This window comes from Flavobacteriales bacterium (assembly GCA_020635795.1).
In the GTDB taxonomy this organism is placed as follows: Bacteria; Bacteroidota; Bacteroidia; order Flavobacteriales_E; family Vicingaceae; genus Vicingus.
Genome location: JACJZD010000003.1, coordinates 230,686 through 279,693, shown reverse-complemented (window position 1 = coordinate 279,693; position 49,008 = coordinate 230,686). Strand labels below are relative to the sequence as shown.

Below are 49,008 nucleotides of genomic sequence, written 5' to 3'. Positions count from 1 at the left end.
TAAACCAGAAAAAATACCAGTCGGCAAACATGACAATGATAATATACCATTTATTGGCGGAGAATTTGAAACTAAAAAAGGAGACGTTATCTATACCCTAACTGATGGTTTCCAAGACCAATTTGGTGGTGAAAATGGCAAAAAATTTAAAGTAAAACCCTTTAAGACATTTTTAATTTCTATTTCTCATCTCCCCATGAATAAACAAAAAGAAAAAATAGAAGAAACATTTATAAATTGGAAAGGGAAAGAGGAACAAGTAGATGATGTTTGTATTGTAGGTATAAAAATTTAATTCTAAAAGCTAAACTATAATCGACCATGAAAATTAAACTTGAATATAGAGACCAACCATCTTTATTAGCTAAAAAACACAAAAGCATGGCAAATGCTATTGATGAAGTAAGTAATAAAGGTGAACTTTCCATCCGGAAAGTTCGAGAAGTTTTTAATAATGATCAATTATATGAATTAGAGTTACAGGCAGCGATTTCTATCTGTAAAAAGATTAATTCTACATTTATCGAATTACCATATATTCCTAAAGTAGGAATGATAGTAAGAATCGAAGATTATTCTAACATTTTAAAACTAACTAAAGAAGAACTCACAATCGCAAAAAGATTTATATGCAGAGTCTCTTTCATTTGTATTCATCCCGAATATATTATTCTGAGCCTTACAGACACAATTCAATCTAAAAGTAATAACCTAAGTCACTTTCGCCCAATAGAAAAAGACTAATATTTATAATAGAAGGAAAGATAAATAGAACTACCGCCAACACGCTGTATATTGCGTTTTGCTTGCGAGCAGCTTAGTTATTTGAAACTTTTGTAAGTAAATGCCATTCATTTTGTAGGTGGTTATTTATAGGCTTTGCAAATTGCATCTTTGCCTCAGACAGCGAACTTCTTCCCTATCTGAAAATGATTTGCTCTTTGTTACATCTACAAAATTTCATTACTTTGGTGCTATTAATAAACTAAAAAAAACGCAACATACAGTTGTCGTTATGAGTAATTAAATTTCTCACTTCGTTTCGGGTTGCTTAGCTTTAAAACAACCATTTCGTTCCTCAACGGTTTGTTTTAAGAACTAAAACTTAAACCTTACCTGAAATTTTACATCACTCTTGGAATTTCCAACAATTTCTTCGAGTCCAGAACTAATGATGTCAAGGTTTTCGTAATGCGTTAAACCATATCGCAACCAAACATCAATACCACGCTTTACTTTATAGCGAACTGTTAAGTATGTTCTTGTTCCACGATTATAATATGCTGGAATAGAAAAACTATACAACACATCGTTTTCGTAGGCATATATTCTAGTATTGTACGAATCCGTATCAAAAATTCCATATCGTAACGAGAACGAAAAAGGGCTTTTTAAGCCTTGATAAATAATATCCTGATAAATTAAATAACCTGTTTCGAAAGGCGAACCTTGATGATCGACATTCACCAATTCTACTCTATTTTTTAACTTAAACGATGGAGAAATGTTATACGATAAATTGTAACGATAATTGGTTTGCTTACGCGAAACAATGTAATCGATACCATCTTCTAAATCAATATCGGTATTTTCTGGTTTATTTCGCTCACGCACACGTACATACATTTCTAATTTTTTAGATGGTTTGTACGTTAATTGAGTTAAATACTGATAACCATTACTCGGTGCATTTACCTGATATTTTAACCATGGAAAAACAAATTGATCGTAATACGCCGAAATGGTAAACTGCTTGGAGGGCGAAGCTACAAAGCCCATGTACAACCCTTTTTCGTTTTCGTTGGTAGAGTTCTCGCCAATTCCTACACTCGATATTGGATGAAAATCGCGAGCATAATCGCGGTACAACACCGACATCGAAAAATTATTCGCCAAATTGATTAAAGCTCCCGAAACAAATGCTGTTCCAGCATCAAGGCTTTTAGAGAATTCACCAAAAAAGTTAAAATTTTTATAAATCCAATTGTAATCTAGCCCTAAATTGGTTTGGTAACTCGATGCGTTTCTAAATTGACTATAGGTACTTAAACTAGGGTTAAAATTTGCATTAATCTCATCGTAAACTCCTGTAAAACCTACATTTAATTTTCTAACTTTATAAGCGATATGCCCTCCTAAAGTTTGGTTAATTATTGCATCTTTATCTTCTATTTCATTTTTTGTACGATGAAACCCTGTTTGTTGAAACGATGTTATAGTGGTTACATCGTCATCAATCAAAGTACTATCAGCTAAATCAATATTAGCATCAATCTTATTTCGCGAATAAAAAGTGGTTACTTCTATTTCGTTAAAATCAAGAGCAATACCTGCCCCTCTTAAAAACAAGTTTTCATCTACCGAGGTATATGGTTTTAATCCTGCTGCACTCCGTTTAACCATCATTATGTCTGCCGATTTACCGAATGCTATCCCAGACCAATACGTTAATCCTTGACCGAATTGTGCTTGATAATCTCCAATAGCCAACTGTTTTATTTTACCCTGATTTCGTAAAAAAAAGTGTGCCGAATAAAAATCAAACCCTTGTTGTTGTGTCCCATTAAAAAATTCTTCACCTGGGTCTTTATCTGCACTAAATCCAAAACTAATGTGATTACCGTAATTGTATTTGTATCGTGTAAAATACCTGTTTCTATCTCCTTTATACCTCGAATTTGGACTCGCCAATAAGGCAGAATCTGTAGTTGGTGAATACCCTTCTTTTTCTTCTAAAACACGTTCAAAACGAACAAACCACTGGTTTTCTCCATTCTTCAACAACTCCTTAAACGATAATTGAGGTGTATTAACATCGGAATTAACCTTAACAAAAGGTAACATTAGTTTTATGGTATTCAAATCGAAACCTTGAACCGTTTGTAATTCCTCTAAAGTCATTAACTTTCCATTCTTCTCAATATGAGTAATTAAATTATTGATTTGAATATCAGATAGCAAAGAAAGTTCGCGCAATTCATTAACATCTGCTCTATTAATGTTTAAAGGATTATCGAAATAAAAAGTTAATTGTTCAAATACAGTAGTATAATCAATATCACTTGCTTCTGCATTATCTACTAAATATTCAACTCGTTGTTCAATAATTTGGTTTTTTTCTTCTTCGGTAGTTTGAGCGTAAATAGAAAAAGGCAAAATGAGAAATACATAAAAAAGATGCTTCGACAGGCTCAGCATGACAGACGGTTTATGTTTTAACGAAATATGCACTATTTACTTTTAACGTATATCAATGAAACAGATGGTGTCAACCCTAATGTTTGATGGAAAGAGGATGATAAATCGACTTTAAACTGAGTAAATTTTAACCCTATTCCGAAAGAACTTTGTGTTGGATTGGTAGATATACCTCCTCTTAAATACAGCATTTCAATGGCATGGTACTCTACTCCAACTTTTACAACAGGTGTATAATTAATATCTTTTTCGGCTTCTACTGCTAAAAACACTTTATCAGAAAATTTATAATCCAATCCCAACTTCATAATGGTAGGAACACGCTCGTTATTATAATCAGCCAATTTTGTTCTGTTTGGGTTGTACACATGAACACCAACGGTAAGTTCTTTTGTTAATGGAGAAATTACCCCAATAGCAGCCGTAAAGGTATTCGACTGACCATAATCTGCCGTTAATCTATTGTTTAAATAGTTAAGCTGAACGCCTACAGCAACCTTTTCGGCTAATTTTATTCCGTAAGATAAACCTGCCTTGTTTTCGCTGTAAGCAGAATACCCAAAAGAAGTGATGCTAAAACCAAAAGTACCTGCTTTTAATGGTAAAACAAAAGCACCTGCTTTATAGCTGGTTTCTTTTAACATAAATCGGTTTTCGTAATACATCCCTGCGGATAATTCGTTTACAAAACCCAAGCCCGCTTGGTTGTTGTTGGTCGACCACAAATCGCTCAATGTTGTTGAAAATCCACCCAATGATGTAGCTCTTGAACCTATTACATCATTACCATTGGTAGCATTAGTTGTGTGCGTGAAAATCAAGCAAAATAATGCTATAAATATTTTAAGTAAACCGTTTCTCATTTCTACAAATTAACTCATTAAAATTATAAGTCTTTCAATCGCTTAATATTTCGCTCAATATATCCTTGTGATGTTAATAATGCATCTTGAATACGTTTGGCATATTTAATACTATCAATAATTTCTTTTTGCTTTTCTTCAACTAACTCTTTTTGTTTCTCAATAATAATTTTTTGATTTTGAGTTACTTTAAATCTATTGTACATTAACCCTGCAAAAACAATAAATAATATTAAGCCTCCATAAAGTGCAAAACGCTGTGTTTTTTCTTGTTTTAACTGTGCTTCTTGTTTGGCTATTGCCAAATCTTTTACTTCTTGTTCTTTTGCAAATTGTAAACTATCAGTCAGCTTTTTTTTATCGTACTCGTAATTTATTTGCTTTGTTAATATTGATTTTTGAGTTTCAGCATTAAATAAACTATCTTTCATTTGTACATATAAAATATGCATTTGGAGTGCTTCTTTATCTTTTCCTAATTTCTGATAAATATTAAACAACACATTTGAGCTTGATTCAATATTCCCAGTGAAACTCAATTCTTGAGCAATTTTTAATGCTTTTTTTCCATAAGTTTCTGCTTCGTTAAGCTTGTGTTGTTTTAATAAAAAATCTGCCATTTTAACATAAGAATTGTTCAACCCTTCATAATCTTTTATTTTTTCTCTTATTTCAATTCCTTTGTTATAAAAATCTAATGTTTTTATTGGGTCTCCATTTTTTAAATAATACGACCCTAAATTACTATAAGATTGGGCTATACCCTCGTTGAATTTAATCTTTGTCCGAATCTCTAAACATTTCATATGAAATTCAAGCGCTTTTTCATCTTGATTTAAATCTTCATATATTTTTGCCAAATTATTATAGACTGTACTTACCCCTATTTCATCTTTAATTCCTTCTCTAACTTTTAATGACTTTAAATAAAACTCTTCTGCTCGCTTCAAATCTTTTTGCATATAAAATAATGAAGCTATTGTGTTTAAGGCATAACCTTTACCATACTCATTATTAATGCTTTCTTGAATTTTCAACCCTTTATATGAATGTTCTAATGCTTTATCGATTAGTCCTAGTCGAACATAAATTGCTGAGTAGTTTGTATGCGTCATGTGGAGCATTTCAACATTGTTTGACAACTGAGCTAATCTTAACGCTCTATTTAAATACCCAATTGTTATATCGATATGACCTAAATCTTTCTCAAGCAACGCTATATTATTGCTTGCCATTATAATCCCATTTGTATCTCCTATCTCTTCAAAAACCTGCAAACTAATACCATATTGCTCTATCGCCTTTATGTAATTAGAAATAGAATGATAATAAAATGCCTTATTGTTAATAGCGGTTGCTTTATTAACCAAAATTTTATTTTTTGAATATTTTTTTGATTGAATTAAATGATCAGCTAACAAAATTGCTTGATTAGCAAATTTTTCTATTTCATTTATCTCACAAGCATCTGTAATTTCTACCAGCAATCTTAATTTAAGGGTGTCAGATGTTGCTTTCTGCAATTCATTTTTAAGTTCATCTAACTCTTGAGAAAAACAACTTGTAGAAAAAATAAAACCAAGTATTATGAGAATAATTTTATTCACTTTTCAATACTTAAATTTTTATAGCCACAACCAATACATCATCAACTTGTTCTAGATCTCCTTTCCAATTTTCAAAAGTTGTATCTAACTTTTTTCGTTGTTCTTCTAATGGTAGTGAAGCGTTTTCAATTAAAAATTGTTGAAACGGTTTATACTTAAATTTTTTACCTTTTTCACCACCAAATTGGTCGGCAAATCCATCAGTAAATGAATAAACAATGTCTCCTTTTTGTAAGTCAACTTTTTGCAACGAAAAAGAGTTTAGTTCGCCATGATATTTACCTACTGGCATTTTATCTGGTTTAAACTCTAACATTTCTCCATTTCTATAAATCCACAATGGATTATTAGCAGCTGCAAATTCTAAAGTAGCATTTTTAAAATCGAATGCACACAATACACAATCCGTCCCATCTTTATTTTCTTCACTTTTATCTTCCGAGTCTAACGATTCGATAATTCCTCTACGAACATTGTTTAAAATTTCGTGAGGCTCAACAATATCTTTCTCAATAATAGATTCATTAAGATTGGATATTCCCAACATACTCATTAATGCACCTGGAACACCATGACCTGTACAATCTGCAGTACATAAATAAAACAATTCATCTTTGCCATTTTTTGGTTTATGTGCCAACGCATAATAAAAATCTCCGCTTACTATGTCTTTTGGTTTATAGTAAATAAAAAAGTTGTTGTTTTCTGTAATATTTTCCATATTATTTTCTATTTCTGATTTTTAATATTTTCCCAAGTGGTAAACATAGTTTCTTGTGAAGGTCGGTTCGGCTCTTCATTTCTCAATGGCTCACATTCTCTAAGAGTTTCGTAACACTCTTTTGGCAAGGTTTGATACAACTTTGTACCCTTAGTTTTCCAAGCTATCATATCATCACTAACTTGTTTAATTACTTGTGCAGGATTACCTACCAACAAACTCCTTTTTGGTATTTCCATTTTTGCAGGAACAAACGATAAAGCGCCAACAATACATTCATCACCCATTTCAACCTCATCCATCACTACACTATTCATCCCTATCAAACAGTTTTCGCCAATGGTGCCTCCATGCACTATAGCTCCATGACCAATATGAGCTCCCTTTTTCAGTAAAGTCGTAGTTCCAGGAAACATGTGTATGGTACAATTTTCTTGAACATTACATCCATCTTCAATAATAATTTTACCCCAATCGCCACGAATGGCAGCGCCAGGTCCAATATAAACATCCTTACCAATAAAAACATTACCAGTTACTGCTGCTTGTGGGTGGATAAACGCTGTTTCGTGTATAACAGGTTTAAATCCGTTGAATTCGTATATTGCCATCTTTTTTGCCGTTATCTTTGTAAAGATAAAGTATTTCTAATAATGATGTTAAGAAAATTTTCACAGCAGTTTTTTGTCGTTTTCTTATTGTTGATTTTCTCGACTAATAGCGTCTTTAGTCAAGAACCATCGTATTCCATTATTGGAGAAAATGAACTAGCTGGATTAGATATTTATACCTTAGCTCAAGATAAAAACAACTTTATTTGGTTAGGAACAGAAAATGGAATTTATCGCTACGATGGTTATATTTTTAAAAAATACGATAACGAAAACTTAAAAGCCAAATCCATTTTTGGGTTTAATAAAGATAATAATGGCGATTTGTATTGCTTTAATTTAAGTGGTCAGGTTTTAAAAATAAAGCACGATAGTATTGAACTGTTTTACCAAATTCCCGACTCGCTATTATCAAGTTTTTATGAAATTGCATTTGACTCGGATAATAATTTAATTGTAGTTGGTTTAATTCCTTTTTGGATAGATAAATCAAAACAAGCTCACCTTTATTTTAACTCAGGGAATAATTCATTTATGACCTCAGTAAAACGAGACAAGTCAAAAATCTATTTTAGCCGACAAATTGACGCTCAATTTGAGGTAGAAATTATAGATGGTAAAAAAAGTAGCTTATTGTATTTTGATAAAAAAGGGAAAAGCCCAAAAGTTATCATGCAAAACACCAAAGGTTATACCATAATTAAAGACCGCGATGATTTTAATTACTATGAAATTAAAGGCGACTCTGGTCTGTTCCAAGACTTCTTTTTAGATGAAAGTATTAGTCATCAATTTTCAAACGTAAGTTATTTATCGCCCGATTCAACCTTATGGCAAAGCACCCGAAAAGGTAGTTCCATTGCTCTTAATAAATACAAAACGGCTCCTTTCCATAAACGATTATTATTTAACAACTTCTACATTTCATCATACTTGCAAGATGCTGAAAACAATTTATGGTTAGCAACTTTAGGAAAAGGAATTTTGTTTGTACCCAACACTAAAGTATTAAGTTTTAGAAACAAAGCTGAGCTTGACAATGAAGTGTTTACTAAAATTATTAGCGATAACAATAAAATTTATGTGTCAACTCAAAGCGGAAAAATTTACGAATACCAACAAGATAATTTCTCATTAATTTACAATCAAAACGAATCAAAAATTAGTGTCTTAAAACTTGATTATAACAAGGAAAACTTAGTAATAAATGGTTCTCACTTACCGTATAGCTTCAACCTAAAAACTAAAACAAGAAGCCCTTTTATTGAGATAGGTTCTTTAAAAGATGTGGATTGCTACAACGATTCTGTATTTATTTTAGCCACCAACAAAAGCTTGGTTTTTTACAATAAATATTTAAGCCGTGAGGTTGTAACCAATTTTAAAATACCCAAAAACGTTGGGCGTACTTCTTCGGTATTTTATCAAAAATCGGAGCATAAAATTTGGTTGAGCACCTTAAAAGGATTAATGGTTTTTTCTGAAACAAATGCTCCTCAAATTTTCGATAGCATTTACGCTACAAGTATAATTGAACACAACAAATCCATTTGGGTAGCTACAAAAGACCAAGGTATTTACCGATTTGAAAACGGAAAAATAACACAACATCTTACCTCTAAAAAAGAATTGTTATCGGACATTGTGTACAAACTATTGGCTGTAAATAATAATAATAATAATAATATATTTATTTCACACGAACATGGGTTGCAAGTGTATGATTTACAAACAGGAAAATCATCAAATTTTGATCAAACGGATGGATTGTTCTCTAATCGTATAAGCGATTTTACGGTTCAAAACAATATGGTATGGGTTATTACCAACAAAGGATTACAGTTTTTTAATTACAAAGATGTTTCTAAAAATTTATCACCACCCAATATTATTATTAATCAGGTTTTTGTTAACGATTCTTTAGTGGATTTTAACACCAGCAAAACCAGCTTTTTCAATTATAACGAAAATCGTATTACCATTAACTTTATTACAACAAGCTATCACCATCAAGGAAAGTTAAAATACGCCTACAAAATAAATGAGCTAGGAAACAAATGGCAGTACAAAAATTTTAAAGATAACACCGTAGAATTTACTTCTCTTCAACCCGGAAGCTATACATTTACTGTTAAATCTATTAGTGAAAATGGGATTGAAAGCTCACCTATTTCATACCGATTTATTATTTCACCTCCTTTTTGGCAAACATGGTGGTTCTATGTTGTTCTAGCTTCAATTTTTGTGGGTATAACCATTTTAATTTACCGGTTTGAGTTAAAAAAACAACGCAGAAAAATTGAATTGCAAAACGAGTTGAATGCTTCAAAATTGATAGCCATTCAATCGCAAATGAACCCTCATTTTATTTTTAACGCCATCAATTCTATTCAAGATTTAATTTTAAAAGGCGATATTGATAATTCATACAATTACATCATTAAGTTTTCAAAATTAGTACGTCAAACATTAAATTTTTCCGACAAAGAATTTATTGATATTGAAGAAGAAATAGAGCTTTTAGAAACTTATTTGGAGCTAGAAAAACTTCGTTTTAAAGACGATTTTGAATTCAAAATTCACATTAACAATGCTGAGGATATTCAAGTGCCGCCAATGCTCATACAGCCATTTGTTGAAAATGCCATAAAACATGGCTTATTGCATAAAGATGGATTGAAAAAAGTAGACATTTCGTTTAACATGAACGACACCTTACATTGTACCGTAACCGATAATGGAGTTGGTAGAAAAAAAGCTCAAGAAATAAAAGACAGACAACAAAAAAAGCATCAATCATTCTCAGTAAATGCGACCAAAATACGTTTCGATATCATGAAAAATCATTACAAACAAAGCTTAGGTGTATTTTATACCGATTTAGAACAAAACGGTGAGCCTATTGGAACAAAAGTGTTGATTAATATGCCTTTTAAACAAAATTATTAGACTTTAAAAATTGTCGTTGCTAAATTATTATAGTCGTTACTAAAATATAATTACAATCTCCAAATATGGTTTTATATATTTGAAACATGAGTGCAAAACTAAAAGCCATATTGGTTGATGATGAAGAAAGTGCTAGAAATGTACTGACCAATTTATTAAATCGTTTTTGCCCTCAAATTGAGGTTATAGAAACCTGTACCAATGTTTTAAGTGCTGTTGAAGCCATAAAACGACACAACCCTGATGTAGTTTTTCTAGACATTGAAATGCCCAATTATGCTGGTTACGAATTAGTATCATTTTTTGAGCATGTAACATTCGACATAATTTTTGTAACTGCCTACGACAAGTATGCCATTAAAGCTTTCGAAATTTCGGCAGTTGATTATCTTTTAAAACCTGTAGAAATAGACAGATTGAAACAAGCCGTTGAAAAACTTGTTGTTAAAAACAACTTACTTAATCCCAATAAAAATTACAATGCTTTAAAAGATAACCTCAAGGCTGAAAGCATTTCAAAAATTGTGGTACGCAAAAACGATGGTCAAGAAATTGTGGCTATAGATGACATTATAGCTATTGAAGCGCAAGAATCTTACAGCTGTATTCATACCATTTCTGATAATTATTTAATGAGCAAAAACCTCAAACACTTTGAAACTATTTTTGAACAGAACAATAGCTTTTTTCGTTCACACAAATCGTGGATGATAAATTTGAATAAAGTAAAATCTTTTTCGAAAACCAAACTCGAAATTGAATTAGAAAACGGCATTGTTGCCAAACTTTCGAAATATAAAAAACCTGAGTTTGAAGAGGTCATGATGTGCTAGACACTAGACACTAGACACTAGACAAAAAAGTCCATTGCTAAACAAAAACGTCCATTGCTAAACTAATTTAACTGATATGTGTTTTACAACATAGTTTTGTAACAAAAAATTCAAACTATGAAAAAAACACTACTCTCTATTTTCACCATTCTTACCGCTTTTGCGGCAAATGCTCAAGTAACTAACGGGCTTGTTGCAAGTTATAATTTTAATGCTTGTAACGGTGTCGATGCAATTGCGCCTAAAGCAAATGGAAATCCTGTAAACATTTCTTATGCTGATGATAGATTTGGAAACAAAGGTCTTGCAGCAAGTTTTAATGGATCAAATTCAACAGTAAACATTGGAGCAAATATACCAAAAACTCAAATGACAACTGGTTTAACCATCTCTGCTTGGATAAAAGCTGATGGAGTAATTAACCAACAGGTTATTGCATCTAAATGGACAAACTCACTTAATGTTGATCAATTCATTTTTATGATTGCTAATGGTAAAACATTTTTAGCTATTGGAAAATCTGGATTTTCAGCAACTGGTTATAGTGGTAGCATAAGTTTATCACCAAACACTTGGTATCATGTGGTTGCCACTTGGGACAACTCTGGAAGACACCGAACTTATGTTAATGGAACATTAGATTTAGATGTTGTTGACCCAACTTTTACAGCTATAAACGGTACTTCGGCTGCTAGTTTATGTCTAGGATCTCAAAATAATGGTAGCTCTCGACTTTATGATGGTTTAATTGATGATGTAAAAATATACAACAGAGCTCTAGATTTAACAGAAGTAAACAGCTTGTATAACGAAGCTAACCCAATAACCAACAACTTAATTTCAAAATATACTTTCAATAATGTTGCAACAGATGAAATAAGTTATAACGATGCTGCTACAACAAACATTGTTTATGTTAATGACCGTTTTAGTAACCCAAACCAAGCAATTGACATTACAACTACATCACACCTAAATTTAAACGACAGCTACGATGGTTTTGCAACTGGAGCAGCAGGTACAATAAGCTACTCATGTTGGGTTAACTTTAAAACGGTTAATTCTACATATCAAATGATAATTATGAAACAAGCTGATTCGGGTTGTAGTGCAAACGACAGACAATACATGTTACGTTTAAATGATAATAACAAATTGGACATTAATGCCGCTGGTACATTATCACCTTCAAATAATGTTGCTTATGAAGGTAGCACTACAATAGTAGCTGGGCAATGGTACCACATTGTATTAACTTATGATGCCTCAATTACATCAGGAAGTAGATTCAAAATTTATTTAAATAACGTGCAAGAAACCTTAACTCAAACAATCTCATTAGGTTTGGGTATAAACAATGGTATATTAGATGGTAATGCTCACATTGGTATTGGAGCTTATTTAAACGCTGCTGGTTCAATTTGTGTAAATACTCAACGATTAAATGCTTATTTCGACGATTTGTATGTGTACAACAAAGTTTTAACTCCAGCAGAAATTAGTAATTTATATAACGGAACAGTAGGCATTGAACAAGCTAACACCAAAAACAACATGAGCATATACCCAAACCCAGTTAAGAATATGTTACATATTGCTACTGAAGAAAAAGTGAGTAAATTAAGTATTTACAACATTAGCGGTAGCTTAATTAGAAGCTACGACAACATTGATAATACCATTGATGTTAGCAACTTAACAAAAGGTATGTATATTTTGGTAGTACAATCGGAGAAAGGTATTTCTCAGAATAAATTTATTAAAGAGTAAGTAGTAAGTTAGTTTAAGTTTGAGAAGAGTCGTTAGTCGTAGATTAACGGCTCTTTTCTGTTTTAACATGTAGCTGTTCTCGATACTGCAATATTCCGCTAAGGCTACATATTGCAAACTCGAACTGACACTGTCGTTTCGAGTGCTCGACTGTAAGGAGAGTGTATCGAGAAATACTGTTTTGCAAAACAAATTATTATATTGGTTATATTTGGGTAAAATATAGTGCGAGTAATGTGCCTATGGAATTTATTCGGAATTTAGGCTCAAGCTAATAAATATGAAAGATTGGATTAAGAATGATAGAATAGTTTTTAAAATTGGTTCACTAGAGTGGCTAAACTATTATGGATTACCAGCTGGAATATTAGGACTTAGTCTAATTCAATTGTTTTTCTTGTTTAAGGACTTTGACAATCTGAAATATGATGTTATTCTTTTAAATTTCTGTTTAACATTGATTTTAGGAATTGGAACATATTATTTGCAAATCATACGATTAAGATTCAAATCATTTAAGATTAATAAAGACTTAGACGCTTTTAAAAATGAGATTAGATTATTATTCGATTCAAATAAATGGAAAATAGATTATGACAATCAACAATATATGCAAGCAACATATAGAGGAAGTATCTTTAATCTTGATATGATTACTTTAAGATTTAAAAAAAATGAAATTCAATGGAATGTAATCCATCATCCTTGGAGTCATAATGCAATTGCAGCTCTTTTGACTTTAAATCGACAAGGTTATAAAATGATTAAGCAAATAAAAGCAATTGCATAGCATAACCCCTATCTATCGCCAGCGTCCGCTGGTAATTTAAAAACAACTATTCCAAGCACAGTTTTTACTAGCTAGAATCAGATTTACCAAACAAAAATATCAAACTTGCTTTTTGGTCGTTGGTTAACACGCCAGTTAAACCCTTTTAAAGTTACATCTTTTGGCGAGGGCTCTTTTATAGGATACAAGGTTGCGGTGGGGTCTTTTATAAATGTTAACGATGATAGTTTACTATCGTCAATAAAAATAAGCATGTTGTTGCCTTTTGCTTTGTTTACGCCAATGTATTTGCCAGCTTCGTCTCTACCGTAATAAATGGTTTCAGCATTTTGCATTACCTCAATTTTGTGCAATTCATCACCTTTAAAATATCCAATCATGCTATCGCCTTTTACTTGGTTAAAATGCTCAAACAAGGAATCGGCTTTTGAAATAATAAAGGAATTGTTGTTCAGGTAAATGGAATTGATTTTCTTGTCCTTCATCAACAAATAAATAAAATCGGCAGTCAGTTGGTTTTCGTCCGACCAAATTACTGGGTCGTTATAAAAATTGACTGTAGAATCAGAAAAATTATACAATACCGAATCGGCTTTGCCTTGCATATCCGTTTTGTAAAATTTAACCCGATTGTATGCAAACAAATTTCGAATGGTGTCGGTTTGATTTGGTATAGAGTCGTTCTTTTTTAGTTGAGTAGAAAGTTTAAACGTATCGGCATGCATAAACAAAGTATCGTCTTTAAAAATCTGTTTTAGCAAAGCTTCTTTGGTAATCATTACACTATCTTTTTGCTGAAACAACCGAATTAAATCGCCTTGAAGGATAATATTTTCTACTGTATCGGTAATAGAACCATTACATTTTATTTCGCCGTAACCAGTCTTTTTTTCGTAATACAGCGTATCGCCTTGAATTATTTTTTTATCAGAATACAAGTACGCATTTTTGAAAAAATTCGACACATCGGTTTGGGTGTTGTACCAACCATTTTCACAATAAATGTAATTGTCTTTGTTGGTTATGGTTGTTGGTCCAAAAAAGCTAGCCACTTTCGAATTAGAATTAAACTGCATGGTATCGCAATTTATTTTGTACTCGGGGTTCGATAAAAATACTTTATCCTTAAAGAAAAACGATTTTGCATCGGGGTAATAATAGCCCTGTTTACTGGTTAAGGTGTTGTTCTCTTTTTTACTCACCAATGTTCCTCCACCAAAATAATAGGCTACATTGTTGGCTCTATCGTAATCTAAATAGTTGGTGGTTAAAATTACATCGGTATTAATTAGTTTTATGTTGCCTCGCAACAATGCTTTTTTGGTTACACCGCTATAGTTTAACGAGTCGCCAAAAAGTTGGAGCGAATCGCCTTGTGTTATACGAACGTGTCCGTAAGCATCCATACTATTGCTTTCGGAATAGAAATACGCACTATCGCAATACATTAAGGCATCGTCGTGTTTAAACTGAACATTGCCAATTAACCGTTTGGCTTTACTGCCTAATGTTTCGTCAAACTCTAAACTGTTGGCATTTAAAATTTCAATTTGAGAAGTTTTTTGGGCAAATGAAACCGCTGGCAATAACAATAACAACAAGTTTATTATACAAAAATACCCCGAATACTTTTTCGGGGTGGTTTTGTATGTATTGAATAATCGTTTCACCAATTTTTATTTTTCGTAGAGACAGATGATTATCTGTCTCAAATATGCTATAAAACAGATAATCATCTGTCTCTAAGCTTATGGTTTAAGCCAATACTTTTTCTCTAATCAATGTTTGTGTTCTGTCTGGACCAACAGAAACAATAGAAATAGGAACGTTTAATTCTTGCTCTAAGTATTCGATGTATTGATTTAATGCTGATGGTAATTGATTAATCGACGACAATTTAGTCAAATCCGATTTCCAACCTTTCATTTCAACATAAATAGGTTCTACTTTTTTAGAAACAATATCGTAAGGCATGTAATCAATTACTTCACCATCAATTTTATAATGTGTACAAATTTTAATGCTTTCAAACGAGTCCAACACATCAGCTTTCATCATAATTAATTTGGTAACACCATTAATCATAATAGCATATTTTAATGCAGGTAAATCAATCCATCCACAACGTCTTGGTCGCCCTGTAGTAGCACCAAATTCGTGTCCTGCTTTTCTTAATAATTCGCCTGTTGCATCTTCCAATTCTGTTGGAAATGGTCCACTACCAACTCTTGTGCAATATGCTTTAAAAATACCAAACACTTCACCAATTTTATTCGGTGCAACCCCTAAACCAGTACAAGTTCCAGCCGTTGTAGTGTTTGATGATGTAACAAATGGGTACGAACCAAAATCAACATCTAACAAAGTACCTTGAGCACCTTCTGCTAAAATAGATTTGTTTTCATTTATAGCTTGATTCAAGTAGTGTTCGCTATCAATAACTCTTAACGATTTAATTAAGGCAACACCTTCAAAAAATGGTCCTTCTAATTCCGATAAATCGTATTCGTAATCATGGAATTTTAAAATTTGCTTGTGTTTTTCGACTAAAGCATTGTATTTATCTTGGAAATTTGTTTCGAAAATATCACCTACTCTCAACCCATTTCTACCCGTTTTATCCATGTAAGTTGGTCCAATTCCTTTTAAGGTAGAACCAATTTTTTCTTTTCCTTTTGATGCTTCCGATGCAGCGTCAATTAAACGGTGGGTTGGTAAAATTAAATGGGCTTTTTTAGAAATCACCATTTTATCATTAACATCAACATTTAATTTAAAAAGTGCATCAATCTCTTTTTTAAGAATAACAGGGTCAATAACTACTCCGTTACCAACCACATTCATCACATTTTTATGAAAAATACCTGAAGGAATGGTGTGTAAAACGTGTTTAATTCCATCAAATTCTAAAGTATGACCAGCATTTGGTCCTCCTTGAAAACGTGCTATCACATCATATTTTGGAGTTAATACATCAACAATTTTACCTTTACCTTCGTCTCCCCACTGAAGACCTAATAGAACATCAACTTTCATTTATTCTTAATTTTTTATCAATTCTAATTTTGCATTCTCAACACTATCTTTAATATTAAAAACACTATTTAACTTTGTTATTACTAATAATTTATTGATTTTTTCTGGCACATTAACTACCACTACATCACCACCGTTGTTTCTAACTTTCGTTAAAATTTGAATAAAAATACTCAAGCCGGTACTATTCAAGTATTGCATGTCTTCCAAATCAATTATTATGTTTTCTACGCCCTCGTTCAATTCAAAATCAATCTCGTTAAACAACTCTCCAACTTGCTCTTTACCTATTAAGTTACCTTGCAAAGCAATAATTAAGAGATTGTTATCTTTTTTTATTTGATACGAAAAGCTCATTGGTTTTTATTTTGTTTAACACCATAAAAATTAAGGGAATGATGCAAGATTTTAATATCAAACATCTCCTCTAACGTTGCCTTAATATTTTGAATTCGAGGGTCGCAAAACTCAATAACCTCTCCACTACTTAAAATAATGTGGTCGTGTTGTTTTGACCCATGCGAACGTTCAAATTGAGCAATGTTACTTCCAAATTGGTGTTTACGCACCAAATTAGCATTTAACAACAACTCTATGGTATTGTATAATGTTGCACGACTCACACGATATTTTTTATTTTTCATCGTGATGTACAATTCTTCTACATCAAAATGATCTTCGCTTGAATAAATTTCTTGGAGTATAGCATATCGTTCGGGAGTTTTTCTATGCCCGTGTTCTTCTAAATATGCAGAGAAGATATTTTTTACTTTTAATTGTAATTCTTCTTTCGAACTCATTTTTGAGTGTTAAAGAGTAAAATTAACTATTTATAAAGAAGATAAACCAAATGTTAGCGCATTGTTGAAAAGTTTGTTACTTGTCAACTCTTTCAACACGAGTAACACCATTTAATTTTTCCAATTTTTTAATTAAACTGTTTAGGTGAGAAGTATCATAAACATAAACCATAATCATCCCTTCAAAAATTCCATCATGACTATCAAAACTTATCGAACGCATGTTAACATTTAACTCGTTTGAAATAACTTGGGTTATAGTGTTTACAATACCAACATCATCAATTCCGAGTATTTTAATGCCTGCTAAGAATGCAATTTTTTGATCATCAATCCAGCGCGCCTTTATTACTCGGTAAGCATAATTCGAAAGCAATTGAACAGCATTTGGACATTTGGTTTTGTGTATTTTAATACCCTCATTAATGGTAACAAACCCAAAAACTTCATCGCCAGGAATTGGATTACAGCAATTCGCTAACTTATAATCAAGTTGCTGCATGTTATCGCCAATTACCAACATTTCTTCCGACTGTGGTTTCTCTTTTTTGCTTGTTAAACGCTGACTAAAAATATTGGTAACTCTTGATTTTATTGATTTTTTTGGCTGTAAAACTCCCTTTTTTACCTCAAATGCTTTTAAGTGATTTAAGTCGATCTCGCCTTTTGCAACACGGTAGTACAAATCCGTTGGAGAAGTTACCTTGTAATACGACTGAAGTAATTTCAAACTAATGTTTTGGTAAGATATTTTTAATCGTTTAAATTCTTTCTCCAATATCTCCTTACCTTCTTCGGCAATCTCTTTTTTCTCATCATTTAAAAACGATTTTATTTTTGATTTTGCACGATGTGTTTTAACAAAACTCAACCAATCTTCTTTAGGCTTTTGTTTTGCAGAGGTCAAAATTTCTACTTGGTCACCACTTCTAAGTTCGTGGCTTAACGGTACTAATTTGTTGTTCACTTTTGCTCCTAAACAATTAACTCCTACCTGCGTGTGAACTGAAAAAGCAAAATCTAACGCACTTGCACCAGATGGTAGGTTTTTCATATCGCCATTGGGCGTAAACACAAAAATTTCTTCGTTGTATAAATTCAATTTAAAGTCGTCGATAAAATCTAAAGCATCAGCATTATGATTTTCCAACAATTCTCTAATTTGATTAATCCATTTATCGAATCGACTTTCTTCTCCACCTTCTTTGTATTTCCAATGTGCAGCAAAACCTTGTTCGGCAATTTCGTCCATTCGTTTTGAACGTATTTGCACCTCAACCCATTTACCTGTTGGGCTCATAACCGTAGTATGCAGCGATTCATAACCGTTCGCCTTAGGTACCGAAATCCAATCTCGTAACCGCTCAATATTAGGCTGATAAAAATCGGTAACAATGGAGTATGCCCTCCAACAATCTGTTTTTTCGTTTTGTGTATCGGCATCTAAAATAATTCTGATGGCAAACAAATCATATACCTCTTCAAAAGGCACATGTTTTTTTTGCATCTTGTTCCAAATGGAATAAATTGATTTTGGACGACCTTTTATTTCAAACTTTAAACCGTTTTCTTCTAACGCTTTTTTTATAGGAAGCGAAAATTTATTGATAAATCGCGTACGTACTTCTTGTGTTTTTTCTAATTTTTTTTGAATCTCATCAAAGGCTTCTGGTTCCTGAATTTTTAACGATAAATCTTCCAACTCTGTTTTCATACTATGCAACCCCAATCGGTGAGCCATTGGTGCATATAAAAACAAAGTTTCTGATGCTATTTTCAACTGTTTATCACGTTTCATAGAACCTAAAGTTCTCATGTTATGTAAACGGTCGGCAAGTTTGATTAAAATAACTCGAACATCTTCCGAAAGGGTAAGTAAAATCTTTCTAAAATTTTCTGCTTGTATGGAAGTGTTAAAATCCACCACATCAGAAATCTTCGTCAACCCGTCAATAATTTGAGCCTCTTTTTCACCAAACATATTGGTGATATCTTCTAACGAAATCTCGGTATCTTCAACAGTATCATGCAACAAAGCACATATCATAGAAGTAGCTCCTAAACCAATTTCTTCAGCACAAATTCGAGCAACAGCAATAGGGTGGTAAATATATGGCTCGCCAGATTTTCTTCGAACACTTTTATGTGCCTCGTTAGCAACATCAAAAGCCTTTCTAATCCGAGCTAAATTTTCAGGAGTTTTTTTACAATGTATTGCCGAATCAAGCATGGCTTGATAGGCTTGTTCTATCTCAATCTTTTCTTTTTCTAAATCAATTTCCATTGTAAATTAACAATTTTGGTATTTCCAATTTCGGTTTTTACCTTCTAACAACCATTCTATGGTTTGGGTAATTCTTTTCTGTTTAGTCGAATCTTGTTTTGCTTCAGTAATCCACTCTATGTATTCCTTCTGATGGGTATAAGCAAAATTATCAAAAACCTCTTTCGCTTTTGGATGCTGCTGTAAAACATCCTTTAGTTCTTTAGGAACAACTAAGTTCTTTTTTTCTTTAACAACTTTTGGCAGTTGTATTCCTTTTTCATTTAACATTACCGCCTCTTGCATCAACATCAATAAAATCTCATCAGAAGGTAAATCGTTTAACGATTTTATTTTTCCGAAACTACCCATTCCATCTTCAGCACCATCCAAACTCTTAATTAGTTTCTGTTTCCAAAAACCAAATGCACAATGTTGTTTAAAGGCTGCCATGTTAAACAACATTCCTTTGTATTCAAAATTTGGCATTCCCCACTTAATGGTTTCTTCTATATCAGGATTTACTTGATGAACCAATGCCCTTAGTTTACTTAAAATAGGCTGAGCAAACTCAGCAGATTTTGCTATATATTCATCAACTTTTGGATTCTTTGGCATATTATTACACTCTTTCAATAATAGTGGCATAACCTTGACCAACACCAATACATAAGGTTACTAAAGCATATCTTTTGTTTGTTTTTTGTAATTGGATTGCGGCAGTTTGTAAAATACGAGCACCTGTCATACCAAGTGGGTGACCTAAAGCTATTGCACCACCATTTGGATTTATTCTTGGGTCGTTATCAGCCAAGCCCATTTTGCGTGTACAAGCTAAACTTTGAGCAGCAAAAGCCTCGTTAATTTCTATAATATCCATATCGTTTAAGGTTAAACCTGCTCTTTTTAATGCTTTTTCTGAAGCATAAACAGGTCCAATACCCATAATACGTGGTTCAACCCCTGCAATAGCACTCGATACAATTCGAGCCATTGGTTTAAGATTGTATTTTTTCAACGCTTCATCAGAAGCCACTAATACAGCAGCAGCGCCATCGTTTAACCCAGAAGCATTACCAGCAGTAACCGTTCCTCCTTCTTTTCTAAAAGCTGCCCTTAATCCACCCAAAACTTCTAATGTAGTGGTAGGTTTAATAAATTCATCTTGCGAAAATATTTTTGGCTCGCCTTTACGTTGAGGAATTTCTACGGCAACAATTTCTTCAGCCAATCGACCATTTTTTTGAGCAGCAGTAGCTTTCATTTGGCTCCAATACGCAAATTGATCTTGGTCGGCTCTACTAATTTTATACATGTCAACCAAATTTTCGGCAGTTTCACCCATGCCATCCACACCGTATAAAGCTTTCATTTTTGGATTAATAAATCTCCAACCAAAACTAGAGTCGTGCATTTCTACATCTTGCCCGAATGGTTTAGAGGCTTTAGAAATTACCCAAGGTCCACGTGTCATGTTCTCTACTCCACCACCAATATACAAATCGCCATCGCCAATTTTAATTGCTCTTGACGCATTGATAACCGAAGCCATTCCTGACGAACATAAACGATTGATGGTTTCGCCACCAACTTGCCATGGCAAACCAGCCAACAGTCCACACATACGTGCTACATTTCTGTTGTCCTCACCAGCTTGATTGGCACAACCAAACAACACGTCTTCAATTTCCTCAGTAATTATATTGGGGTTTCTTTTTATCAATTCTTTAATTACTATAGCGCCTAAATCATCGGTTCTAACTGCCGACAAAGTGCCTCCAAAATTTCCTATTGGAGTTCGTATAGCATCAACAATAAATGCTTCTTTCATACTCAAAATTCGTTTGTGTTAAATTAGATAGTAAAGGTAATAAAATTTTGAGGCTGTGAAAACTAGTTTCAGTACTAGAATAAATAATTTAAATCAACACAAAATCAACACTTATCTTTACATCTCCATTAACTACAACAGACAGCTGATGTTTTCCCATATAATGCTTTCGTGTAGTTAAATCGGCAAACTTGTGTGTGCGAACGAATTGTTTTTTAGTGTTGCCAGGAAATGTAGCTTCACTTATTTTAAAAATTTTAGGAGATTGGCTTCCGTTCGATTTCATAAAATGAATGATATACTCCAAACGCAAAGTTCGCTCAGTTTTATTGGTATTATGAACATAAAAAGAAAAAGTAAACTCTTCACCTATCTTTAATCGATTTTTTGAAAGTATTAATTCTTCTACTTCAATATTTTTAGCATCGGCTGTTCCAAAAATTGATAAGGCTTCTTTATTACCACTTTTTAATAAAGAGCGTAACGCATGTTTTACAATCCAATCTGTATTCTTGGATTTTCCATGCCATTTTTTACAAATATCCAGCACCAATTTTGGGTGATTTTTACTGATGTCGTTTAAATGATTGGCAACACTTTTTCTGACATAAAGCGATTCATCGTTTTTTAAGTTTTCCAATATTGGTAAAACCGGACTGGGGTCTTTTATAAATCCTCGTATTGGCTGTGCCCAAGGCAACTTTGGTCGAGATCCTTCGCTTGCCAAACGCCTTACATGATGGTTTTTACTTTTACTCCAAACCAACAATTGCTTAACCGCTTCTTTAGGATATTTTTCAATAAATGGGCGTACAGCAAATTCGCTTGTAGAAAATTCGGTTAAAAATTCTAATGCTTGAATTGAAGTTTTAAAATTATCTAACCCATACACTTGAACAAAATCAGGAAAAATAAAACCTTGAATTCCAGAAAATTTTGGAGCTACATTTTTAATGATTTGAATTTGTTGGATATAATCTATTGGTAAAAACTCATGTATTTTATTGGTAATAAAACGCATTCGTTCTTTAAGTTCTTTATTTTGCCAATCGGCTGTTAAAGTTGCTTTTACAAACCTATCACTTTTAAATTCAGCATTAACTTTTAAAAGTTCATTCGCTAGTTTACAAACAAAAATTTCGTTAAATTCTTCCTTAAGATTCATTTAATTTAAAATGAAGTGCCACAGATTCACAGATTAAAAATAATGTCTTTTAATCTGTGAATCTGTGGCAAAATTATGTATTACCAAATTTTAACTCTTAAACTATCGTTGGCAACCATTTTGTTCCCTGATTTACACCCAAAAGCTTCATCAAACTCAACCAAGTTAGTTAATGGTCCTAATACCCTGTATTTTGTTGGTGAGTGTGGGTCAACATTTGCTAAACGAACAGCTTCCTCATCTTTAATGTTTGATGCCCAAACTTGAGTCCAACCCAAAAAGAAACGTTGCTTGTAAGTAAATCCATCAATTGGTTTTGGTTCTGCTTTGCCTTCGTAAGATTTTAGCATGGCATAATAAGAAAGTGTAATACCTGCTAAATCTGCAATATTTTCACCCAATGTTAATTCACCATTTACATAGGTTTCGTCAACCACATTGAAAGCATTAAATTGATTAACCAACTTACCTGTTAGGTGTTTAAAATTAGTTAAATCCTGCTCACTCCACCAATTTCTCAAATTACCATCGCCATCAAACTGACTACCTTGGTCGTCGAAACCATGAGAGAATTCGTGACCAATAACTCCACCAATACCACCATAATTAATAGCATCATCTGCATCAGGGTTAAAGAACGGAGGTTGTAAAATTGCTGCTGGAAAAACAATCTCGTTCATGGTTGGATTGTAATAGGCGTTAATGGTTTGTGGTGTCATTCCCCACTCTGTTTTATCAACTGGCTTACCAATTTTAGCTACCATTTCAGCATATTCAAAAGCCCTCACGTTCATCATATTTTGAACAAAATTATCCTTCACTATTTCAATAGAAGAATAATCTTTCCATTTATCTGGGTATCCAATTTTATAAACAAATTTGCTCAACTTATCCAATGCTTTTGTTTTGGTTGAATCACTCATCCAATCCAATTTTTGAACTCTTTCTTTAAATACTCCTGCAATATTATGGATGTACCCTAACACGCGTTTTTTCTGATCTTCTGGAAAATGTTTCTCAACAAATAATTTTCCAATTTGCTCACCCACAAAGTTGTTTGAGTTTTCTAATGCTCTTTTCCAACGAGGCTTCATTTCTTTAACTCCTCTAAGCGTTGTTGAATAAAATGCAAAATGTTGTTGTTCAAAATCGCTACTTAAATAAGGCGCAAAATCGTTTAATGCCTGCCATTTTAAGTACACTTTCCATTGGTCGATAGAATATTGTTTTAATGTTTTTGATAAAGTAGTAAAATATTTTGGTTGGTCAACAACCAATTCAGTAACTCCAGAAATATTTGCCGATTGTAAAAATTTATTCCAATCAAAAATTGTACACAGTTTTTGAAGCTCATCAACCGTCATTTTGTTGTACGTTGCCACAGGGTCTCTTCGTTCTAATTTTGTTAACGATGCTTTCGCTAATTGAGATTCTATGGCTAAAGTATTTTTTGCATTTTGTGCAGCAGACTCTTCAGTTTCACCCGATAGTTTAAATAAGGCTACCATGTGTTTTTCATATTCTGCTAGAATATTCTTGCCTCTGTCATCAGTAGGAAAATAATAATCTCTATCTGGCAAACCAATACCACCTTGACCTAAATAGAATATATTTTGATTACTATTTCTGGCATCTACATATACATAGTAAGAAAACATTGAACCAGAACCTTTTACTTTTAAATGAGCCATTGTTTCAACTAAACTTTGAATATCAGTAACTGCATTTATTTTTTCCAACAAAGGTTTTAATGGCGAAATACCTAGCTTGTCTGCATTGGTGGAATCAAAAGCTGCTGTATAAAAATCTCCAACTTGTTGTTTTGGAGTACCTTTTTTTCCTTTAGCTGCTGTCGCCTCTTCAATTATTGTTCTTAATTTAATGTTGTTTGCTTCGTTTAAAATATTAAAACTTCCCCAACGACCTTCTGTTTCAGGTACTGGGTTGTTTTTTTGCCAATTACCAATAGCATATTGATAAAAATCTTCGCAAGGTATAGCCGTTGAATCAATATTGGCTAAATCAAATGCTGGGATTTTATTAGAATCTTCTACTTTTTCTTCTTTTGGGGTTTCAGAGCCACATGAACTTAATACGGCTAATCCTATAACAACAAACAAATTTGTTTTAATTTTTTTCATCGATTAAATGGTTTAGTTAGTAGCCTTAAAAGTAGCAAAAATATCTCTTAAATAGGCTTTTATCTTTTTTTAAGATTTTTTTGTGGAATTTTAGCTTTCCTATCATCTAGCTATTAAAACAATAATTTTTTGATGTTATTTTTTAAAAGTAAAAATATTTCAAAGCACTCCGACAACGAACTTATTGCTGAATACAAAAGCAATGGAGACAATGCTGTTGTAGGAGAATTGTTTAAACGATATTCGCATTTAGTTTACGGTGTTTGTTTAAAATATTTAAAAAATGAAGACAAAAGTAAAGATGCGGTGTTGGAAATATTTGAACAATTGTTGGTGGATTTATTAAAACATGATGTAAGCAATTTCAAATCTTGGTTACACAGTGTAGCTCGAAATCATTGCTTGATGTTTTTAAGAAAAGAACAAACTCAACTAAAAAGAGCCAACGAATACGAATATGCTTTTGATGAAGAAGATAGTTTTGACACTCCTTTTCAAACACACGAAAAAGAACAACAAGAAGTACAATTAACTGATTTAGAAAAAGCATTAGGTGAATTAAAAGAAGAACAACGTATTTGCATTGAACTCTTTTTTTTAAAAGAAAAATGCTACGAAGAAGTTGCTGAATTAACAGGTTTTACCATGAACCAAGTAAAAAGCTACATACAAAACGGAAAACGAAATTTAAGTTTAAAATTAACCACATAAATAAAAACCAACACGCAAAACAATTATGATTACTTATTACTAAAAACAATGAAAAACTTACAGAATCACATATTTTCGACAACGACTTGCATCTCAAAGGAAACTATGTTAAAGTTTATCAATAAACAACTTTCACAAAAAGAACTGCATCAGGTACAAACACACCTTATTGATTGTGATTTTTGTAGCGAAGCTATAGAGGGAATGGCTCATGCCAAAAATCCATCTGTGCTCTTTACCATCGACCACTTTATTGATAAGCGTACCACTCAAAAATCGCCTTCTATTACACGAATGTTTTTGGTAGCTGCTTCTGTATTGTTATTTGTTGTTGGAGGATATTATATCATTAATAATTTTAATGATGCTGCTAAACTCAACGAAAATGAACTTTCGTTTCAAGAACCTCAAAAAAATACCATAGAAAATATTTTACCCGAACAAGAAGAATTGATGCAAGAACAAAAAGAAGCTGAAGGTGAAAAAAGCGCCCAAAACATTACTTTAAAACTCAAAAATAACGAAGAAGTTGCTGATGCAGAAGTTGCAGAAACTAAAGCAAACGATAGATGGAAAGATAATTACGGTGCATTAGAAGAAAGCCCAATTGAGCAGCAAGTAGCACAAAACGATTACCGACCTGTTTTAGCTAAAGATAAAACAACAACTTCAGCAGCAACAACAGGTACTGGTAGTGCTTATAAAGCTAAAATACAAGATAGTGAAGATGCAATGATGGACGTGGACAATACCATTGCTCCTGCACCTATATTAGCTAACGAAAAAGCTAAAGCTGATGCGAACAGTGATCAAAAAGCAACCAATCAATTAGCCAATAAAGCAATAGTTTCAGATAATTTGAAAAAATCGGGTGAGACAAAAAATCGTGCTAAAAAAGAAAAAGAAGCTCCCCGCCCAAGCAGTGCTGATGTTTTTAACAGAGAAGGTGATGAAATTACCTTAAAGGAAGAGGAAAATGTATCTCGTAATGAAAACACCTCTTTTGCTGAAACCATTACTACAACAGAAACTTCTGGAGGAATATCTACTGGAGCTTCGACAACCATGAGCGATGCACTTACTGATGGAATAATATATTACAATCAGAAAAAATACACTACGGCTGTAAAAAAGTTTGATGTGGTATTAAATGGAAACGATAACCCAACAAAAAAATCGGAAGCAAGATGGTACAAAGCACTTTGTTTGATTCAGTTAAAAGATATGACAGAAGCAAAAAAATTGTTAACCATGTTAACTCAATACAACAACGCTTACAGTAAACAAGCCGAAGAAAAATTGAAGGCATTGAAGTAAGATTTTATGTAAAAACAAAAAAGGACATTCTGAGAATGCCCTTTTTGATTAATTCTGAAATTGAATCAGAATTATTTTTTTGCAGGTGCAGCAGCAGCAGCAGAATCAGCAGCAGCTTGTGCAGCAGCAGCTTCAGCAGCAGCTAATGCTTCAGCTTCAGCAGCAGCAGCAGCTTCAGCTTCAGCAGCAACTTGTGCATCATAAGCAGCAACTGAATCAGCAGCAGCTTGTTCTTGTGCAGCAATTTCTTCTTGACTTGGACCACAAGCCACTACCATTAATGCTATCATAGCAACTGGTAAAATCATAAATTTTTTCATAATAATGTTGTTAATTAATTTTAGGTAGGCAAATGTATGTCAACTTTTTTATAATTAAAAAGCATTTATAATAATTTTAATTAACTGACTATTAATTAGTTAAAAAATAATTTAATTCAAATCAGATTAAAAAGGCTCTAAATGTTTCTTAAAATTGATTTATAGAGGATTATTTGTTAAAAAACTGTTAATTTTCTTTTGGTCAAACGGGTTGACTTTTATCATATATAACGCAAGATAAATTCATAACTTTGGCATCGATATTATAATTGAATATGGATAAAATTGTTGGAGTAGAATTAAGTCACCGTTTTGCACCTATTGCTGTAAGAGAACGATTAGCCCTTAACAAAGAGCAAACCCGAGCAGCTATACAAACCTTAAAAAAGCACTACAAAGAAGTTTTTATTATTTCCACTTGTAACCGCTTATCTATTTACGCTTACGGAGATAGTCACAATGAAATTGTTGATTTTTTTGACACCTTTGGCAATTACCGCCAATACTTATCCATATTACCTGATAGCGAAATTGCTATCATCAATTTATTTTCTACGGCTGCAGGATTAGAATCTCAGGCAGTGGGCGAGCATCAAATTAGCGGACAAATTAAAGATGCATTAGATATTGGGAGAGAAGAACAATCAATAGGTCCAGTTTTGGACGAACTTATTCGACAAGCTGTTCATACAGGAAAAAGAGTGCGGTTGGAAACCAACATTGGTAAATTTTCTGCTTCGTTAGCAACGGTAGGTTTCGAACTAATTGAACACCATGGGTATAACATTGCCGATTCTACATTTTTAGTTATAGGTACTGGAAATATGGCAAATTTAGTTGCTACTATTTTAGACAGAACATCAATAAAGAAGTTATACATTGCTAGTCACGACATGGATAGAGCCAAAGAAATGGCTAATGAATGGAATGGGACGCCTGTGGAAATGCAAAACATTCACAAAGCGCTAGGTGAAGCAAATATTGTAGTTGGCGGAACTCAGGGAGAAATAAACTTACTACATGAAGAAACCATGGCAGAAAGTAAATGTCCAAGAGCAAATTTTGCATTAGAAACAGGTGGAAATAAATTATTTATTGATTTTGGAGTTCCAAGAAACTTTAATCCAAACTTAAAAGATCACAACAATATATCGTTATACGATTTAGATGACATCAAAAAAATTACTTACGATGGCCTTCTAAAACGATATGATGAGATTCCTTTGGCAAGAAAAATAGTAAATCAAGAATTGGATTGGTTTATGGTTTGGCTAAAAAACCGAAGAGTTGCACCCGTTATAGAAGCATATTGGAGTAATTTAGAAGACTTGCGTGATGAAGAACTTAAATGGCTTATCCCAAAAATGGGTGATTTATCTGACCATCAAAAAGAATTACTAATGCGTTTTTCGCACCGTTTGTTAAGAAGAATTTCGAGTCCAACAATAGACGGAATAAAAAACATAGCTCAAAACATACATTTACAAGACAATCCTATTAATACTGCAAAACAAATTTTAGACGTTAATAATGTAGATATTTTTGTTCCTAAACGTAAAATAATTGTTGGCACAAGAGGCAGCAAATTGGCTCTAACTCAAACCAATTGGGTGGTTGACCAATTAAAAGCCATACAACCCGATTACGAATTCGAAACCAAAATAATAAGAACAAGCGGCGACGATGGTAACATTGATGTTGTAGGAGCATTTACATCAGCTTTGCAACGCTCCATGTTAGCAGGCGAAATTGATATTGCCATACACAGTTATAAAGATATTCCTACTGAAGAAGTTAATGGTTTGAGAGTTATCCCAATTACAGAAAGAGAAGATTGTAGAGATGTATTTATCTCTAAAACTGGAAAAAAATTAAAAGAATTACCTGCTGGTGCAACTATTGGAACAGGCAGTTTACGTCGTTCAGCTCAGCTAAAACAAATTCGACCTGATTTAAATTATAAATTTATTCAAGGAAATGTAGATGGTAGAATCCAAAAAATGGAAAGTGGTGAATACGATGCGATTATTTTAGCAGCAGCAGGTTTGCGTAGATTAAACATGATTGATTATGCTACAGAATTGCTTGATGTAGACATTATGCTCCCAGCTGTTGGTCAGGGTATTTTAGGTATAGAAACCATTGACAAGGAAGGTTATGTGTTAGATTTGGTAAAAAAATTACGACACGAACCGACAAAATATGCTGCCGATGCCGAAAGAGCTTTTTTAATTGCACTAGGTGGAGGATGTAACTTACCTATTGCAGCTTATGCTCAGGCAACCACTACCGACATTAAAATACAAGGTGTTTTTGCAACAGAAGATGGTGAATATTTTGCCAGAAAAACTATAAATGGGAAGGTAGAAGACCGTAGAGAGCTTGCTCGTAGTTTAGCATTAGACTTGAAAAAAGAAATTGATTTAAAAAAAAAGGAGCAACTAAGTGAAACAACCTCTAAGTCGTGTTAAGGTTTTAATACCTAGACCCATTGAACAAAGCAACGAATTTGCAGAAAAACTTGAAAAACTAGGTGCAACACCTGTTATTTTCCCATTAATTGAACTTAAACCAATTAACACTCAACTTTTAGTTGAAACTTATTCTAAAAATAATTTTGACTGGTTAGTATTTACTAGCGGTGTAGCGGTAAAATGTTTTTTTGATGAAATCAATCCAAAGGAAGTAAAATCAAAAATTGCCGCAGTTGGTTCGCAAACTAAAAAGACCATCGAAAAATTAGGTTTAAAAGTAAACTTTATACCATCGGCAGCTACTGCTCAGAAATTGGCAAAAGAAATTCCCGTTAAGGAATCTGAAAGTGTTTTTATTCCACAATCTAAAATAGCTAATAACACAATTGTTGATATATTGGGTAAAAAGAATAAAAAAATAAAAACGCTTGCCATCTACGACAATTCACCTGTTGAATATTCGAAAGAAGAAATTGAAGAAGTTTTAAATACCCCAGTAAATGTAATTACTTTTACTAGTGGATCGACAGTTAATAGCTTTATGGATTTGATTAGAAAACATAAAATAAAACTCGATACAGTTCATACCATTTCTATTGGTCCATCAACCACAGCAGAAGCTCAAAAACGTCATTTAGGTATTGATGCTACCGCTGAAAATCATACCGTAGATGGTATTATTGAAGAAATAATGAAATTATATGCTTAAAAAAACAAAAGGGGGTTTCAAAATTGAAACCCGCTTTTGTTTTTTAGCTCTAATACAACTTAAATAATTAAGCATTGTGCAACTTATTTAAAATATCTTTTGCTTGATGCCATTCAAGTCGAGGTCCAAACTGCGTTACCACTTGAGATGATGCAAGTGATGCCAATTTTCCTGAATCTGCAAAGCTATGTCCATTTGTAATTCCATAAAGAAAAGCTCCCGAAAATAAATCGCCAGCACCGTTCGTATCAATTGCTTTAACCTTATAAGGTTCAATATCTACAAATGTATCTCCATCAAAAATCATTGCTCCATTTGCACCTAAAGTAATAACAAATCTTCTTGCAGCTTTTTTAAGTTCTTCTCTTGCTTCGGTAAGATTATCCTTGCCTGTATATAGCATCGCTTCTTCTTCATTACAAAACAATAAATCAACACTTGCTCCAATAACAGATTCCATAGGTTCCTTAAAATATTTTACCATAGAAGGGTCGGAGAATGTTAATGCTGTTTTTACTCCATTTTCCTCAGCAAGTTTTTTTGCATATTTCATGGCATCTAATCCATTCTCAGATGTTACTAAATAACCTTCTATATATAAATACTGCGAATCTTTAAGAGCTTCTTCTTTAATTTCAGCTCTCGAATAATTTGAAGTTATGCCTAAAAAAGTATTCATTGTTCTTGATGCATCATCAGTAGTCATTACCAAACATTTACCTGTAATTCCAGCTTCAAGACCACCACTACGCAAATTCGTATCTACACCATTCGCTTTCAAATCTTTCATGTAGAAATCACCTAATTCATCATTAGCAACCTTACAAGAATAAAAGCTCGACCCACCAAATTGACTAACCGCAATAACTGAATTTGCAGCTGAACCCCCGCATTGTTTGTTACTTTTGCTCATGTTAATAGCATTTGAAATTCTGGTTTGATGTTCTTCATCAACTAAAGTCATCAATCCTTTTTCTATGTTGTGACTTTTTAAGAACTGATCATCAACTTCGGTTACAATATCAACTAAAGCGTTACCAATTCCAAATACATTATACTTTTTGTTCATTCTACAATTAATTAAGAGTTAATAATTTCAAAAAATTTTAATTTAATTTTTCTGCAAATATATTGTATAATTAAAAACTTTCAACTAATATTGCACCCCGATTAACGGAAATTCCTCCTTAGCTCAGCTGGTTAGAGCATCTGACTGTTAATCAGAGGGTCCTTGGTTCGAGCCCAAGAGGGGGAGCAACAATAGAGAAGGTTACAGCATTAATTTGTTTGTAACCTTTTTTTATTTGCATATATAATTGATTATACTAATGAAAGAATGGACAAATAAAAAAGTATTGATTGTATTTAGTTAGTTCCTGAAAACTGCAAAGATCAACTTCTTCATATAACCATATGATAATGATTTTTTGAATACATGGTATTAGAAATTTAAAATCTGTTTAACTGTAAAATTTACGTTGATTTGTCCCTAAGAAACATGTAAATTGAAATGGAATGAGGGCTTGTTCTTTTCTAATTAATCCTTATAAATTTTATTACTCCATTCATATCCATACAAGCAAAATTATTATCTGATAGCTTTTCGATTTTAAATGTTTTTCCTTCAAAATTCATATTAAATATACACGCATCATTCTTATATATTTTTAAAGATTTGTCATGTGAAGTTGAAACAATGTACTCACAATTATTTATTCCAACAAAATAATAAACCCAATCTTCATGTCGGTTATAATCGTTTATAATTCTACCCTGAGAATCTATTGAACTTACAACATGTGTTTTAGAGTTTTCGGCTAAAATCATTTGACATTCAGGTAAATATTTAACTGTACACATAAAGTCTATTTTAATTTGATTAACTGGTTGAAGTGTTTCATTAAGAAAATACAAAATTGAATTTTTTTCCTTAATATTATTAGCTGAGATTAATAACACTGATTTCTCAGAATCGTACGAAAGCCAACTAATGTATTTACATTTAGTATCAAATAAATTAATCTGTTCCCCTTTAATAATATCCCATAATACAACAGTCCCATCTACTGATGATGTCGCCAACCTATCCTCCCCAAAAAAACACAAATCGTTTATAATCTTTTGAGTACCCTTTAATTTATGAAGCACTTCATAATTTTCAGCATTTAGAATGGTAATTGAATTATCAGATGAACCCGTTGCTAAATATTTACCATTAGGACTGAATTGTATTCGTCTTATAGCTTTTGAATGAACTTTTATTTTCTTGACAATCTCCTTTGTATCTAAATCAATTATTAATAAATCAGGCGATTTCTTACCAGCTGAGGTAACAATATGTTTCTTATCTATTGATATTGAAAAAGAATTTATTTCATTACCAATATTTAATGAATCATAAATTTCCACTTGCCCAAACCCATTAAATGAACAACAAATGATAAATACAAACAGTAATTTTTTCATGTTTAAATAATTTACAAACCCACAAACAAAAAACCTCCTAAATTGCTTTAGGAGGTTTTTGTACCCGAGGCCGGAGTCGAACCGGCACTCGTAAGAACACGAGTTTGAGTCGTGCGCGTCTACCAATTCCGCCACTCGGGCAAACTCAAATTAAATTGAGAGTGCGAAAATATTCATTACTTTTGAATTTGAAAAGATTTTTTAAAAAAAAGTGCAATAGTTTTAATGATTTATTTGGCTTAGTATTAATAAATTAATAAATTTGCAGCCCTTTTGATTTTAAGGAGTTACCATGATTGAACCAACAGTAAAAATATTTAGCGGTAGAGCATCGATGTATTTAGCAGAAAAAATTGCTAAAGCTTACGGTGTTTCGTTAGGTAATGTCATCATTAATACCTTTAGTGATGGAGAGTTTCAGCCTTCTTTCGAGGAATCGGTTAGAGGTGCTGATGTTTTTATTGTTCAATCTACTTTTCCTCCTGCCGATAATTTAATGGAACTATTAATGATGATTGATGCAGCAAAACGTGCCTCAGCCAGAAGAGTAGTTGCTATAATGCCTTATTTCGGTTTGGCTCGTCAAGATAGAAAAGATAAACCTAGAGTTCCGATAGGAGCAAAATTGGTAGCTAACATGCTTGCTTCTGCTGGTGTTACTAGAGTAATGACCATGGACTTGCATGCTGACCAAATTCAAGGATTTTTTGAAGTACCCGTTGACCATTTATTTGCCTCAACTATTTTTATACCTTACATTCAAAGTTTAAATCTTGAAAACTTAACCATGGCTTCTCCTGATATGGGCGGAACCAAACGTGCCAATGCTTATGCTAAATTTTTACACGCTGAAGTAGCTGTATGTTACAAACAACGTAAAAAAGCTAACGTAATTGAAGACATGTTTTTAATTGGTGAAGTAGCTGGTAGAGATGTTATTATTGTTGATGATATGGTTGATACTGCTGGTACACTTACAAAAGCTGCCGACATTATGATGGCAAACGGTGCAACAAGCGTTAGAGCAATTGCAACACACGCAATACTATCGGGCAAGGCATACGAAAGAATAGAAAACTCTCAACTAACTGAATTAATCGTAACAGATTCTATACCGTTATCTCAACAATCTGATAAAATAAGAGTACTTTCGGTGGCTGATTTGTTTTCAGATATCATCAAAAAAGTATTTCATCACGAATCAATAAGTAACACATTCATTTGCTAAAAAATAATATAATTTAAATAACCATGAAATCAATAGCATTAAAAGGAAATAAAAGAACTGATAGAGGATCATCTGATGCTAAATCCCTTAGAAAAGAAGACAAAATTCCAGCTGTATTATACGGAGGAAAAGAAAATATTCACTTTATGGTAGATGACATTCCTTTTGGAAAAATCATCCATTCACCAAACGTATATTTTGTTGATTTGAATATTGACGGTACTACTGTTAGATCTATCATTAAAGAAATACAGTTCCACCCAGTAACTGACAAAGTTTTACACGTTGATTTTCTAGAAGTAATTCCTGGAAAAGAAGTAACAGTAATGTTACCAATTAAAATTACAGGTACATCTAAAGGTGTATTAAATGGTGGTAAATTAAGAACTGTAACCAGAAGATTAAGAGTTAGAGGACTAGCTGAAGCTTTACCAGAAGCGATTACTGTTGATATTACTCCATTAAAAATTGGACAATCAATTAAAGTTGGCGAAATTAAAGTTGCTGGTTTAACTTTATTAGACGCTCCTAACGCTGTTGTTGTTGCTGTTAAAATGAGTAGAGCTGCTGTTTCTGCTTCTGATGAAGAAGAGGAAGGTGCTGAAGGTGATGCTGAAGGTGCTGAAGCTACAACCGAAGCTGTTGCTGAATAATTAACAACTATGAAGTATTTAATTGTAGGATTGGGCAATATTGGCTCAGAATACGAAAATACTAGACATAATATTGGATTTATGATATTGGATGCCTTAGCTAAGGCATCCAATATTTTTTTTGAGCCAAACAAACTTGGCTCTACTGCTACCCTAAAATTTAAAGGAAGGACTTTTATTTTGGTAAAACCTTCAACCTATATGAACCTGAGTGGCAAAGCTGTAAACTACTACCTCCAACAAGAAAAAATTTCTGCTGAAAATCTTTTAGTTATTACCGACGACATTGCTTTACCCTTTGGAACAATCCGTTTAAAAGGAAAAGGAAGTGATGGCGGACATAATGGATTAAAAAATATAGCTGAATCATTAGGTCATCCCAACTACCCTCGATTACGTTTTGGAGTAGGTAGCGACTTTGTTCAAGGTAAACAAATCAATCATGTATTGGGCAATTTTGCTCCCGAAGAACAAGTACTTTTACCTGAACGCTTAACAAAAGCCTCTGAAGCTATAAAAAGCTTTGGAACAATTGGCATAGGAAGAACAATGAGCGAGTTTAACGGGAAGTAATTTACCCAAACAACGCAGAAAAAACCTCATCTACTCTTGAAACAAAAATCACTTGAATTTTTGGACTTGTTTTGGTTAAGCCTTTTTTGTTGTATTTAGAAACAAATATTTTTTCGAACCCCAATTTTTCTGCTTCAGAAATCCGTTGATCAATTCTACTGACTGGACGAATTTCACCACTTAAACCAACCTCGGCAGCAAAACAAACATTTGAAGGAATATACACATCTTCGCCGCTTGATAAAACAGCACTAATTACAGCTAAATCAATTGCAGGGTCATCCACTTTAATACCACCAGCAATGTTTAAAAACACATCTTTTTGTGATAGTCTGAACCCACAACGTTTTTCCAATACAGCCAACAACATATTTAATCTTCTTGAATCAAAACCAGTTGATGAACGTTGCGGATTACCATAAGCAGCAGTACTTACCAATGCTTGAATTTCAATCAATAATGGTCTATTCCCTTCCATGGTTGCTGAAATAGCCGAACCACTCAATTGCTCTTCTTTGTTGCTGATTAATATTTCTGATGGATTTTCAACTTCTTTCAAACCTTCGCCATACATTTCATAAATACCCAACTCGTTGGTTGAACCAAAACGATTTTTAATAGAGCGTAACAAACGGTAGATATGGTTTCTGTCTCCTTCGAATTGCAACACCACATCAACCATGTGTTCTAAAATTTTTGGCCCTGCAATGGTTCCATCTTTAGTAATATGCCCCACCAAAAATACGGGAGTATGTGTTTCTTTGGCATATTTCATCAATTCAGCGGTACATTCTCTAACTTGAGAAATACTACCAGGCGATGAATCAATAGTTGAAGTATGCAAGGTTTGAATAGAATCTATCACCAACACATCAGGATTTAATTCTTTAATGTGATGAAAAATATGTTGAGTTGATGTTTCTGTTAAAATATAACAATCGGGATTTTTGTTACCGATACGTTCTGCACGCATTTTAATTTGTTGCTCACTTTCTTCGCCCGACACATACAAGGTTTTTTTACCTTTTAATCGCAATGCCATTTGCAACATTAAGGTAGATTTACCAATACCTGGGTCGCCACCAAAAAGCACCAACGAACCAGGAACTAAACCACCACCCAACACTCTACTCAATTCTGTTCCTGGTAATTTTATACGTGGAATATCAGCAAGTTGAATGTCTTCAATTAATTGTGGTTTACTGGTTCGATTAATGTTAAAAGCAACATTAAAATCCGATTTATCAGGTTTTGAAACAACTTCTTCCGCAATGGTATTCCATTCGTTACACGAACTACACTTGCCCACCCATTTCGGGAATTGAGCGCCACAACTTTGACAAAAAAAGGTAGTTTTTACTTTGGTTTTAGCCACAACAAAAATTTAAAAAGCCAAATTAAACAAAAACATCGGTTTCAATAAAACTAGTTTTAGTTATTCCTATCTTTACCTTATGCAAGCCGAAAAACTAAATATCAAGAGTTGGGCAGAGGAAGATCGCCCTCGGGAGAAGCTATTGCTAAAAGGCAAAAATGCTTTGTCGGATGCGGAACTGATTGCCATTTTAATTGGTTCGGGCAACAAAAATGAAACCGCTGTTGAATTAGCAAAACGCATTTTATCAAGTGTAAACAATGACCTCAACCAATTGGCAAAACTCAGCTTAACCGACTTAATGCAATTTAAAGGTATTGGCGAAGCAAAAGCCATCAGTATTGCATCAGCACTAGAATTAGGTAGAAGGAGAAAAGAAAGTATCACCGAAAAATCATCAAAAATAACCTCTAGCAAAATAGCTTACGAAATTATTAGCGATGTGTTGAGCGATTTGCCTCACGAAGAATTTTGGGTATTGTATCTAAATCGTAAAAACGAAGTCATAAAAAAAGAACACATCAGTAAAGGTGGAGTTACTGGAACAGTTGCCGACGGAAAAATTATTTTTAAAAATGCGGTCAATCACTTGGCTTCGGCTATAATTTTATGCCACAATCACCCAAGCGGAAACCTTACCCCTAGCAACGAAGACATTAAGCTCACCAAAAAGCTAAAAGAAATTGGTGTTTTAATGGATACACCAGTTATTGACCATATTATTGTAGGCAACAATAATTACTTTAGCTTTGCAGACGAAAACTTGCTGTAAATGATTTTAGTTTATTCACATAAAATAACCAATAGAACCAAATACATTTTTAGGTTAATTTTTATCGATATACTAAAAACCGAAGTAACCTTTACTGAAAACAAAACAGATTTTGAAATCAGTAATTTTCCAAAAATCAATTATAGCAACCACAAAACAGAATCTGGAATATTTTTTAAACCATCGTATTTATTGTTCGAAAATGGGATAAAAGAACAAGAAATTGAGTTTTTCGAACACAAACAAAACAAATGTTTTTTTAGAGTTAGCTCCGATTCATCCATGCCTTTTGATGTTTTTGCTGCTAGTTTTTATTTGGCTACACGATATGAAGAGTATTTACCTCAAATCCGTGACCAGTTTGATCGATTTACTGCATCCGAAAGTTTGGCTTATCAGCAAAAATTCTTAAAAAAACCCTTAATTAACATTTGGGCAAATGAAATTGCTGAAATTGTAAAAAGTCATTATCCTCAATTTGTTTTTCCAGAAAAAAAATTCGAGTACATTTCAACCATTGATATTGATAATGCTTACGCTTACAAAAACAAAGGTATTATGCGAATTGTTGCTGGCTTACTAAAAGCATTGGTAAAAGGCAACGACTTTAAACAAAGAGTTGCTGTACTACTCAATAAAGCCAAAGACCCTTACGATACCTACGACGACCAATTTGAAATTCATAAAAAATACAACATCAGGCCTATTTACTTTTTTTTGTTGGGCGATTACGGTTTTAACGATAAAAACATTCCAGTAAAAAATCAAAAATTTCAAGCATTAATAAAATCGTTAGCCGATTATTATGAGGTAGGCATACACCCATCTTATGCTTCAAATAAAGAAGTATCTATTTTAATTAAAGAAATAACACGACTAAAAAACATTACCCATCGCGATGTTAAAAAGAGTCGCCAGCATTTTTTAAAACTAACCCTACCTTCTACTTACCGTAACTTAATCGATAACGATATTTTAGAAGATTTTACCATGGGTTACTCTGGTCAGCCTGGTTTTAGGGCAAGTATTTGTTCTCCATTTTATTTTTACGATTTAGACATCGAAAAGCAAACCGATTTAAAAATTATTCCTTTCGTTGCCATGGAAGCCACATTTAAATACTATTTAAAGGCCACTCCTCAAGAAGCTATTAAAGAAATAAACGAATTAATTGATGTGGTAAAATCGGTAAACGGAACATTTGTGAGTGTATGGCATAACGAATCATTATCAGAACAAGGCTTATGGAAAGGCTGGAAAGAGGTTTACATTAATGTATTAGAAAAAGCCTCCTCAACCCCTCCAAAAGAAAGGATTAGTTAACTATAAAAAAACTAACTTAGCAAATTAAATTTTATAACTTTTAACTTATTTCAATGGAAATTATAAACCTAGGCTCTCACAACTCTATTTTTAATCAGTTTATTGCTGAAATTAGAGATGAGAAAATTCAGCAAGACAGCATGCGTTTTAGAAGAAATTGCGAGCGTTTAGGAGAAATTTTTGCCTATGAAATAAGCAAGAAACTAGTTTATGAAGAACAGGAAGTGACTACACCTTTAGGAGTCTCCAATATAAAATTGATTAAAGAACAACCCGTTTTATCTACAATTTTACGTGCAGGATTACCTGTTCATCAAGGTTTATTAAATTATTTCGATAAATCGGATAACGCCTTTGTTTCTGCTTACCGAAAACACCACAAGGATGGTAGTTTTGATATCGAATTAGAGTATTTAGCAAGCCCGGACTTAACAGATAGAACAATTATTTTATCCGACCCTATGTTGGCTTCTGGGGCATCTATAGTAGTTACGTATAAAGCATTGTTGCAAAAAGGTTCTCCAAAAAAATTACACGTTGTAATTTTAATTGCTAGCACACTTGGGCTAGATTACGTTAAACGACATTTACCAGAAAATACTACCATTTGGGTGGGTGCAATTGATGAAGAACTAACCGCTCAATCATACATTGTTCCTGGCTTAGGAGATGCTGGCGATTTGGCTTTCGGCTCAAAAGAATAATTCTATTTAAATTAAATATTTATAAATATATATTTATATATATGTTTTTAATTACCTTTGTACAAATTAATTGTTCATGTCGGTTATTTTTGAAATAGGATTATTATTGGTCTTTACGGCAATCAAATTTTTGTTTGCTGCTGGTTATTTATTAACCGACAAAGGCTACCCATACTTTCAAACTGTACTTATTTTAATTGCGGGTGGCACAATAGGAGTTTTTGTATTTTATTACTTTAGTGCTTTTGTAAACCGATTATTAAATCGCTTTATTAAACGTAGTAAACCTCGAAAAGTATTTACTCGGCAAAATAGAATCATTGTAAAAATAAAATCGAAATATGGTATTTATGGCATCGCTTTTTTAATGCCTATTTTCTTTTCTATTCCAATTGGATGTTTTTTAGCCTCGAGGTTTTATGCTAATAAAAAAACAACTATTCCTATACTTCTATTAGCTGTTGTTTTTTGGTCGGTTGTATTACCCTTAATAAAGTTGTATTTGTAAATAATCTGTCCTCTTTATACAACACATTCAGAGATAACTTATCTTTACATGGTTGTATATGAAGATATTCTTAGTACGATATAAACCAATAATAGTATACTATTTTTTAGCCTGTTTATTTTCTTGGCCATTCTTTTTATGGAGGGATGTCTATTCAGATCATTGGGAAGGCTTAGATTTAGATATTGTTATTAAAACAAGCCTAATTATGTGGGGTCCAGGATTGTCTGCTATTATTTGTAGTTTAATCTTTAAGGAAAAAGTTATTAAAACAATCACCTTGTTCGGAACCTCAATTTTAAGAAGTCTTTTGTTTTGGGGAGTACCTATGATTGCTTTTATTTTTTGGGGAGAGTATAATGTATCTTTTACTAAAATTATAATATACTTAGGTGGAGTATTTCTGTTTACTCTTGGTGAAGAACTAGGCTGGCGTGGATTTATGCAAGATCAACTAAATCATCTTCCTAAATGGAAACGCTACCTTATTATTGGGGCTATGTGGGAGTTTTGGCATTTTACAACCCGAACCTTATCAGGTGGAATATTTGCAAGAATATTAAGACCTCTTATTTTTATTTTACCTAACTCAATTCTCTCCTACATTTTTGGAGAAAGTGTAAACAAATCCAAATCAATTATTGTAGCAGTAACACTTCATGCTTGGTTTAATTTATTGATTGAATTCGCTAACACGCAAACATTTATAATTTTCTCTTTTTCTATTATATTCTGGATTATTATGTTATCAAGTTGGAATAAACCCTTCAAGTTAAAAAATATTTTTTTTAAATGAATCTTTGTTAAAATAAAAAAAAGCGAGGTATATACCTCGCTTTTTTTTATTTTAACAACTTATTTTAATTATGCTAGCACTTCCTTTACCTTATCAGCAGCTTCTTTTAACAATACGGCCGAAAGAACTTTCAAGCCTGAATCGTCAATTAATTTTTTAGCTTCAATTGCATTAGTTCCTTGTAAACGAACAATAATTGGAACAGGAATATCGCCAATGTTTTTATATGCATCAACAACACCTTGAGCAACTCTATCACAACGAACAATTCCTCCAAAAATGTTTACCAAAATAGCTTTTACATTTGGGTCTTTTAAAATAATTCTAAATGCTTTTTCAACTCTTTCTGCATTAGCAGTACCACCAACATCTAAAAAGTTAGCTGGTGAACCACCAGAGAATTTAATAATGTCCATAGTAGCCATTGCTAAACCAGCACCATTTACCATACATCCAACATTACCATCTAATTTAACAAAGTTTAACCCCGCAGCTTTAGCTTCTAATTCAGTTGGATCTTCTTCTGTTGGGTCATGCATTTCTGCAATATCCTTATGTCTATATAATGCACTGTCATCCACATTTACTTTTGCATCAACAGCAATTACTTTATTATCTGATGTTTTTAAAACTGGATTAATTTCAAACATTGAAGCGTCTGTACCTTCGTATGCAGCATACAATGCAAAAACAAATTTAGTCATTTGCTTAAATGCTTCTCCAGACAGCCCTAAATTAAAAGCAATTCTTCTTGCTTGAAATCCTTGTAAACCAACCTTAGGGTCAATTTCTTCTTTAAAAATTAAGTGTGGCGTATGTTCAGCAACATGCTCAATATCCATACCTCCTTCAGGAGAGTACATAATTACATTTCGTCCTGTTTCACGGTTCATTAAAACCGACATGTAAAACTCTTCTGTTTCTGATTCTCCTGGATAATAAACATCTTGTGCAATTAACACCTTGCTCACTAATTTTCCTTTTGCATTGGTTTGAGCAGTAACTAAATGCCCTCCCAATATACCCTTTGCAATATCTTCAACTTTATCCAAGCCTTTAGCTAAAACTACACCATGAGAACCTGTTTCGGTTACAACACCTTTACCTCTACCACCAGCATGAATTTGAGCTTTTACCACATACCAAGTTGTTCCAGTTAATTTATTTAATTCCTTAGCTGCTTCAACTGCTTGTTGAGGAGTATCAGCTACAATACCTTCTTGTATGGCTACTCCATAACGTTTTAATAAAGATTTTCCTTGATATTCGTGTATGTTCATGTATAGAAGATTTTATTTATTTTGAGGTTCAAAAGTAATTTTTTTGGCTTTGATTTCAAAGAGGTTTGAAATAAAGTTTTACAGCGAACTTAACTTTTGACGCAACATAAATTCCAACTGACTATTTACCTTTATAATCGTATCCATTAACTTCTTGTTATCCTTACGTAATCGATAAACTTCTGAGGCTTGTTCAATAACAATTTTTAAGTCTTCATTATCCCATGGTTTAGATATATAACGATAAACTTGTCCTAAGTTTATTGCATCAACAACCGCCTTAATATCAGAATAACCTGTTACCAAAATACGCATACAGTCATTGTGTTCTTCAATTAAAGAAGCAAAAAACTCAACACCAGTCATTTCGGGCATTCGCTGGTCAGAAAGCACTATTTCTATGTTATTTTCTTCCAATATTTTCTTACCTTCTATGGCCGATTCTGCAGTATATATTTCAAAATTTCGTCTAAAGGTTGCTTTAAACGAGTTTAAATTATCTACTTCATCATCAATGTAAAGCACACTAATCTTTTCTGATTGTTTCGACTCCATATTTTCGTCAATTTTAGATTCACAACATTTCAAATATATCCATTTTTATCTAAACATGAGTAAGTATAAATACGTACCCACATTTAAGTATAAACACCTATCAAATTCAACAAACACAAGGGTTTTTGTTTAATTTTTTTTACTAATTTTAGTTACTAACTTATTAAATTACTCAGAGCATGGTTTCATCTGTAATTTCAAAATTAAAATCCAAACTCATACCTATTCAAAATGAGGAACATAAACCCCTATTTTTTAATTTAAACGATGAGCAATCTTTAAAAGATTTTGAAAACTTAATTGATTCAACTAAAAATATTGTAGTTATAGATGAGATAAAAAGCCAACTGCAAGAATTGGTGAAATTAAAACATCCAAAAATAAAATTTACCCCCGAACAACTCGAACAAAAAATTGCAGAACACTTAAATGGGATTAAGCCAGAATTGTATGGTAATTGGATTTATTATCCATGGCTCAATAAAATTATCCATCTGTTGGGTGAAGAAGAATTTGTTGAAGTTAGAACCAATAGAAACCAATACAAAATAACTCCCGAAGAAGAAGAACTTTTGAGCAAAAAAACGATAGGCGTAATCGGTCTCTCGGTTGGTAAAGCTATTGCTTTAACTATAGCCATGGAACGAATTTGTGGAGAATTGATTATTGCCGATTTCGATGTGATTGAATTATCAAATCTGAATAGAATTCAAACAGGAGTACACAATTTTAACATTAAAAAAACAGTTGTTGTAGCTCGTGAAATTGCTGAAATAGACCCTTATTTAAAAGTAACTTGCTTGTCGGAAGGATTAACTGAAGAAAACATGAGAGAGTTCTTTTATCCCAACGGAAAAAAAATGGATTTATGTATTGAAGTATGTGACGGGTTAAGCACCAAAATATTTGCACGACAAAAAGCAAAGGAATTTAAAATTCCTGTTGTTATGAATTCTAGTGACAGAGGCACAACAGATATTGAGCGCTTTGATTTGCATGATGATTTACCCATTTTACATGGTCTTGTTGATCATCTTGATTTAACCCTAGTAAAACAAGCAAAAACCAACGAAGAAAAAGTGCCTTACTTGCTTCCCATGTTAGGTTTAGAAACTTCATCGGAACGATTAAAAGCTTCGATGTTAGAAATTGAAGAAACCATTACCACATGGCCACAGTTGGCATCTGGAGTAGTTATGGGCGGAGGTATTTGTACTGATGTTTGCCGTAGGGTTTTATTAAATCAATTCCATAACTCAGGCAGATATTTTGTAGATGTAGAAACCATGATTAACGATGATGTAGAAGATTATATTTCGGCAAACAAATTCAACAATGAACAAATTAACCATATACCCAAAACGAGTATTGAAGATTATAAAGAGATTATAACTGCTGCAAATAAAAAACTTATACCTGAACAATCAATTGCATTAAGTAAAAATGAAGTTATAACTCTTGTCAACAATGGTATAATGGCACCTACAGCTGGAAATGTTCAACCATGGAAATGGATTTATAAAAATAAAAAACTGCTCTTATTACATGATACTGTACGAGGAGCCTCAATTTTAAACTATCGAGATACTGCTTCTATTATGGGATTAGGTGCTGCTGCAGAAAACATTGTTTTAACTGCCCAAAACATGGGGTTAGGTATTGAGTTAAATAAATTTCCATTAGGTTATAACAGTGAAGTTTACGCCGAGTTTATTTTTTATAAAAATGCCTCTAAAAGCACTTTACAACTTGAAGAGATTAACTCTAAAGAACTTGTAGATGCCATTCCGAAAAGGATAACAAACAGAACATTAGACAAAAGACAACCCCTAAAAACAGATGTAGAAGCGTATTTGCAAAAGTTTATTAAAACTGTAAATGGTGCTGAATTAAAAATATTTTCTGATGAAAAAAAAATTGAAGAATTAAAAGCAATTATTGAAGAAATTGATTGGATTATTATGACCAATCAAAACTGTCATGCACAATTTATGCATGAAATACGTTGGAATAAAAAAGAAGTGGAAGACACAAAAGATGGATTAGACATTAATACCTTTGACATTACTCCAACAGAGCGAGCAGGTTTAATGGTTGCCAGAAACTGGAACGTAACCAAACATATCAAAAAATGGGGTTTGGGAAAAGAATTTGGGAAAATGTCCAGAAAAGCTATTGATTCGTGCTCTGCATTAGGTTTAATAACAATGCCAAAAGTATATCCTGAAGCCTATTTTGATGGCGGAAGAGCAATACAAAAAGTATGGTTAGCCTCAACAAATAAAGGAGTCGCTTTTCAACCCTTATCTCTTTCAACATTTTTATCCGAACGTATTGCCGACAATAATTTTACTGATTTAGAAGATGTAAAAGACAAAATAATTACTTTGTACGCAAAACTTAAAACCGTTTGTGAAATCAAGGACAACCAAACTGACATATTTTTGTTTAGATTAAGTTATGCTAACGAGCCAAAAGTAAAACCATTGCGAAGACCTGTAGAAGACGTTTTGTTGTATGAATAGTATAGACCATAAATATAGAATATTTGTTTTTAGAGCTATTGATGAGCCTGAATTATGCGAAAGGTATATTGAAGGTCATGTGAAAGTTTTAACCGATTATGGTATAACCAATGTTACTACCAATAATAGGGAATGGACAAAACATCCTTACATCTATTGTACTGTAGCAGAAGACTTGGATACTAATGAATTAGTCGGCGGGGTTCGGATACAAATATCTGATGGAGTTCACCCACTACCAGTTGAATCAGCTATTGGTTATATGGACAACAGAATTTACGATAAAGTAAAACAATTTGCTTTAAATGGCGGCATAAGTGAATCGTGTGGTTTATGGACTGCGAAACGTATGAAAGGTATTGGCATGGCAAGATATTTAATGAGGGCTTCTGTTGCCTCATCAAACCAACTAGGATTTAACATTATGCTTGGCATTTGCGGTTGGCATACACTTAAATTATTTGGAGAAATTGGATTTGTTGTTGACAAATCTTTAGGAGAAAATGGTGACTTCCCATATCCAACAAAAGAGCATATTGCAAATGTTATAGGAATATTAGATGCCGTGACACTCAAACATTCTTCAAGAGAAGAAAAAAAAATTATGCTTTTAATTAGAAACAAATTAAACATCAACATGAAAGAAGAATTAGCTGACAAAACAATTGAAATTGATTATAATATAAAATATCTAAAAATAACTGAAGGTCCTTTTTTAACCAACGACAATTATAACTTACAAATTACTCAGAAAACTTATAAGTAATTTAAATAATGAAATCGTATTTTTTACATATTATTATCTTGTTGTTGTTTTTTGATTCTTCCTTCAAAGTATATTCAAACAATACCATCGTAATAAATAAAAATGATGAGTCTATTGATATTAGTTCTAAACTTCTAATTTTTGAAGACAAAAAGAATTCCCTTAGTATTAATGATGTTATACAAAAGGAATTTTTACCGACCAAAAGTCAAGTTCCAAACCTTGGTTTTTCAAAATCGGCATTTTGGTTAAAAACAACTATCACCAATAATACTAAGTCCCCGAATTTATTTCTTGAAATATCTCTACCAATTTTAGATTTCATTGAATTCTATTCTCCTAAAAATGAAAATCAATTCGATATTGTTAAAACAGGAGAAGAATTTAATTTTAATACTCGAAAATATAAAGACCCAAATTATTTATTCGATATAAATATTCAACAAGGAGAAACAAAAACATATTATTTAAAAATTAGGAGCAATGAATCTATTCAATTACCAATAAAAATTGGAACACAATCAGCAATTTATTCCGAAATAAAAAACAGAGATATTCTTTCTGGTTTATATGTAGGAATAATGCTTGTTATGGTTTTTTATAATTTGTTTATCTACTTTTCGGTAAAAGACAAGAGTTACATTTATTATGTCTTGTACGTACTGTTAGTTCTTTTAACCCAAACCTGCTTAGAAGGATATCCTTTTCAATATTTATGGCCTTCATATCCTGTTATTGCTAAATATAGCTTATTTATATTCCCTTCATTAGTAGGTATCACCTCAATGATATTTATGAATGTATTTTTAAAAGTCAGGTATTTTAGTACCAACCTCTACAAATTATCATTTGTGTTTTCAATAATTTATTTAATACCAATTGTATTAGTCTTCCTTGGGCTTTTTGATATTAGTCAAAAAATAATGGAGATATGTGCCGGAGTTGTCTCTATTTACATGCTAATTACTGCAATTTTAATTGTAAGAAAAGGCTATCAACCTGCTAAATATTTTTTAGCTGCTTGGGCAGTTTTCTTAATTGGGGTAGTTATCTTTATTCTAAAAGATTTAGAGATTTTACCTTACAACAATTTTACCCGATACACCATGCAAATTGGTTCAGCAATAGAAACCGTATTACTTTCTTTTGCACTTGCAGCACGAATAAATGATTATAAAAGAGAGAAAGAAATTTCTCAAAAAGAAGCTTTTCAAGCACTTAAAGAAAAAGAAACATTGGTTAGAGAGCAAAATGTAATGCTCGAAAACAAAGTAACCGAACGAACTTTGGAGTTAAAAACTACATTAAATAACTTAAAAGAAACCCAATCACAACTGGTTGATGCTGAGAAAATGGCCTCTTTGGGGCAGCTTACTGCTGGAGTAGCTCACGAAATAAATAACCCCATCAATTTTGTTTCGTCGAATATTTCTCCTCTAAAACAAGACATTAACGACCTTAAAACAATAATTAACAAATACAGTGAAATTAATTCAACCAATGTAAATGAGAAATTAGAAGAAATTGAAACACTTAAAAAAGAGTTAGATTACCATTTTTTAACCCAAGAACTTGAAACTATTATTTCAAGTATTGAAAACGGGGCAAATAGAACCACCGAAATTGTACGTAGTTTAAGAAATTTTTCAAGATTAGATGAAAGTGACTTAATGTTGGCAGATATTAATGAAGGTATTGAATCCACATTAATTTTACTACAAAGCGAATATAAGGGCATAGAAATCAAGAAAGAACTTGGTGAGTTACCGAAAGTAGAGTGCTACCCTGGCAAACTAAATCAGGTGTTTTTAAACATTCTCAACAATGCTATACACGCAGTTCGAGATAGAAAAAATCAAGACGAAAAAGGGACAATCACAATTTCAACATCAGTAATAAATGATAATATTTCTGTTTCTATAAAAGATAATGGAGTTGGAATGAATAAAGAAACCCAAAATAAAATTTTCGACCCTTTCTTTACTACTAAAGAAGTTGGCAAAGGAACTGGACTGGGATTATCCATTGTTTACCGAATCATTGAAAATCATCAAGGCACAATAATAGTTGAATCGGAAGAAAACAAAGGAACCATTTTTACGTTAAATTTACCTAAACATCAAAAACAATAATTATGACTAAAATTAAAGTACTTTATATTGATGATGAAAAAAATAATTTATTAGCTTTTAGATCAGCTTACCGAAGAATTTTTGATGTATATATTGCTGAAACTATTGATTTAGCAAAAGCTATCTTAAATGAAACACCTATTGAAGTGGTTATATCAGATCAACGTATGCCAGATATGACTGGTGTAGAGTTTTTCGAATCTATTATTGACCTCTACCCTAACCCTATTCGTATTTTATTAACTGGGTACTCCGATATAAAAGCCGTTGAAGATGCTATAAACAAAGGCGAAGTTTATCGTTTTATAAATAAACCTTGGAATGAGTTTGAATTAAAAGTAACTATCGAAAATGCTTATCAATTGTATCACTTGAGGGAACAAAACAATAAGTTGGCAAATAAATACCAGAAAGTTTTTTCAGAAAGTAGCGATGCAGTATTAGTTTTCGATTCAAAAGGTAGAATTATAGACTTTAATAGAGCAGCAATTGCAATGTTTGAAACGATAAAATTGAACTTAACACTTTCATATTTTTCAGACTATATTAACAATGATGAGGAACTAAAATTCATTACAAAAAAAATATGTGAGGAAGGTATTCTCGACAACTACGAATGTAAGATTAGCCCTAAAGTTAGACACAAAAAGATTTGTTTAATATCTGCCAATAAAATTTGTAACAACTATGGTGATGTAGTGAGTTATCAGGCAGTAATTAGAGATGTGACCAAAAGAACAAACATGCAGCAAATGTTGTTAAAAACGGCAATTATTTCTCAAGACAAAGAGCGGGCAAGAATTTCTAGAGATTTACACGATGGTATTGGACAAACCCTTCTAGGCATTAAATTTCAACTTAATCAATTAGTAGAAGACGCTAGTAAAAAACAAAAACCTCAACTAGAAGAAATTTCAAACAATCTTTTAGCTACAATCCAACAATTACGAAAAACTTGTTACGATATTTTACCACCATCGCTTTCGAGTTTTGGTATCCAAAAAGCTATTTTAAATTTGTGTGAAAATTTTCCTAGTAACAACATTGAGATAGTAGCAATTTTCAAAAATGATATCTTTACTTCTGATAAGGAACTTGAAGTTTCCGTTTACAGAATTGTTCAAGAATTTATAAACAATGCAGTAAAACATGCAAATTGTTCAGAAATCAATGTTGCTTTTAGTTTAATTGACGACCAATTAAATATAGTACTTACAGATAATGGAATAGGCTTCGATATTAA

Annotated in this window: 42 protein-coding genes and 2 tRNA genes (1 of these 44 only partly in view); 23 read left to right on the top strand and 21 right to left on the bottom strand. The window is 32.6% G+C overall.

Features of this window, described 5'->3' with window-relative positions:
- Both H6589_10370 and H6589_10365 read left to right on the top strand, forming a co-directional pair.
- Positions 1-295: SpoIIE family protein phosphatase (locus tag H6589_10370; protein ID MCB9175001.1), on the top strand; the 295-nt coding region annotated here is incomplete at its 5' end.
- Between the two features lie 26 nt (positions 296-321).
- Positions 322-744, top strand: a complete 423-nt coding sequence (locus H6589_10365; protein ID MCB9175000.1) for a hypothetical protein — start codon at positions 322-324, stop codon at positions 742-744.
- Between the two features lie 354 nt (positions 745-1,098).
- Here H6589_10365 and H6589_10360 read toward each other — a convergent pair whose 3' ends face one another.
- Genes H6589_10360 through H6589_10340 form a run of 5 tightly spaced genes read right to left on the bottom strand, consistent with a single transcriptional unit; the run spans position 1,099 to position 7,000 of the window.
- Positions 1,099-3,198, bottom strand: coding sequence for a helix-hairpin-helix domain-containing protein (locus H6589_10360; protein MCB9174999.1), 2,100 nt, complete (start codon positions 3,196-3,198; stop codon positions 1,099-1,101).
- 32 nt (positions 3,199-3,230) lie between these two features.
- The gene (locus tag H6589_10355) at positions 3,231-4,061 is read right to left on the bottom strand and encodes a hypothetical protein (GenBank protein ID MCB9174998.1); all 831 of its coding nucleotides are present in this window, start codon (positions 4,059-4,061) and stop codon (positions 3,231-3,233) included.
- 23 nt (positions 4,062-4,084) lie between these two features.
- On the bottom strand, positions 4,085-5,668 hold the full coding sequence (locus H6589_10350) for a tetratricopeptide repeat protein (protein ID MCB9174997.1): 1,584 nt from the start codon (positions 5,666-5,668) through the stop codon (positions 4,085-4,087).
- 10 nt (positions 5,669-5,678) lie between these two features.
- Positions 5,679-6,389: a SpoIIE family protein phosphatase gene (locus tag H6589_10345; protein ID MCB9174996.1), complete on the bottom strand. Its 711-nt coding sequence runs from the start codon at positions 6,387-6,389 to the stop codon at positions 5,679-5,681.
- A gap of 8 nt (positions 6,390-6,397) precedes the next feature.
- A complete protein-coding gene (locus tag H6589_10340) occupies positions 6,398-7,000 on the bottom strand; it encodes a transferase hexapeptide repeat family protein (GenBank protein ID MCB9174995.1) in 603 nt (200 codons plus the stop codon).
- 42 nt (positions 7,001-7,042) lie between these two features.
- On the opposite strand from H6589_10340, the gene H6589_10335 reads away from it, so the two are divergent.
- From H6589_10335 to H6589_10320, 4 genes are all read left to right on the top strand, one after another.
- Positions 7,043-9,949 (top strand): histidine kinase, encoded by a 2,907-nt coding sequence (locus H6589_10335; protein MCB9174994.1) that lies wholly within the window; start codon positions 7,043-7,045, stop codon positions 9,947-9,949.
- An 86-nt stretch (positions 9,950-10,035) separates the two neighbouring features.
- Positions 10,036-10,782 (top strand): response regulator, encoded by a 747-nt coding sequence (locus H6589_10330; GenBank protein MCB9174993.1) that lies wholly within the window; start codon positions 10,036-10,038, stop codon positions 10,780-10,782.
- Positions 10,783-10,899: 117 nt separating this feature from the next.
- Positions 10,900-12,552, top strand: a complete 1,653-nt coding sequence (locus tag H6589_10325; protein ID MCB9174992.1) for a T9SS type A sorting domain-containing protein — start codon at positions 10,900-10,902, stop codon at positions 12,550-12,552.
- Between the two features lie 280 nt (positions 12,553-12,832).
- On the top strand, positions 12,833-13,342 hold the full coding sequence (locus tag H6589_10320; GenBank protein MCB9174991.1) for a hypothetical protein: 510 nt from the start codon (positions 12,833-12,835) through the stop codon (positions 13,340-13,342).
- An 83-nt stretch (positions 13,343-13,425) separates the two neighbouring features.
- Here H6589_10320 and H6589_10315 read toward each other — a convergent pair whose 3' ends face one another.
- The 9 genes from H6589_10315 to H6589_10275 form a co-directional block, all read right to left on the bottom strand.
- On the bottom strand, positions 13,426-14,928 hold the full coding sequence (locus H6589_10315) for a hypothetical protein (protein ID MCB9174990.1): 1,503 nt from the start codon (positions 14,926-14,928) through the stop codon (positions 13,426-13,428).
- 169 nt (positions 14,929-15,097) lie between these two features.
- On the bottom strand, positions 15,098-16,378 hold the full coding sequence (locus H6589_10310; protein MCB9174989.1) for an adenylosuccinate synthase: 1,281 nt from the start codon (positions 16,376-16,378) through the stop codon (positions 15,098-15,100).
- 6 nt (positions 16,379-16,384) lie between these two features.
- Positions 16,385-16,735 carry an STAS domain-containing protein gene (locus H6589_10305; GenBank protein MCB9174988.1) on the bottom strand — a complete coding sequence of 117 codons (351 nt, stop codon included), beginning with the start codon at positions 16,733-16,735 and terminating at the stop codon, positions 16,385-16,387.
- Positions 16,732-17,178: a transcriptional repressor gene (locus H6589_10300; GenBank protein MCB9174987.1), complete on the bottom strand. Its 447-nt coding sequence runs from the start codon at positions 17,176-17,178 to the stop codon at positions 16,732-16,734. Before H6589_10300 ends, H6589_10305 begins: the two co-directional genes overlap by 4 nt.
- 76 nt (positions 17,179-17,254) lie before the next feature.
- Positions 17,255-19,462, bottom strand: coding sequence for a bifunctional (p)ppGpp synthetase/guanosine-3',5'-bis(diphosphate) 3'-pyrophosphohydrolase (locus H6589_10295; GenBank protein MCB9174986.1), 2,208 nt, complete (start codon positions 19,460-19,462; stop codon positions 17,255-17,257).
- Between the two features lie 6 nt (positions 19,463-19,468).
- Positions 19,469-20,059, bottom strand: a complete 591-nt coding sequence (locus H6589_10290; protein MCB9174985.1) for a YdeI/OmpD-associated family protein — start codon at positions 20,057-20,059, stop codon at positions 19,469-19,471.
- Between the two features lie 4 nt (positions 20,060-20,063).
- The gene (gene pcaF / locus H6589_10285; GenBank protein MCB9174984.1) at positions 20,064-21,272 is read right to left on the bottom strand and encodes a 3-oxoadipyl-CoA thiolase; all 1,209 of its coding nucleotides are present in this window, start codon (positions 21,270-21,272) and stop codon (positions 20,064-20,066) included.
- 88 nt (positions 21,273-21,360) lie between these two features.
- Positions 21,361-22,437 carry a DNA alkylation repair protein gene (locus H6589_10280; protein ID MCB9174983.1) on the bottom strand — a complete coding sequence of 359 codons (1,077 nt, stop codon included), beginning with the start codon at positions 22,435-22,437 and terminating at the stop codon, positions 21,361-21,363.
- Between the two features lie 80 nt (positions 22,438-22,517).
- Positions 22,518-24,578, bottom strand: a complete 2,061-nt coding sequence (locus H6589_10275) for a M13 family metallopeptidase (protein ID MCB9174982.1) — start codon at positions 24,576-24,578, stop codon at positions 22,518-22,520.
- 132 nt (positions 24,579-24,710) lie between these two features.
- Between H6589_10275 and H6589_10270 the strand changes: the two genes are divergently transcribed.
- Positions 24,711-25,289 carry a sigma-70 family RNA polymerase sigma factor gene (locus H6589_10270; protein MCB9174981.1) on the top strand — a complete coding sequence of 193 codons (579 nt, stop codon included), beginning with the start codon at positions 24,711-24,713 and terminating at the stop codon, positions 25,287-25,289.
- 105 nt (positions 25,290-25,394) lie between these two features.
- Positions 25,395-26,606: a hypothetical protein gene (locus H6589_10265; GenBank protein ID MCB9174980.1), complete on the top strand. Its 1,212-nt coding sequence runs from the start codon at positions 25,395-25,397 to the stop codon at positions 26,604-26,606.
- Positions 26,607-26,677: 71 nt separating this feature from the next.
- Here H6589_10265 and H6589_10260 read toward each other — a convergent pair whose 3' ends face one another.
- Positions 26,678-26,926 carry a hypothetical protein gene (locus tag H6589_10260; protein MCB9174979.1) on the bottom strand — a complete coding sequence of 83 codons (249 nt, stop codon included), beginning with the start codon at positions 26,924-26,926 and terminating at the stop codon, positions 26,678-26,680.
- A 275-nt stretch (positions 26,927-27,201) separates the two neighbouring features.
- Between H6589_10260 and hemC the strand changes: the two genes are divergently transcribed.
- Positions 27,202-29,397 carry a hydroxymethylbilane synthase gene (gene hemC, locus H6589_10255; GenBank protein ID MCB9174978.1) on the top strand — a complete coding sequence of 732 codons (2,196 nt, stop codon included), beginning with the start codon at positions 27,202-27,204 and terminating at the stop codon, positions 29,395-29,397.
- Positions 29,372-30,109 (top strand): uroporphyrinogen-III synthase, encoded by a 738-nt coding sequence (locus tag H6589_10250; protein ID MCB9174977.1) that lies wholly within the window; start codon positions 29,372-29,374, stop codon positions 30,107-30,109. The genes hemC and H6589_10250 overlap by 26 nt, the downstream gene beginning before the upstream one ends.
- 67 nt (positions 30,110-30,176) lie before the next feature.
- Here H6589_10250 and H6589_10245 read toward each other — a convergent pair whose 3' ends face one another.
- On the bottom strand, positions 30,177-31,178 hold the full coding sequence (locus H6589_10245; protein MCB9174976.1) for an adenosine kinase: 1,002 nt from the start codon (positions 31,176-31,178) through the stop codon (positions 30,177-30,179).
- A gap of 112 nt (positions 31,179-31,290) precedes the next feature.
- Between H6589_10245 and H6589_10240 the strand changes: the two genes are divergently transcribed.
- Positions 31,291-31,364 (top strand) — tRNA-Asn (locus tag H6589_10240).
- 278 nt (positions 31,365-31,642) lie between these two features.
- Here H6589_10240 and H6589_10235 read toward each other — a convergent pair.
- Together H6589_10235 and H6589_10230 are read right to left on the bottom strand one after the other, a co-directional pair.
- Positions 31,643-32,575: a hypothetical protein gene (locus H6589_10235; GenBank protein MCB9174975.1), complete on the bottom strand. Its 933-nt coding sequence runs from the start codon at positions 32,573-32,575 to the stop codon at positions 31,643-31,645.
- Positions 32,576-32,636: 61 nt separating this feature from the next.
- Positions 32,637-32,716: transfer RNA gene (locus H6589_10230), tRNA-Leu, on the bottom strand.
- Positions 32,717-32,867: 151 nt separating this feature from the next.
- Between H6589_10230 and H6589_10225 the strand changes: the two genes are divergently transcribed.
- From H6589_10225 to H6589_10215, 3 genes are read left to right on the top strand one after another with little or no spacing between them, the layout of a single operon-like run.
- Positions 32,868-33,803 carry a ribose-phosphate pyrophosphokinase gene (locus H6589_10225; GenBank protein MCB9174974.1) on the top strand — a complete coding sequence of 312 codons (936 nt, stop codon included), beginning with the start codon at positions 32,868-32,870 and terminating at the stop codon, positions 33,801-33,803.
- A gap of 23 nt (positions 33,804-33,826) precedes the next feature.
- Positions 33,827-34,456, top strand: coding sequence for a 50S ribosomal protein L25/general stress protein Ctc (locus tag H6589_10220; GenBank protein ID MCB9174973.1), 630 nt, complete (start codon positions 33,827-33,829; stop codon positions 34,454-34,456).
- 9 nt (positions 34,457-34,465) lie between these two features.
- A complete protein-coding gene (locus H6589_10215) occupies positions 34,466-35,029 on the top strand; it encodes an aminoacyl-tRNA hydrolase (GenBank protein MCB9174972.1) in 564 nt (187 codons plus the stop codon).
- A gap of 1 nt (position 35,030) precedes the next feature.
- Here H6589_10215 and radA read toward each other — a convergent pair whose 3' ends face one another.
- On the bottom strand, positions 35,031-36,404 hold the full coding sequence (gene radA / locus H6589_10210; GenBank protein MCB9174971.1) for a DNA repair protein RadA: 1,374 nt from the start codon (positions 36,402-36,404) through the stop codon (positions 35,031-35,033).
- 79 nt (positions 36,405-36,483) lie between these two features.
- Between radA and radC the strand changes: the two genes are divergently transcribed.
- The 5 genes from radC (at position 36,484) to H6589_10185 (ending at position 40,507) form a co-directional block, all read left to right on the top strand.
- A complete protein-coding gene (gene radC, locus H6589_10205; protein MCB9174970.1) occupies positions 36,484-37,176 on the top strand; it encodes a DNA repair protein RadC in 693 nt (230 codons plus the stop codon).
- Positions 37,177-38,499 (top strand): polysaccharide deacetylase family protein, encoded by a 1,323-nt coding sequence (locus H6589_10200; GenBank protein ID MCB9174969.1) that lies wholly within the window; start codon positions 37,177-37,179, stop codon positions 38,497-38,499.
- Between the two features lie 53 nt (positions 38,500-38,552).
- Positions 38,553-39,203 carry a uracil phosphoribosyltransferase gene (gene upp / locus H6589_10195; protein ID MCB9174968.1) on the top strand — a complete coding sequence of 217 codons (651 nt, stop codon included), beginning with the start codon at positions 38,553-38,555 and terminating at the stop codon, positions 39,201-39,203.
- Between the two features lie 76 nt (positions 39,204-39,279).
- Positions 39,280-39,711: a hypothetical protein gene (locus H6589_10190; protein MCB9174967.1), complete on the top strand. Its 432-nt coding sequence runs from the start codon at positions 39,280-39,282 to the stop codon at positions 39,709-39,711.
- Positions 39,712-39,769: 58 nt separating this feature from the next.
- Positions 39,770-40,507: a CPBP family intramembrane metalloprotease gene (locus tag H6589_10185; GenBank protein MCB9174966.1), complete on the top strand. Its 738-nt coding sequence runs from the start codon at positions 39,770-39,772 to the stop codon at positions 40,505-40,507.
- Between the two features lie 68 nt (positions 40,508-40,575).
- Here the strand turns inward: H6589_10185 and sucC are convergent, their stop codons facing one another.
- Together sucC and H6589_10175 are read right to left on the bottom strand one after the other, a co-directional pair.
- Positions 40,576-41,787, bottom strand: a complete 1,212-nt coding sequence (gene sucC, locus H6589_10180; protein ID MCB9174965.1) for an ADP-forming succinate--CoA ligase subunit beta — start codon at positions 41,785-41,787, stop codon at positions 40,576-40,578.
- Between the two features lie 78 nt (positions 41,788-41,865).
- The gene (locus H6589_10175; protein MCB9174964.1) at positions 41,866-42,342 is read right to left on the bottom strand and encodes a response regulator; all 477 of its coding nucleotides are present in this window, start codon (positions 42,340-42,342) and stop codon (positions 41,866-41,868) included.
- Positions 42,343-42,521: 179 nt separating this feature from the next.
- Between H6589_10175 and H6589_10170 the strand changes: the two genes are divergently transcribed.
- The 4 genes in view from H6589_10170 to H6589_10155 are tightly spaced (at most 8 nt apart) and all read left to right on the top strand, a layout consistent with a single transcriptional unit that may run on beyond the window.
- Positions 42,522-44,867: an Rv1355c family protein gene (locus tag H6589_10170; GenBank protein MCB9174963.1), complete on the top strand. Its 2,346-nt coding sequence runs from the start codon at positions 42,522-42,524 to the stop codon at positions 44,865-44,867.
- Positions 44,860-45,633: a hypothetical protein gene (locus H6589_10165; GenBank protein MCB9174962.1), complete on the top strand. Its 774-nt coding sequence runs from the start codon at positions 44,860-44,862 to the stop codon at positions 45,631-45,633. The genes H6589_10170 and H6589_10165 overlap by 8 nt, the downstream gene beginning before the upstream one ends.
- An 8-nt stretch (positions 45,634-45,641) precedes the next feature.
- Entirely contained in the window at positions 45,642-47,765 is a 2,124-nt protein-coding gene (locus H6589_10160) for a GHKL domain-containing protein (GenBank protein MCB9174961.1), read from the top strand.
- Between the two features lie 2 nt (positions 47,766-47,767).
- Positions 47,768-49,008: the 5' portion of a response regulator gene (locus tag H6589_10155; GenBank protein ID MCB9174960.1), read on the top strand. Its footprint extends 166 nt past the window's final position; the window shows 1,241 of its 1,407 coding nt (coding positions 1-1,241); its start codon is at positions 47,768-47,770; the stop codon falls past the right edge of the window.

Bases quoted from the DNA above. Each gene is read 5' to 3' on its own strand.
- H6589_10225 (MCB9174974.1), top strand. From the start codon at position 32,868: ATGATTGAACCAACAGTAAAAATATTTAGCGGTAGAGCATCGATGTAT.
- H6589_10245 (MCB9174976.1), bottom strand. From the start codon at position 31,178: ATGAACAAAAAGTATAATGTATTTGGAATTGGTAACGCTTTAGTTGAT.
- H6589_10360 (MCB9174999.1), bottom strand. From the start codon at position 3,198: ATGCTGAGCCTGTCGAAGCATCTTTTTTATGTATTTCTCATTTTGCCT.
- H6589_10295 (MCB9174986.1), bottom strand. From the start codon at position 19,462: ATGGAAATTGATTTAGAAAAAGAAAAGATTGAGATAGAACAAGCCTAT.
- H6589_10325 (MCB9174992.1), top strand. From the start codon at position 10,900: ATGAAAAAAACACTACTCTCTATTTTCACCATTCTTACCGCTTTTGCG.
- H6589_10185 (MCB9174966.1), top strand. From the start codon at position 39,770: ATGAAGATATTCTTAGTACGATATAAACCAATAATAGTATACTATTTT.
- H6589_10235 (MCB9174975.1), bottom strand. From the start codon at position 32,575: ATGAAAAAATTACTGTTTGTATTTATCATTTGTTGTTCATTTAATGGG.
- H6589_10365 (MCB9175000.1), top strand. From the start codon at position 322: ATGAAAATTAAACTTGAATATAGAGACCAACCATCTTTATTAGCTAAA.
- H6589_10300 (MCB9174987.1), bottom strand. From the start codon at position 17,178: ATGAGTTCGAAAGAAGAATTACAATTAAAAGTAAAAAATATCTTCTCT.
- radC (MCB9174970.1), top strand. From the start codon at position 36,484: ATGCAAGCCGAAAAACTAAATATCAAGAGTTGGGCAGAGGAAGATCGC.
- H6589_10165 (MCB9174962.1), top strand. From the start codon at position 44,860: ATGAATAGTATAGACCATAAATATAGAATATTTGTTTTTAGAGCTATT.
- pcaF (MCB9174984.1), bottom strand. From the start codon at position 21,272: ATGAAAGAAGCATTTATTGTTGATGCTATACGAACTCCAATAGGAAAT.
- H6589_10340 (MCB9174995.1), bottom strand. From the start codon at position 7,000: ATGGCAATATACGAATTCAACGGATTTAAACCTGTTATACACGAAACA.
- H6589_10310 (MCB9174989.1), bottom strand. From the start codon at position 16,378: ATGAAAGTTGATGTTCTATTAGGTCTTCAGTGGGGAGACGAAGGTAAA.
- H6589_10170 (MCB9174963.1), top strand. From the start codon at position 42,522: ATGGTTTCATCTGTAATTTCAAAATTAAAATCCAAACTCATACCTATT.
- H6589_10220 (MCB9174973.1), top strand. From the start codon at position 33,827: ATGAAATCAATAGCATTAAAAGGAAATAAAAGAACTGATAGAGGATCA.
- H6589_10160 (MCB9174961.1), top strand. From the start codon at position 45,642: ATGAAATCGTATTTTTTACATATTATTATCTTGTTGTTGTTTTTTGAT.
- H6589_10345 (MCB9174996.1), bottom strand. From the start codon at position 6,389: ATGGAAAATATTACAGAAAACAACAACTTTTTTATTTACTATAAACCA.
- H6589_10330 (MCB9174993.1), top strand. From the start codon at position 10,036: ATGAGTGCAAAACTAAAAGCCATATTGGTTGATGATGAAGAAAGTGCT.
- sucC (MCB9174965.1), bottom strand. From the start codon at position 41,787: ATGAACATACACGAATATCAAGGAAAATCTTTATTAAAACGTTATGGA.
- H6589_10260 (MCB9174979.1), bottom strand. From the start codon at position 26,926: ATGAAAAAATTTATGATTTTACCAGTTGCTATGATAGCATTAATGGTA.
- H6589_10305 (MCB9174988.1), bottom strand. From the start codon at position 16,735: ATGAGCTTTTCGTATCAAATAAAAAAAGATAACAATCTCTTAATTATT.
- H6589_10320 (MCB9174991.1), top strand. From the start codon at position 12,833: ATGAAAGATTGGATTAAGAATGATAGAATAGTTTTTAAAATTGGTTCA.
- H6589_10200 (MCB9174969.1), top strand. From the start codon at position 37,177: ATGATTTTAGTTTATTCACATAAAATAACCAATAGAACCAAATACATT.
- H6589_10175 (MCB9174964.1), bottom strand. From the start codon at position 42,342: ATGGAGTCGAAACAATCAGAAAAGATTAGTGTGCTTTACATTGATGAT.
- hemC (MCB9174978.1), top strand. From the start codon at position 27,202: ATGGATAAAATTGTTGGAGTAGAATTAAGTCACCGTTTTGCACCTATT.
- H6589_10280 (MCB9174983.1), bottom strand. From the start codon at position 22,437: ATGAATCTTAAGGAAGAATTTAACGAAATTTTTGTTTGTAAACTAGCG.
- H6589_10335 (MCB9174994.1), top strand. From the start codon at position 7,043: ATGATGTTAAGAAAATTTTCACAGCAGTTTTTTGTCGTTTTCTTATTG.
- H6589_10265 (MCB9174980.1), top strand. From the start codon at position 25,395: ATGTTAAAGTTTATCAATAAACAACTTTCACAAAAAGAACTGCATCAG.
- H6589_10355 (MCB9174998.1), bottom strand. From the start codon at position 4,061: ATGAGAAACGGTTTACTTAAAATATTTATAGCATTATTTTGCTTGATT.
- H6589_10290 (MCB9174985.1), bottom strand. From the start codon at position 20,059: ATGCCAAAGAATCCAAAAGTTGATGAATATATAGCAAAATCTGCTGAG.
- upp (MCB9174968.1), top strand. From the start codon at position 38,553: ATGGAAATTATAAACCTAGGCTCTCACAACTCTATTTTTAATCAGTTT.
- H6589_10215 (MCB9174972.1), top strand. From the start codon at position 34,466: ATGAAGTATTTAATTGTAGGATTGGGCAATATTGGCTCAGAATACGAA.
- H6589_10270 (MCB9174981.1), top strand. From the start codon at position 24,711: ATGTTATTTTTTAAAAGTAAAAATATTTCAAAGCACTCCGACAACGAA.
- H6589_10190 (MCB9174967.1), top strand. From the start codon at position 39,280: ATGTCGGTTATTTTTGAAATAGGATTATTATTGGTCTTTACGGCAATC.
- H6589_10275 (MCB9174982.1), bottom strand. From the start codon at position 24,578: ATGAAAAAAATTAAAACAAATTTGTTTGTTGTTATAGGATTAGCCGTA.